This is a genomic window from unidentified bacterial endosymbiont, from assembly GCF_918797525.1.
Lineage (GTDB): Bacteria > Pseudomonadota > Gammaproteobacteria > Enterobacterales > Enterobacteriaceae > Enterobacter.
Genome location: NZ_OU963893.1, coordinates 4,709,056 through 4,762,943 on the forward strand (window position 1 = coordinate 4,709,056; position 53,888 = coordinate 4,762,943).

Sequence of the window (53,888 nt, forward strand, 5' to 3'; positions counted from 1 at the left end):
GTACGCCAGCGCAAATACCATATATTGCGCCTGACGCGTCGCGCGGGAAATGCCCGTCCGGCCACCCAACATGTGTTGGATCTGAAAGGCCAGCCGGTGCAGGCCGGGCTAGCGCCAGCGTTGATTACCCGTATGCGCGCGCATTTGCAGGCGGGCAACCAGGTCATTTTATTTCTTAATCGACGCGGATTCGCCCCGGCGCTGCTGTGCCACGACTGCGGCTGGATAGCGGAATGTCCACGCTGCGACCACTACTACACCTTTCATCAGGCTCAACGTCATTTACGCTGCCACCATTGCGACAGCCAGCGTCCTGTCCCGCGCCAGTGCCCCTCGTGCGGTTCAACGCATATTGTGCCGGTGGGTCTGGGGACCGAACAGCTCGAACACGCTCTCGGGCCCCTCTTCCCGGAGGTTCCTCTTTCCCGTATCGACCGGGATACCACCAGCCGAAAAGGGGCACTGGAACAACAGCTGGCGGAAGTCCATCGCGGTGGCGCACGCATCCTGATTGGCACCCAGATGCTGGCGAAAGGGCACCACTTCCCGGACGTCACGCTGGTTGCGCTGCTGGATGTTGACGGAGCGCTGTTCTCCGCAGATTTCCGTTCCGCTGAGCGCTTTGCCCAGCTTTATACCCAGGTCGCAGGGCGTGCCGGACGCGCGGGCAAGCAGGGCGAAGTGGTATTGCAGACGCACCATCCCGAACATCCCCTGCTGCAAACCTTGCTGCATCAAGGCTATGATGCGTTCGCCGAACAGGCGCTGGCTGAACGCCAGGCCATGCAGCTCCCGCCGTGGACCAGCCACGTCATCATCCGCGCGGAAGATCATAACAACCAGCAAGCGCCACTCTTCCTTCAGCAGTTAAGAAACCTTCTGCAGTCCAGCCCTCTGGTGGACAATCAGCTGTGGATATTGGGGCCGGTTCCCGCGCTGGCCCCCAAACGCGGCGGACGTTTTCGCTGGCAGATTTTGCTCCAGCACCCCTCCCGCATCCGCTTGCAGCATATCGTTAGCGGCACGCTGGCGCTGATCAACACCCTGCCGGAAGCCCGTAAAGTGAAATGGGTTCTTGATGTCGATCCGATTGAAGGTTGAAGGCGGATCGAAAAATTGAATATTGTTCACATTTTTTATGAAAATTCTGTAACCGCTTCCATTAACTATCTGTAAAAATGGTGTAGTCACAAGTTCGGTGTTCAGGCGAGGAGAAGACGTTGAAGTCCAGGAAAGAGGTTGCTACGGCGACCATGAAAGACGTTGCCGAGAAAGCACAAGTTTCAACGGCAACCGTGTCCCGCGCGCTGATGAACCCGGATAAAGTCTCCCAGGCGACTCGTAATCGTGTGGAACAAGCCGCGCTTGAAGTGGGTTATTACCCGCAGGCGATGGGGCGTAACGTGAAGCGTAATGAATCACGTACTATCCTGGTGATTGTGCCGGACATTTGCGATCCCTTCTTCAGCGAGATTATTCGCGGTATCGAAATCACGGCTGCCGAACAGGGTTACCTGGTGCTGATTGGCGACTGCGCCCACCAGAACCAGCAAGAAAAAACCTTTATCGATCTCATTATTACCAAACAGATCGACGGCATGCTGTTGCTCGGTTCTCGTCTGCCGTTTGATGCCAGCATTGAAGAGCAACGCAATTTACCACCGATGGTAATGGCCAACGAGTTCGCGCCAGAGCTGGAGCTGCCGACGGTGCATATCGATAACCTGACCGCCGCGTTCAACGCCGTAAACTATCTTCAGGAACTGGGGCATAAACGCATTGGCTGTATTGCCGGGCCGGAAGAGATGCCGCTGTGCCATTACCGGCTGCAAGGCTACGTGCAGGCGCTACGCCGCACTGGCGCCACCGTCGACCCGCACTACATTGCACGCGGTGATTTTACTTTTGAAGCCGGCGCGCAGGCGATGGAGAAACTTCTGGCGCTGTCTGAACCGCCTACTGCGGTGTTCTGTCACAGCGATGTCATGGCGCTGGGCGCACTCTCCTGTGCCAAACGCCGTGGTTTGCGCGTACCGAAAGACCTGTCTATTATTGGCTTCGATAATATTTCTCTCTCGGAATTTTGCGATCCACCGCTCTCGACCGTGGCGCAACCCCGCTACCAAATTGGCCGTGAAGCCATGCTTTTACTGCTGGATCAGCTGCACGGTCAAACAGTTAGTAGCGGTTCACGGTTACTGGACTGCGAATTGATTGTGCGCGGCTCGACTCAGGCGTTGACTTAACGTAGACGTCTTTAGGACACCCTTATCTGGTCAAAGCCCCGCCGCTTAAGTAACATGGCGGGCTGACGAACGAATAAATACAGCGAAACGATAGTGGCACAACGAGATTATGTACGTCGCGGCCAGCCGGCACCTTCGCGACGCAAAAAGAGCAGTTCAAAAAGCAAGCAACGTAACCTGTCCGCAGTCTCGCCAGCAATGGTCGCGATTGCTGCAGCTGTCGTGGTGGCCTTTATTGGCGGTCTGTACTTTATTACGCACCATAAAAAAGAAGAGTCTGAGGCGCTTCAGGGCAATAAAGTTGTCGGAAATGGTCTGCCGCCGAAGCCGGAAGAGCGTTGGCGCTATATTAAAGAGCTGGAAAGCCGCCAGCCTGGCGTGCGTGCGCCGACAGAACCTTCTGCCGGCGGCGAAGTGAAAAACGCCGATCAACTGACTAATGAACAGCGTCAACTACTGGCTCAGATGCAGGCCGATATGCGTCAGCAGCCTACACAGCTGAACGAAGTCCCGTGGAATGAACAAACGCCGGCGCAGCGCCAGCAAACGTTGCAGTTGCAGCGTGAGCGCCAGACGCAACTTCAGAATCGGCAGCAACAGCAGTGGGCGCAAACCCAGCCGGTTCAGCAGCCTAAAGCGCAGCAGCAGGCACGTGCGGTGCCGTCGCAGCCAGTGCAACAGCCTAAAGCACAGCCGCAAAAACAAACCACTCAGCCGTATCAGGATCTGTTGCAAACACCAGCACATACTACCGCGCAGCAGCCGAAAACACAGCCCGCCGCGCCGGTGACTAAAGAGACAGAAGTCCCGAAAAAGACAGCTGAGAAGAAAGATGAACGCCGCTGGATGGTTCAGTGCGGCTCATTTAAAGGCGCAGAGCAGGCAGAAACCGTGCGTGCACAGCTGGCATTTGAGGGATTTGATTCACGCATAACCACCAATAACGGCTGGAATCGCGTAGTGATTGGGCCAGTCAAAGGCAAAGAAAATGCCGATGGCACTATTTCCCGTTTGAAAGTGGCCGGGCACACAAACTGCATTCGACTCGCAACCGGGGGTTGAAACCCCCAAAATCCCCCCCATCTATCATTCTATTCAGCCCTGAGCATTGGCTCAGGGCTTCTGTTTGCCGAATTTGTAACCAGGGGGTCTGCTCGTGACAACAATAGTAAGTGTACGCCGTAACGGCCAGGTGATCATTGCCGGTGATGGCCAGGCCACGCTGGGTAATACCGTCATGAAAGGCAACGTGAAGAAAGTTCGTCGTTTATACAACGACAAAGTGATCGCCGGTTTTGCAGGCGGCACGGCCGATGCCTTCACGCTGTTTGAACTGTTTGAACGCAAACTGGAAATGCACCAGGGTCATCTGGTGAAAGCCGCCGTTGAGCTGGCGAAAGACTGGCGTACCGATCGTATGCTGCGTAAGCTTGAAGCCCTGCTGGCCGTGGCGGACGAAAACGCCTCGCTGATTATCACCGGAAACGGTGACGTCATTCAGCCCGAAAACGACCTGATCGCTATCGGCTCTGGCGGCCCTTATGCCCAGGCGGCTGCCCGCGCGCTGTTGGAAAACACCGACATGAATGCACGCGATATCGCGGTGAAAGCGTTGGATATTGCAGGTGATATCTGCATTTATACCAACCACAACCACACCATCGAAGAATTGTCCTCTAAAGCGTAAGGATCTCCCATGTCTGAAATGACCCCACGCGAAATTGTCAGCGAACTGAACAAACACATCATCGGTCAGGACAATGCCAAGCGTTCCGTGGCAATCGCTCTACGTAACCGCTGGCGCCGTATGCAGCTTGATGAAGACCTGCGCCACGAAGTCACGCCAAAAAACATTCTGATGATCGGCCCGACCGGTGTCGGTAAAACCGAAATCGCCCGTCGCCTGGCAAAGCTTGCTAATGCGCCGTTCATCAAAGTTGAAGCCACCAAGTTCACCGAAGTGGGCTATGTGGGTAAAGAAGTCGACTCCATCATTCGCGATCTTACCGATTCTGCAATTAAAATGGTGCGTGTCCAGGCTATCGAGAAAAACCGCTACCGCGCCGAAGAGATGGCCGAAGAGCGCATTCTCGACGCGCTGATCCCACCGGCGAAAAATAACTGGGGTCAGGCTGAACAGCAGGCAGAACCTTCCGCTGCGCGTCAGGCTTTCCGCAAAAAACTGCGTGAAGGTCAGTTGGACGATAAAGAGATTGAGATCGATCTCGCTGCAGCACCGATGGGCGTCGAAATTATGGCGCCTCCGGGCATGGAAGAGATGACCAGCCAGCTGCAATCCATGTTCCAGAACCTGGGCGGCCAGAAGCAAAAAGCGCGCAAGCTGAAAATCAAAGATGCCATGAAGCTGCTGATTGAAGAAGAAGCGGCGAAGCTGGTAAACCCGGAAGAGCTAAAGCAGGACGCTATCGACGCGGTTGAGCAGCACGGCATTGTGTTTATCGATGAAATCGACAAGATCTGTAAGCGCGGTGAATCCTCCGGCCCGGATGTTTCGCGTGAAGGCGTGCAGCGCGACCTGCTGCCGCTGGTTGAAGGCTGTACCGTTTCCACCAAACATGGGATGGTCAAAACAGACCATATCCTGTTTATCGCCTCTGGCGCATTCCAGGTAGCAAAACCGTCTGACCTGATCCCGGAACTGCAGGGTCGTCTGCCTATTCGCGTGGAACTGCAGGCGCTGACTACCGAAGACTTCGAGCGTATCCTGACCGAGCCAAATGCCTCTGTGACCGTACAGTATAAAGCGCTGATGGCGACCGAAGGCGTGAACATTGAGTTTACGCAAGACGGGATTAAACGTATTGCCCAGGCCGCGTGGCAGGTGAACGAATCCACCGAGAACATCGGTGCGCGTCGTCTGCACACCGTGCTGGAACGCCTGATGGAAGACATCTCCTATGATGCAAGCGACCTGAATGGCGAAAGCATTACCATTGACGCAGATTATGTGGGCAAACACCTGGATGCGTTAGTGGCAGATGAAGATCTGAGCCGTTTTATCTTATAATCGCGGTTATTGCATTCTCATCACTGTTAATGGGGCTGAAAAGCCCCATTTTTATTGGCTTAATAACTATGACTGATATCAGCCGTACTCAGGCGTGGCTCGAAAGTCTGCGCCCTAAAACTCTTCCTCTGGCATTCGCTGCGATTATCGTTGGTACCTCTCTCGCCTGGTGGCAGGGTCATTTTGATCCGCTGGTGGCTTTGCTTGCACTTATCACCGCGGGTCTGCTGCAGATCCTCTCTAACCTTGCCAACGATTACGGCGATGCGGTGAAAGGCAGCGACAAGCCAGACCGTATCGGGCCGCTGCGTGGGATGCAGAAAGGGGCGATTACCCAGGCGCAGATGAAGCGGGCGTTGATTATCACCGTGGCGCTGATTTGTCTGTCTGGACTGGCGCTGGTGTCCGTCGCCTCTAAGTCACCCAGCGATTTCGTTGGCTTTCTGGTATTAGGTTTGCTCGCCATCATCGCGGCCATTACCTACACCGTCGGCACGCGTCCCTACGGCTACATTGGTCTGGGCGATATTTCCGTTCTGGTGTTCTTTGGCTGGCTAAGCGTGATGGGCAGTTGGTATCTGCAGGCGCATACGCTCATCCCTGCACTGTTCCTTCCTGCGACCGCCTGTGGCCTGTTGGCAACGGCGGTGTTGAACATCAACAACCTGCGCGATATCGACAGCGATCGTGAAAACGGCAAAAATACGCTGGCTGTCCGCCTTGGGCCGGTTAATGCCCGTCGCTATCACGCTTGCCTGCTGCTTGGCGCGCTAATCTGTCTGGCCCTTTTTAATCTGCTCTCCCTGCACAGCCTTTGGGGTTGGCTGTTTGTTCTGGCCGCACCGCTGCTGATGAAGCAGGCCCATTTTGTTATGCGTGAACTCAGCCCTGCAGCCATGCCACCCATGCTGGAACGCACGGTCAAAGGTGCGCTGCTGACTAACCTGTTGTTCGTTATAGGGATTGTCTTAAGCCAGACGCTGAGTTAACTGACAAATATCAATTAACAATTGATGATTTTGCCAACAACGCATTTCGCACGATATACTGAACACATTCGCAGCAATAGAGCGTTAAACCTATGAAATACGATACCTCCGAGCTTTGTGACATCTACCAGGAAGATGTCAACGTCGTTGAACCGCTGTTCTCCAACTTTGGAGGACGGTCCTCGTTTGGCGGACAAATCATCACGGTGAAATGTTTCGAGGATAACGGATTGCTGTACGATCTGCTCGAACAGAACGGCCGTGGTCGCATTCTGCTGGTCGATGGCGGTGGTTCAGTTCGCCGTGCCCTTATCGATGCCGACCTTACCCGTCTTGCCGTGCAAAACGAGTGGGAAGGGATAGTGGTTTACGGCTCAGTGCGTCAGGTGGACGATCTTGAAGACCTGGATATCGGCATTCAGGCCATCGCGGCGATTCCGGTCGGCGCAGCGGGTGACGGGATTGGCGAAAGCGACGTGCGCGTGAATTTCGGCGGCGTGACCTTCTTCTCCGGCGACCATCTGTACGCCGATAATACCGGTATTATCCTTTCCGAGGATGCACTGGATATCGAGTAATACAACATAAGCATGAACCATAAAAAAACCGGGTGGGGCAGACGCCTTACCCGGCTTTTTGGATCTGTATTTCCTGAGGAAATTAAACCTCTTCCATCCGTCCCAGCAACGCCTGAAGACGATCCTGCCAACCGTTCTGCTGCTCACGCAGCTGGTGGTTTTCGCGCTCCAGTTCTTCTCGGCTGTGCTGAGCGTTCTGAACGTCCTGAGACAGGCTGTTGTTCTTCTCTTTCAGCTCTTCAATTTCCATTTGCAGCAGGGTGATGGTGTCAATCGCCTGCTGTACTTTCGATTCCAGTTTCTCAAACACTTCTAAAGACATGATTCTACCTCTCCTGAATTGCAAGGCGACGCTTTAATGTAAACGCGCACAACATATGCCGATTGTATGAAGCCCCGTCGCCCCTGTCCAGCGGCACACCGCGCAGATCGCGGTTTGCAACACTTTTCAGCCTCATCCTGGTGCGTTCGCGGCATATACCTCTAAATTGTTAACTCTTTAGTTAATGAAATGATTCAGCTCACAATTTTCCCGTGACGCAAAAATGCGCTTTGTGGCGCGAAAACGCTCATTTTATTGATGCAGACCACACATTTTGATTTCGATATTTCTCGTTTTTGCTCGTTAACGATAAATTAACACCGTGTCTACAGGACATCGTGGTTGTCACGGGCGGCCACGCTAACGATAATCATTCATTTTTTTCAGGATTCCGATTATGAGTCAGACATCAACCTTAAAAGGCCAGTGCATCGCCGAGTTCCTTGGTACCGGGTTGTTGATATTCTTCGGAGTGGGCTGTGTCGCTGCGCTGAAAGTGGCTGGTGCCAGTTTTGGTCAGTGGGAAATCAGTATCATCTGGGGTCTGGGCGTGGCGATGGCCATCTACCTGACTGCAGGGGTTTCTGGCGCACACCTTAACCCGGCGGTGACCATCGCGCTGTGGCTGTTCGCGTGCTTCGACAAACGCAAAGTCGTTCCTTTCATTATTTCTCAATTTGCCGGCGCGTTTTGTGCTGCGGCGTTAGTTTACGGGCTTTATTACAATCTTTTCGTCGACTTCGAACAGACGCACCATATGGTGCGCGGCAGTGTCGAAAGTCTGGATCTGGCAGGTATTTTCTCTACCTATCCCAATCCGCATATCAATTTGGTGCAGGCGTTCGCCGTTGAGATGGTGATTACCGCTATTCTGATGGGCGTTATTATGGCGCTCGGCGATGATGGCAACGGCATTCCCCGCGGCCCGCTGGCGCCATTGCTGATTGGCCTGCTGATCGCCGTTATTGGTGCGTCGATGGGTCCCTTGACTGGATTTGCGATGAACCCGGCGCGTGACCAGGGACCCAAAACCTTCGCCTTCTTTGCCGGATGGGGCGACGTTGCCTTCACCGGCGGCAAAGATATTCCTTACTTCCTGGTACCGCTTTTCGGGCCAATCATCGGGGCGGCACTGGGTGCATTCGGCTATCGCAAATTAATTGGTCGCCATTTACCGTGCGACACCTGTGTGGAAGAAGAGAAAGAGACGGCTTCGACCGCACAACAAAACGCTTCGCTGTAATCTGACTACGGGACAAAAAACATGACCGAAAAAAAATATATCGTTGCACTCGACCAGGGCACCACCAGCTCCCGCGCTGTCGTAATGGATCATGACGCGAATATCGTCAGCGTGTCACAGCGCGAATTTGAGCAAATTTATCCTCGTCCAGGCTGGGTAGAACACGACCCAATGGAGATCTGGGCGTCGCAAAGCTCTACGCTGGTCGAAGTGCTGGCGAAAGCTGATATCAGTTCCGACGAAATAGCTGCCATCGGGATCACCAACCAGCGTGAAACGACCGTGGTCTGGGAGCGCGAAACCGGCAAGCCGATTTATAACGCCATCGTCTGGCAGTGTCGTCGCACATCGGAAATCTGCGAGAAACTGAAGCGCGAGGGCATGGAAGATTACATTCGTAGCGCCACCGGGCTGGTCATTGACCCGTACTTCTCCGGCACCAAAGTAAAGTGGATCCTTGACCACGTGGAAGGTTCACGTGAGCGCGCAAAACGCGGCGAGCTGCTGTTCGGCACCGTCGACACCTGGCTTATCTGGAAGATGACGCAGGGACGCGTCCATGTTACCGACTACACCAACGCCTCGCGTACCATGCTGTTTAACATCAACACGCTGGAGTGGGATGACAAGATGCTGGACGCGCTGGATATCCCACGCGCCATGCTGCCACAGGTGCGTAAGTCCTCTGAAGTGTACGGCCAAACCAACATCGGCGGTAAAGGCGGTACGCGTATTCCCATCGCCGGTATCGCCGGTGACCAGCAGGCGGCGCTGTTCGGCCAGCTGTGCGTTAAGGAAGGGATGGCGAAGAACACCTACGGTACGGGCTGCTTCATGTTGATGAACACCGGTGAGAAAGCCGTGAAATCAGAAAACGGCCTGCTGACCACCATCGCCTGCGGCCCACGCGGTGAGGTGAACTATGCTCTGGAAGGAGCGGTATTTATGGCGGGTGCATCCATTCAGTGGCTGCGTGATGAAATGAAGCTTATCAGCGATGCCTTCGACTCCGAGTATTTCGCCACCAAAGTGAAGGATACTAACGGCGTGTACGTGGTACCTGCTTTCACCGGTCTGGGCGCACCGTACTGGGATCCGTATGCGCGAGGCGCGATTTTCGGCCTGACGCGCGGCGTGAATTCTAACCACATCATTCGCGCCACGCTGGAATCCATTGCCTACCAGACGCGCGACGTGCTGGAAGCGATGCAGGCAGACTCCGGTATTCGTCTGCATGCCCTGCGCGTAGACGGTGGCGCAGTTGCCAACAACTTCCTGATGCAATTCCAGTCTGACATTCTGGGCACCCGCGTAGAACGTCCTGAAGTGCGTGAAGTGACGGCGCTGGGTGCGGCTTATCTCGCCGGTCTGGCGGTAGGCTTCTGGCAGAACCTGGACGAACTGCAGGAAAAAGCGGTGATCGAACGCGAATTCCGCCCGGGCATCGAAACCACCGAACGCAACTACCGCTACAGCGGCTGGAAGAAAGCGGTGAAACGCGCCCTGGCGTGGGAAGAGCACGAAGAGTAATGTTCCCCTCACCCGGCCCACTCCCAAAGGGGCGAGGGTTAGGGTGAGGGCTTAAACCGCACTATCCCCACTCTATGGTAAACTTCGTGCAATTCCTTTTGATTGCACGAGTACCTCATGAAACGTGAACTTGCTATCGAGTTTTCCCGCGTTACCGAAGCTGCCGCACTGGCAGGCTATAAATGGCTTGGCCGTGGCGACAAAAATACCGCAGATGGCGCGGCGGTCCATGCCATGCGAATTGTGCTTAATCAGGTCAATATCGATGGCACCATTGTGATTGGTGAAGGCGAGATCGACGAAGCGCCAATGCTCTACATCGGTGAAAAAGTCGGAACGGGTAAAGGCGATGCCGTGGATATCGCCGTCGACCCGATCGAAGGCACCCGCATGACGGCGATGGGCCAGGCCAACGCGCTGGCGGTGATGGCCGTGGGGGATAAAGGCTGCTTCCTCAACGCACCCGATATGTATATGGAAAAGCTGATTGTCGGCCCGGGCGCAAAAGGCGCTATCGACCTCAGCCTGTCGCTGGAAGAGAACCTGCACAACATCGCTAAAGCACTGGGGAAACCGCTAAGCGAGTTGACCATTACCATTCTGGCGAAACCGCGCCACGACGCCACCCTTGCGCAGATGCAAAAGCTGGGCGTGCGCGTGTTTGCCATCCCTGATGGCGACGTTGCCGCCTCCATTCTGACCTGCATGCCGGACAGCGAAGTGGATGTCCTCTACGGTATCGGCGGCGCGCCGGAAGGCGTGGTGTCTGCTGCGGTGATCCGCGCGCTGGACGGGGATATGCAGGCGCGTCTGCTGCCGCGTCACGAGGTCAAAGGCGACAGCGATGAGAACCGTCGTATCGGTGAAGAAGAGCTGGCTCGCTGCGAGACGATGGGCATCGAAGCCCATAAAGTCCTCGCGCTTAACGACATGGCGCGCAGTGATAATGTGGTCTTCTCCGCAACCGGCATTACCAAAGGTGACCTGCTGGACGGCATTACCCGTAAGGGCAATATGGCGACCACTGAAACGCTGCTGATCCGCGGTAAATCGCGCACCATTCGCCGCATTAAGTCGATCCATTATCTCGATCGTAAAGACCCGGACGTACAGACGCACATTCTGTAAAACCGTTTGATCGATAGAGCTTTCCGGTCCAAATGGGCTGGAAATCCTGCGTTCAACGAACGAAGATAGGGCAATGACAGCAGACGGGAGAATGCCATGGCAGATTGGGTTACAGGTAAAGTCACAAAGGTACAGTTCTGGACCGACGCGCTATTTAGTCTCACCCTCCATGCTCCCGTCCATCCGTTTACGGCCGGGCAATTCGCAAAACTGGGGTTGGATGTCGACGGCGAACGCGTGCAGCGCGCTTACTCTTACGTCAATGCACCCGATAACCCGGATCTCGAGTTCTATCTGGTTACCGTCCCGGCGGGTAAACTGAGTCCACGCCTGGCGGCACTGAAGCCTGGTGATGATGTGCAAATTGTGGCAGAAGCGGCAGGTTTCTTTGTTCTGGATGAAATTCCGGACTGCGACACCCTGTGGATGCTGGCAACCGGCACGGCCATTGGCCCTTATCTTTCTATTCTGCAGTACGGCAAAGACCTGGAACGCTTCAAAAACATTGTTCTGGTTCACGCTGCACGTTATGCCGCAGATTTAAGCTATCTGCCGCACATGCAGGAGCTGGAACAGCAGTACGACGGAAAGTTGAAAATCCAGACCGTGGTTAGCCGCGAAACGGCGGCGGGTTCACTGACGGGCCGGGTTCCGGCATTGATTGAAAGCGGCGCACTGGAAGAAGCGGTTGGCTTGCCGATGAACACTGTAACCAGCCACGTCATGCTGTGCGGCAACCCGCAGATGGTCCGGGACACACAGCAGCTTCTGAAGGATACCCGGCAAATGACGAAACATCTTCGCCGCCGACCGGGCCATATGACCGCCGAACACTACTGGTGATCAGCGGTACTTCACCTCAAGGGTATCTTTACCGTACTTATTTTCGCTCTGGGTGCCAATAAACGCGCCCAGATCGACAATCATCATCACGAAGATAACCGCCGGCAATAGCCTGCCCATGACCCACGGAAGAAGGGACGGAAGCATTTCCCAGTTACCTGCCACCAGCATCCACGCCAGAATAATCAGAAATGCCCACGCGCCGGAACGACCGCGATCGTGCAAGCGCTTCACCACCACAGCGGCCGTTGGCCACAGCAAACAGACCAGCGCAAACGCGGCAGTTTGCGCGCTCAGCCACGCGTTATAGGCCACAAAGAACAGGAGCAGCATGGCAACGACCCACGTCGTTATCCAGACCCAGAAATCACGGCGTCCAATACGCCCTTTGAACGAAAACAGCCACTGCTGTATGGTCATGTAAGGTTCCTTATTATTCTGTCGCGTGCATTTTACCCTGGAGTTGTGACCTTTTGACAAGCCGACCAGATATCGATTTAATCATGAGCTACTACGGCCTGGGGCAATGTTGATGAAATTTTCGACACACTCTCTTTTCCTGTGTTGCGCAATACTGAGCGCCAGCTTTACCCTGCGCGCCGCCGAAACTGCGGCTCCGGTGATAGCACCCTATCTTTTAGCCGGCGCCCCCTCGTTCGATCAGTCCATCAGTCAGTTTCGCGAGACGTTCAACAAGACTAACCCCACGCTAGCGCTGGACGAGTTTCGCGCCATAGAGGGTGCCCGCGATACCCCAACGCTGACCCGCGCGGCCAGCAAGATTAACGAGAATTTGTACGCGTCCACTGCGCTGGAACGCGGCACGTTAAAAATTAAAAGCATGCAGATAACCTGGCTGCCGATACAGGGGCCCGAGCAAAAAGCGGCGAAGGCCAAAGCGCTTGAATACATGAGCGCAATTTTGCAGGCTTTTACCCCAGCGATGACCCACACGCAGAGCCAACAAAAGCTACAAAAACTGCTGACCGTTGGTAAAAACAAACGCTACTACGCTACTACCGAAGGGGCCATTCGTTATGTGGTAGCAGATAACGGCGAAAAGGGGCTGACCTTCGCTGTTGAACCGATTAAGCTGGCACTCTCGGACTCAACTGGAGGGGCGAATTAATGACAAAAAGCAAAGCCTTTCAAGGGAAAATCTCTATACTGATTCACAGACCATGCTGCCCGTCAGGGCGGCCATATTCCTTAATTCGCTAATTTAGCGTGGAGAATTGAAATGCGACATCCTTTAGTGATGGGTAACTGGAAACTGAACGGCAGCCGCCATATGGTAAACGAGCTGGTTGCGAACCTGCGTAAAGAGTTGGCTGGCGTGACTGGCTGCGCGGTTTCTATCGCTCCGCCTGATATGTATCTCGACCTGGCTAAACGCGCTGCTGATGGCAGCCATATCGTTCTGGGCGCTCAGAACGTTGACGTTAACCTGTCTGGCGCATTCACCGGTGAAACGTCCGCTGAGATGCTGAAAGATATCGGCGCGAAATACATCATCATTGGCCACTCTGAGCGTCGCACTTACCACAAAGAATCTGACGAGTTTATCGCGAAGAAATTCGCCGTGCTGAAAGAGCAGGGTCTGACGCCCGTTCTGTGCATCGGTGAAACCGAAGCAGAAAACGAAGCGGGCAAAACGGAAGAAGTTTGCGCGCGTCAGATAGACGCTGTGCTGAAAACGCAGGGCGCGGCAGCGTTCGAAGGCGCGGTTATCGCTTACGAGCCAGTATGGGCAATCGGCACCGGCAAATCTGCAACCCCTGCGCAGGCTCAGGCGGTTCACAAATTCATCCGTGACCACATTGCTAAAGCAGACGCTAAAGTAGCTGAGCAAGTGATCATCCAGTACGGCGGTTCCGTTAACGCAGCGAATGCAGCCGAGTTGTTCACCCAGCCAGACATTGATGGCGCGCTGGTTGGCGGTGCATCCCTGAAAGCTGACGCTTTCGCGGTGATCGTTAAAGCAGCTGAAGCCGCTAAACAGGCGTAATTGCCTTCTTTCCTCTCCCCTGTAGGGAGAGGGATCCCCAGAAAATCCATATCAGCCGCCTTTCCCCGCTCTGACTTCTGCTCGTCTTCAGGCCAAACCCTACCGTTCGCTTTTCCTCATCCCGAAAATTCAGTTCAAACTGCATCCTTCTACTGCTGAATATCAGCCAGCTATCTGCGTCAGTGACGATAACAACATGAGTCTGTAGAGAAATAGCAGCAGATAATGCATCAAAAAAAAGCGATTTCAACTGATCCATTATTCTGTTTTTTCGACGGGAAAATCTGTCTCATCCGGGCGGACCTCGCTTAACGGATGGCCTGTCGGGTCATACGTAAACCGGTACTCACCGCCGTTGCCGTTCTCCAGTCGCAGCAGGTTGCCTCTGGGGTCGTAGTGCCAGCGGCGGGTACGCCCGGCCGGGTCGGTTTCGGCCGTCAGGCAGGATAACATCGCATAATTCACCGTCACGACAGACAAAACAGAACTGCCGGTCGTCAAAATCCGTAAAGCGGGCAACGTTGTCATCATCGTCAAGCAGCCAGTGCGCCTGTGCGCCGTCGTCACGAACGGCACGCCGGGTCCCGCTGACAAAATGGTAATGAAAATCAAGCTGTTCGCCTGCGCTGTTGCGGTATGCCACCACGCGCGGCAGGCCATTGCTGTCTTCATGGCTGCGCAGTAAATCCGTGCCGTCGTCGTAGGCGTAGCTCACCAGGCAGACGTCATCCTCCAGCCAGGCGGGGGAATGTTCATGTAACGGCTGATAACACCAGCGTCCGCCGCTGATGTCATACTCTGACCAGTTGTCGTCCGGATGATGTTCCAGCCACGCCCCAGCACGCTGTCGCCGGGATTGCCGCTGCGCCAGTAGCGCTGCCAGAGTACCGGCAAAAAACAGTAACACTATTCATAGTGAGTCATCACAGAATATCGCATTGATGATCCTGCAATTCCTCCGCCGAGGCGCGGTTAAGCATGAGCCAATTACGCTCGGTCGCCAGTAACACAAACGAACCGTCTGACTGCTGCGCCATCGCCAGTGCAAAGCGCCCCATGTGGTCACGCGCTTCGGGCAACTCTTCCGCCAGCATCATAAACGGGCTGCGCTGCACCAGCTCGTTTTCGGTTACCCGGCGGGCAAGATATTCATGCCCTTCCAGTCCGCCTGGAAACGGCAGCCACTGGGTGCTGATTTGACCTTGAGCGGCATTAAGCTTCTCGCGTACGTCCGTACGCAGGCAGGAGATATGAATATGGAAATGGTTCTGTGTCCGGCCTGTTGGCGAGTTGATCGTCAGCGAAATGGCGCTGTCAGGCACCTCTGCACCTCGCCTCATACTCATAAAGCTACGCGATTGCCACGCCAGCCAGAAAAAATTCGGCGTGTGAGGCTCGGTCAGGAGCGGACTTTCCGCGCCGTTGATGCGGTAAGTTGGCATCAGCAGATACTGCAACGGCCCGTTGCGATCTTTAAACACCACGTAGCCCGCATCAGTTTTTACCTGAGCACAGGGCGCCGGGTTACGGTTCTGAATTTGATTAGGTACACACTGCTCAAGAACGATACGGCGTAACGCGTCTGGATTGCCCGCTTTCATCCAATACCAGCCGCCAGCGGCCAGGGCGATGACAATCAGAATGAGTAAGATGATTTTTTTCACAACGCGTTCTCTGTTTTCGATAGAGGCGAAAGCGTAACGCAAAATGATGACCAAATAAAAACCCGGTGGATTTCTCGCACCGGGTCGCCGTGTCGTTCTTTATAAAGCGCTTAGCGCTTACTGATCTGGTCGAAGGTACCACCGTTAGAGAAGTGCTCTTTCTGCGCTTTCGTCCAGCCGCCGAACTCATCATCAATGGTGAAGAGTTTCAGTTTCGGGAATTCGTCTTCATACTTCTTCGCGACAGCCGGGTCACGAGGACGATAGAAATTTTTCGCCGCAATTTCCTGGCCTTCTGGCGAGTAGAGATACTTCAGGTACGCTTGCGCAATCGCTTTGGTGTCTTTCTTCTCGACCACTTTATCGACCACAGAAACGGTCGGTTCCGCGAGAATAGATTCGCTCGGAGTCACTATCTCGAACTTATCTTTACCCAGCTCGTTCGTCGCCAGCAGCGCTTCGTTTTCCCACGCGATCAGCACATCGCCAATACCGCGCTCAACAAAGGTATTGGTTGCGCCACGCGCCCCGGAATCCAGAACTTCAACGTTCTTATACAATGATTTCACGAACACCTGAGCTTTGGCCTGATCACCGTCATTGTGGTGCAGGGCGTAGCCCCAGGCCGCGAGATAGTTCCAGCGAGCGCCGCCAGAGCTTTTAGGATTCGGGGTGATGACGGACACGCCTGGCTTTATCAGGTCGTTCCAGTCATGAATTTGTTTCGGGTTGCCTTTACGCACCAGGAAAACGATGGTTGAGGTGTATGGCGCGGAGTTATCCGGCAGGCGCTTAATCCAGTTTTTATCAATACGGCCACGCTCGGCAATGGCGTCCACGTCATACGCCAGCGCCAGGGTGACGACGTCGGCTTCGATGCCGTTGATCACCGAGGTCGCCTGCTTCCCGGAACCGCCGTGAGACTGACGAACAACCACATTGTCACCCGTTTCCTGCTTCCAGTGCGCCGCAAAAGCTTTGTTGTACTGATCGTAAAGTTCACGCGTCGGGTCGTATGACACGTTCAGTAACTGGATATCCTTAGCCAGAACGCTGGTTGATGCCAGCAATAATGTTAAACCCACGCCCCACTTATTCATCGCCCAGCTCTCTTATGTAGTGTTTTGATGAATGCAGCGTGCCAGAAAGGATTACAATGATTAAAGAATAAAAAAAGATTGGCTATAACGTAGGGGAATAACAGCCCTCTTCAAAAAGAAGAGGGCCTGGGGATCAATACAGTTTTTTAGCGCAGTCTAACCAGTCACCTTTGAACGGACGCTTCATATTTTCGATAGCGTCGATAATGTCATGGTGGACCAGTTTTTCGTTCTGAATACCGACGCAACGACCGCCAAAGCCCTGCAGCAGCAGATCGATAGCGTAGGCACCCATCCGGGAAGCCAGTATGCGGTCGTATGGGCCCGGGGAGCCGCCACGCTGGATGTGACCCAACACGGTCGCACGGGTTTCACGTTTGGTTTCGGTTTCGATGTACTTCGCCAGCTCGTCAATGTCACAGATATGCTCGGTGATCGCGACAATGGCGTGTTTCTTCCCTTTCGCAATGCCGGCTTTGATTTCGTTCACCAGATCTTCGCGGCTGAACTCGACTTCCGGCACCACCACAAACTCACAACCACCGGCGATTGCCGCGGCCAGCGTCAGGTCGCCGCAGTAACGGCCCATCACTTCGACGATGGAGATACGCTGGTGAGAAGAAGAGGTGTCGCGCAGACGGTCAATCGCTTCAACAACGGTACCCAGCGCAGTGAAATAACCGATGGTATAGTCAGTGCCTTTGATGTCGTTATCAATAGTGCCTGGCAGACCAATACAGGGGAAGCCCATTTCAGTCAGACGTTTTGCACCCATGTAAGAGCCGTCGCCACCAATAACTACCAGAGCGTCCAGGCCACGTTTTTTCATGTTTTCGATAGCCACTTCACGCACGTGTTCATCACGGAATTCCGGGAAGCGCGCCGAGCCAAGGAAGGTACCGCCACGGTTGATCATGTCAGAGACGCTGTAACGGTCTAGCTGCACCATGCGATCTTCATACAGGCCGAGATAACCGTCATAGACGCCAAACACTTCCAGGCCTTCCGTCAGCGCTGCACGGACAACCCCACGAATTGCCGCATTCATGCCCGGCGCATCACCGCCGCTTGTCAACACACCGATTTTCTTAATCATGACTACCTCTGAACTTAGGAATGCAAAATTGAAATCTGTTGCCGGAAGAAACTTTTCGACCAACGAATACTGCAAATAGTATATCAATCACTTCCAGCTGAATTGATTCAGGTCAGGCCATATGGTGGTAATTTATCCACAAAATGCTGGTCTGGCTCACTTTTTTACAACGTATTACGAAAGCTCAACATATCCCGGTACAACCGAGCAGGGATCCTGGTGGATGATGACATCGGACCCAGGAAAACGCTGCAAAATCGCCTGCTCCACCTGGTCAGCTATAACGTGAGCCTGAACCAGTGGCAAATTGTCTTCCATCTCAATGTGAACCTGAATGAAGCGAGTCGGCCCTGACTGCCGCGTACGAAGATCGTGAGCGCCACTGACGCCGGGCCAGTTGGACACAATAGCAAAAATTTCATTACGTTCTGCATCGGGGAGCGCACGGTCGAGAAGCGATTGCACAGCCTCGTATCCCATTCGCAAGGCGCTGTACAAAATATAGACCCCAATGCCTAACGCAAATAACGCATCAGCCCGATGCCAGCCATACCAGGCCAAACCGAGCGCAATAAGAATAGCGCCATTCATCATAACATCAGACTGATAATGAAGCATATCCGCCCGTACAGCCTGGCTTTGCGTTTTGCGTACCACCCATCGCTGGAACGTTACCAGAACAAGTGTGCTTATAAGCGCAATGAGTGTAACGACCACGCCGACGCCTGGATCTTTCATCGGTGTCGGAGACGCCAAATGCTGGATGCCGGTCAAAAACAGGAACAGCGCAGAGCCGGAAATGAACATACTTTGCGCCAGCGCGGCCAGTGATTCCGCTTTGCCATGCCCAAACGTATGCTCGTCATCCGCCGGTTGCAGTGAATAGCGTACCACCAGCAGGTTGGTCAGCGAGGCCGCAATATCCACCAGCGAGTCTACCAGCGCCGCCAGAATACTGACCGAACCGGTATACCACCACGCAAAGATTTTGATGATCAACAAACACGACGCCATGACTGTCGCAGCAATTGCTGCCCGGCTCACCAGCCGTCCATAGGATTGATTCATAAGCACTCCTGACATGCCATGGCGCTAGTATAACGTATCATCGCCCCCTGTGATGATACACATAATCAATACAAAACATTGAAATATTCACCATGCAGATATTAATAGGGTGACATAAGAATATCTCCGGTGAATAACAAAGTAACAACAAATAAACCATAAGAATATAAGAAAATCCCAATGCACTAAAAAATAGATTCGAGCTTAAAAATGCACACTAAAGAGATTGAAGAGCATGGCGTATTTTTATACTTTTTTATGTGAAGAATATTTATTTATTATTTACAATTTAAAGGAAACATTCATGAAAGTAACATCAACGCTGGTATTATCACTGGCACTGCTCACTCCGGCCATTTCCGCTGTCGCTGCGCACCCCATTGCGCCGATGAACTGCCCGGCGCCAGAGAGTATTACCTGGGAAGGTAACCATTTCACCGCCCCGGTAACGCAGGAAGGCTGGCAGGGTAGCTGGAACTCGTCAATTCACGCCCAATCAACGGTCAAGAAATTTACCAATGCCCTTTATTTTGCCAAAAAAGGCTTAAGTGAAGGCGTATTGGTCAATTGTACGTATGCCCTGTCTAATGGAAAAGAAATCGATCTGACTTATAGCCTGCAGGGTGAAGAAAAGAAACTGTCTAATCTGATCGTCTCTATCGATGATGCTGCTGTCTGGATCCCTGAATCCAACTCCAGACTTGAGCGTTTTTATGACTGCGATAAATCTGCACAAGAGTGTAAATTCAACGCAATCAACGTAGTCTATCAATAATTATGCGTAAAAAGCGGGAAAGGTGAGTTCTAATTAAATGGTCATCTTTTGAAGCAATAAAAATCAGGATACCCCCCACACATTATGTGGGGGAAGACAGGAACGATTCAGAAAAGTTTAAAAGGTCGCGGCAAGACGCACGCGGTAACGGTGCTTTTAAAAACCTGTTTGTCTACGCGGCGGGCGGGAAAAGAGACGGCCGGCAAATTATGCCATTCAGCCAGGTGGCGGCGAAGGTGTTTTCCATCAGCGAACTGGCCCCGATACAAGAAAGCCTGAAAGAGTTAAAGGACTGGCTGGGGATCGACGTGGTGCGCTTCAACCCTTACACACTGTTGCAGGCAGCGATCTGACGCCAGCCCGGACACACCCACCACCACCGTGTAACGGCCAGCACGGCCGCAACCGACTACACCGCACGTAAGCCCCTCAGCAGCCCGCTGGCAGGGGCTTTTCCTCAACACGACGAACCGAAAACGACGCAACAGCGAGGCGCAGCGGCGCGAAAATCGGCGCAGATAATACCTACCCTATCCCTCAGCGCGCGCTCATTCCCCCGCCTCGCCCGCACGCAGAAACCCCGCTTTTTTGTGCAACCGGAAGGCCCGCCCCGTCTGGTCTGGCCTGCCCTGATAATACGAATGCCGAAATATTTGTGCATTAATGTGCAATTTTTTGCAGTGTTTTTGACGCAAAAAAAAATCCCGCCGAAGCGGGTTTCATTGGTTATCGAATTATGCAGATTTCATTCGATAAGCAGATAAAGAAACAACATTTTCGGTAGCGATTTCTGGGGCAAAAACTAACGAATTATCGTTCGCTAACTCCGCTAACATAGCTGGAGTAATACACAAACGCTTGGCTAATGACTCAACATCAACTGACAGATCCGTTAAGAGAAACTTCATTGCCTTATGAAATAGCTCTGGCTTTTCATTAGGAATCAAATAATCTTCTTTTTCATCAATGGCTTCCCCCTTACGCTTTAAACCGAAGAATGCCGTTTTATATTGGGCATCGGTTAAAAGAGAAAGCTGATGTGCTCTATAAATTGTTGCTGCCTTACTAACTTTCCACGTCAGTTTAAACTGACTTAGCCCCTGCCAGTCGATACGACCGCCAATTGGGCGTGGAAAATATTTTGCCATCGCCGATCGGGGTAGAAGCAATGCTGATGCAAAACGGTTAGCTTGAGATTCAGTTACCCGATCCCCCGTTGAAATACCTTCGTGCAAAATCAAATGTGCAACTTCGTGAGCAATATCAAAACGCTGACGGCAAGGCGATTTTTTAGCCGTATTTCTTACAATGAATGGCCGACTTAAAGGAACAGAAAGCGCATCCACATCATCAGAGACAGAATCGAAAGAAGTAACAAATGCTCCCAGCTTTTCAGCAAGACGAGTCATGTTGTCGATCGGCCCAAAACCTAATCCCCAGTCAGCCCGGCATTTCTCTGCGGCTCTTTCTATGTCCTCTTGAGTATTTACTCTCAGTTCAGGAAATCTTACTGGCGGTAAATTCAAGTACTCATCAAAAACTTCAATGAGACGGCGATACAATTCAGCTTTAGCGAGCGTCGCCCACTTAGTAGCCATACGTGTTGAACTACGCTTGCGGAAATGAACGATCTCTTCATTCACTGGAGATTGCTCTTGTACTGCGAAAAATTCAGGCGTGACCAGCAATACGGCAGCTAATTTATTCGCAAGCTCAGGAGTAGGCACAGCCGAGCCGGATTCCAGCCGCTGAATGTACTGGCGTGTCTTATCGACCCGCTCAGCTACTTGCTCCAATGATAACTCGTGATACAGACGAGCCAATCGCAAATTAGTACCGTTAAACACTTTTCACCTACTATTATCCGTTATCGCTTTTCTTTTCCTTTTCAGGAACAGAAGCGCTGATATCATCCAGTTCAATCTTAACAGGTGCTGGCGGGGTATCGTCTGTAGAATGCAGCACAGTTACCCGTTCTTCGCCATACGTCCATAAAGAGAGCATTTCTTCCAGCGCATTATAACCCGCAAAATGCACTCGCCCACCTTCACCTTCGAACTCTGGTTTCTCTACAACGAAGCGCCAAATCGTAGGGATTGTATCTTCTGATGCGAATAGCTGATCAACACTATTCTTTCGGAAGAAGTTAGCCTTTTTCGGATTAGTCGGATCATCGCTAAAAGAACGAATTGGGATACCGCCAATAGTGATTGTGTAATCGTTATTCGGATTAGAAAGCCCCAACCAGTCGAATTTTTTTAACATGCACAGTTTGATGATTCGATTCTTTTGACGTCCAAAAGTGCATGTTGCGCGGGTATAATTATCATCAAGCGAAGAAGACAAAAGCTCATAAGTGTCTTCCTGCACTTTAAGGAGTGCCTCCGCAATGATAGATAAGCGTTCTTCGGTTAACTGCGGATGAAACGTCCAAGGTAATGGGTAATTTTGCATCGGGTCACTTTCCTTTCAGTGCAAAAATCAAACTTTGTCAACCGGGATAATGGTGCAGAATTTTGATTCTGTCAACTAACCCCTGTTAATTTTTACAGCCACTTTCCTACGATTGAGAAGCTCGTCAGATTTTTTCTTAACTGCCGTTTTTTCAGATGCCAATTTATCTACCCCAGATGCTGCGCGGTTGCTGGAAACTAGCCTCCCATTTTGCACGGTCATAAAAAGATCGCCGCACGCCACTGACGCAGCGCCAGCAGTTCACTAATCTGCTGCTCTTTGACTGATAGCTCTGATCCCTCTTCTCGTTCCGGTGGCCGCGTTTTCCGCTTAGCCCGTACATCGTCACTTACCGCTGCACCAGTTCTCGCTTTTCCTGCCGTGAAAGCGCATCAAAATTCACCGTCTCGCCCACTTCGTGATCGGCATGTTCAAGTCCTTCTGCACCTGCCGCAGGATCCCGCGTACAGTTATTGACAGCACTCCGAGGGGCGGCGTTGTCGCCTGAAAAACCAACGTCAACGGACACACCGTCAGCACTCTGGCGCTTCGGCACGATTTTGTCTTGAGTGGTGCGGGTGAAGATCAAAGAGTCATTGCCCGTAATCGGGCAATAGATACCGGTGATTCGCCGGACGTCATCGCCGTAGGCGTTGCCGTTTTCGGTGGTTTCATAGTTCAGGGTGTAAAACAAGTTCACGATTGCCCAGGCGGCGAAGTTCGCGATATACGGTGACCGGCGCGCCGCCGATCTGCTGAAACTGGCGAATTGATCAGCGCGACGTCCACGCACTAACGCGCCTGGACATTTCCTTCAGGTCTTCCCCGGTTTCGTCGTCCTTCTCACCATCCAGCGCGAAGCCGTCGATATTCTTCGAACCGCGCGTAACGCATAGTTCTTCTACTTGGTGGTTTACTGGCGAATGTCGCGACTGACGGCGCTTAATGGCTCTTAAGAGTGTCTACATTGGTAAGCGTATAGCGCGAACCGTATTGACGTGACGAGGATGGGTTATTCGGCAGGCAGTGTGATCCGCCACGGCAGCAGTTCACCAACCCGGTTTACCGGCCAGTCAGCAATGACGTCAAGGATATGGTGAAGGTAACGTTCTGGAGCTACTCCATTCAGTTTGCACGTCCCGATCAGACTGTACAGCAGCGCTCCCCGCTCACCACCGTGGTCTGAGCCGAAGAACAGCCAGTTTTTACGCCCCAGACTGACCGTCCGCAGCGCATTTTCAGCGATATTGTTATCGGCTTCAGCCCAGCCGTCGTCTGCGTAGTATGTCAACGCCTGCCACTGGTTCAGTACATAGGTGAACGCTTTTGCCAGCTCTGAGTGTCGCGACAGGGTTTTCACTTTTTCACGCAGCCAGTTTTCCAGTGATTTAAGAAGCGCTTTCGTTTTTAACTGGCGTTCAGCAAGCCGCTGTTCTGCTGGCATTCCCCTGATATCCGCTTCGATGGCATACAACTCGCCTATCCGTTTCAGCGCTTCATCTGTGAGCGCTGAGGGAGTGCGAACGTGAACATCATGGATTTTACGCCGGGCATGGGCCCAGCACGCGGCTTCCTTTATATGACCGTCGCGGTAGAGCTCGTTGAACCCGGCGTAGGCATCAGCCTGCAGTACGCCACTGAAGCCTGCAAGATGGGTCTGAGGGTGGATACCTTTTCTGTCCGGGCTGTAAGCGAACCACACTGCGGGGGCCAGCGCTGAGCCGGCGTTGCGGTCGTCGCGAACGTACGTCCATAAGCGCCCGGTCTTCGTCTTCTTATTACCCGGCAACAGCACCGGGACAGGCGTATCGTCAGCATGGAGTTTGCCGTCGGTCAGGACATAGTCCTGAAGGGCTTCATCCAGCGGTGCCAGCAGACGACAACACGCATCCACCCAGCCCGACAGTACAGAACGACTCAACACCACACCCTGGCGGGCATAGATCTCCGACTGGCGATACAGCGGTGTGTGCTCTGCATACTTTGAGGTCAGCACGCGGGCCAGCAGCCCCGGTCCGGCGATACCCCGTTCGATGGGGCGCGAAGGCGCCGGGGCCTGAACGATGCGATCGCACCGACGGCAGGCATGCTTTTCACGTACTGTCCGGATAACCCGGAAGGCGCTGCGCATCAGCTCCAGCTGTTCGGCGGCATCCTCACCCAGGTAGCTCAGCGAACCACCGCACTCCGGGCAACAGGACTCTGTGGGTAACAACCGCTTTTCATCACGGGGGAGTGACTCAGGGAACGGTTTGCGGGTGCGGGTCTGACGCAGCGGGCGCTGCACCGCCGGATCATCAACCCGACCGGTCAGCGTATCGCTTTCCTGCTGCAGCCGGTTCAGGTCAGCTTCCATCTGCGCGATACGGCGGGATACCTTTTCGGAACGACTGCCGAAGTTCATCCGGCGCAGCTTATCCAGTTGCGCCTGCAGATGGTCTATTTCGCGTTCCCGGTCGGCCAGCTTTTCCAGCAGGGCGCGGTTCAGCGCTTCCTGTTCGGCCAGGCGCTGTTTCAGCAGAAGGATGTCGTCAGAAGAGGTGTCGTTCATAAGCCCGTATTTTACCAGGCTTATTCTGCGACAACCAGGATAAAGAGCGCTACAACATGGTCAGGGACGTCAGTAACCGCTTTGGCTGTCGCCAGTCGATACCTTCCATCAGCATCGCCAGCTGCGCCGGCGTCAGGAACACTTTGCCATCGCGGGCTGAGGGCCAGGCGAAGCGACCACGTTCCAGTCGCTTTGTCAGCAGGCACAGCCCGTCACCGGTGGACCAGAGCAGTTTGACCTGACTGCCGCTGCGTCCCCGGAAGATGAAGACGTGGCCGGACATCGGGTCATCTTTCAGCGCGGTCTGCACCTTTGCGGCCAGGCCGTTGAAGCCGTTACGCATGTCGGTGATACCGGCAACCAGCCAGATTTTAGTACCTGAAGGTAGCGGGATCATCGCTTCAGTTCCTGTATCAGCAGAGCCAGGAACGTTTCGCTGACAGTGCCGTTGAGGCGAAGCGTCCCGTGCCGGAACGTTACCTCACAGCTGATACTGAGCCCCGGGTCTTCTGCGAGCGATTCTGGCTGTACGGCAGTGGCATCGAGAGTCACAGGAAGTAGCAGAGGACTCTCTGAGGAAGGTAACAGTAGCTTTCCGTCGCGCCACTGCTGGCGCCATTTAAATAACAAATTGGCGTTGATGCCGTTTTCAAGCGCCAGTTTTGAAATGGATATTCCGGGTTTGCAGGAGGCAGCAACGAGCTGCTGCTTAAACTCAGGAGAATAATTAGGGCAGCCCTTACGCCTGCCGGGGGTCACATTTTTCTGCATATCTGACACTTTGGTTCCCACTACTTATTTGGTGGACACCACTTTGTCGAATACATCAGATTATGACCAGACGGTTCGCGCTGTACGCTTACCTACATTGTGTCCACGCTCGGCATAAAATGAGTGTGGAATGTCCACAAAGTGTCCACATTTAAGGGTGTTACCGGGTTTAGCTGGGTTTTATTCGATTTATTAAGGGACTGAATAGCCTATGATTCATCTGTAAGCTATTGAAAAAAAACCCCCACATCATGTGGGGGAAGACAGGGATGGTGAAGAAATTCAGCCAGTAACACAATGGAATAAAAGGATTTATTCTAATCTTCGTCTACATTTTGACTACACTTCGACATAAAAAAGCCGGGCTTCTGCCCGGCATCTTACCGAAACATCCCTCACTCATCAGGGCCGCAGTTGTCTTTGTATGACGCTGGCACTGGATCACTAAACCGGGTGTAGATCTTCTTCTCCGTTACAGAGTAGGTGACCCCCTTAGAAAACGTGCCCTTTGATTTCATGCTTATTTTCATTAGGAACGGTGAGAATCCCTCGTAAGCCCCAAAACCATTTTTTGCATTAATCTGGCCGCAAACATAGCCAGTGATAGTCCCATCAGGTGAATCCTCACCCTGAACAAATCGAAGATATCTAAACTTTACGCTATCTGGATCCCTAACATCTGCTGCAACTTCTGACTTACCTAGTTCAACAGCTTTTTCAGCGCCGGGCTTACATCCAACGAGAGAAACCAAAGCCAGTATTAACAACACCTTTTTCATATCCCTATCCCATCATCGCTATTAATATGCTGACCGATGTTATCAAAGATATTTTCTCTGGAAAAAGCGTTTTGCTTGAAGTTGCCCCCGCACTGAATGGATTTACGGGGGCACTTTGATGGTGGTCAGAGGGCCAGATTAAGCTGGTCTCTGCCGTAATGTGATGCCGGGAAAGCATCGCGCGGGATGAAATCAGGCGGTAACGGTGCAGTGCCCGCACGTTTTGTTACTTCCCTTTCTACGCTGTTAAGCGTGGTGAATGACCGGCTACATTCCAGATTCTGACACTGGTGATATTGCCGGATAGTCATATCGGTTATTTTACGGCTGGTACGGGTGCGGGCCATAGCGCCGCAAAATGGACATCTGAACATAATGATGGCTCCCCTGTGGGAGTTGAACTCCATTTCATTTTATTCAGTTTCCGCTATCCAGTCAGGTATTTTTGCTTCCAGCTCCAGCCGGGTGGTAAAACCGCTGTCGTCTATTACGTGCTCAGCGCGGGCAATAATCCAGTCCTGATTATCTATTTCATCCTTAAAACCGCTAACCGTAACGTGCATTTCGGGATAAAGCTCAGCGCGGCCACGCGCCAGGGTGATTGAAAACTCTGCCGCGCCACGCTGAAGCTGTTGCCACTTTGCCGCTGCCGCACGTTTCGCCGCCTCTTCATTCTGGTAGGTTTTGCGCAGAACATAAACGTTACCGTCTGCGCCCCTCCATGTAATCGCCCTCACGGCTGCTGCTCTTCTCTTTTTTGGGCTTTGCAGGCTTGCGGCGCTTTACGCTGACCTTTTTCTTTTTGCCGAAATTGAGATCCAGCCAGTAAGCCCGGACGCCGGTATAGGCATCCCGATCGGCAATACGAAAGCGATGCCGATCGCCACTTGTGCGATCAATACTGGCAGAGGGGAGCGCCTTCCCGTCAGCGGTCACACCACCACCCGGCAGGATAAACAGCAGACTGCCGTTCTTGACGGTGGCAATTGCGCCCAGCATGTCCGCCATGCGAGTAAGGAATGACATATCGCTTTCCTGCGTCTGGTCGGCGTGATCAATCTCAATATCTATGAGCATTTCACTGATCTGCGCCTTCAGTCCGTAGCGGTGCGCTATTGCCGACACAACTCGCTCAACGGTCACGTCATGCCATGAGACTTCGCGCTTTACGTTGAATTCTTCACGAAAATCAGCGCTGCGGGCAGTAACGCCAATGGTATCTGCCGGGCCTTCGTGAGAAACCTCGTCAACCGTGTACAGCCCCTTGTAAATCAGCGGCTCACCCAGCCAGCCAAATGATACGGCAAGCTCAGCCCCGCGCGGCGGCAGTGCAACCATACCGTCAGTGTCATCAATGGAAATGGATAGCTGATCGGCATCAAAGCCCCTGTTGTCCGTCAGTGACAACGACATGATCCGATCATCAAGCTGCGTCAACACCTTGCCGCCCATCGTAATACTGAATCCCGGACTTTTTACCGCCTCGGTCAGTGAATCGTTATAACTGCTGACGGCGTCGTTAAGTGATTTGCTCAGGTCTGTAAGTGCCATGCTTCCCCCTTCTTCCGGCGAAGGATCGCACGCGCGCGGAAGAGTCAAAATCGGTTTTTGTTGTCGCCGTCCGGTCAGACCCGCAATAGCGTGAGTGGCGGTCAGACATGAGGGATTATCACAGCGAACTCAATAACGTAATGGTGGAAACTATGGCGGAATCTCGCTTTCATGGTGCCCGCATCCGGGAGAATACCGACCTTGTGGCGGCTATCAATGACATTGAATCGAATGTCATTGGGGTCGTCGCCGTGGCGGATGATGCCGATGCGGAAGCCTTTCCCCTGAATACCCCCGTGTTAGTGACGCGGGTTAACAACGTGCTGGGTAAGGCGGGTAAAACCGGCTCCCTGTACAAAACGCTTAAGGCCATCGCTGACCAGACCAGTCCGAAGGTTATCGTTGTGCGCGTGGCAGCGGCCACGGAAGAGGAAGGCGGTAAAACGCAGTCGCAGCTCATCATGGGCGGTACGGCTGAAGACGGCAGCTATACCGGTATGTACGCGTTTCTGACGGCTGAACAGAAAGTCGGCTATCGTCCGCGTATTCTGGCTGTGCCGGGATACGACACGGAAGAAGTGACCTCCGCGCTGTGCGTTATTGCACAGAACCTGCGCGCGTTCGTCTACGCCAGTTGTTACGGCTGCAAAACGATGGCTGAAGCCATCACCTATCGCGCAACCTTCGCCTACCGCGAACTTATGCTTATCTGGCCTGATTTCATCGCCTATAACCCGCTGACCGGAGAAAACGAAACCTTCCCGGCCCCGGCGTATGCCTGCGGCCTGCGTGCGCTGATTGACAACAATCAAGGCTGGCATAAATCGCTTTCCAACGTATCAGTCAACAACGTGCTGGGTATTTCTCAGGATGTTTTCTGGTCGCTTCAGGCAGAAGACAGCGACGCGAACGAACTGAACAACAAGGAGATCACGACGCTCATCAAGCGTAACGGATTCCGGTTCTGGGGAAACCGCGTCACGGATACCAAAGATTACATCTTTGAGGTTTATACCCGTACCGCCCAGATTCTGGCTGACAGCATTGCGGAAGCGCAGTTTGAGGCCATTGACGAACCGCTTACCCCGGCCAACGTCAAGGACGTGGTCAGCGGTATCAGCGGGAAACTCAGCTCGCTGGTGACGCAGGGGCGGCTAATCGGCGCTGAATGCTGGTTTGATATCCTGGATAACCCGACAACCGGGCTTCGACAGGGTCAGGTGCGCATTCGCTATAAATATACGCCGGTTCCGCCGATGGAGGATCTGACGATGTACCAGACCTTCACTGATGAATACTTTGAATCGGCGTTCTCTTCGCTGGGAGGTGCATAAATGGCGGTCCCTCACAAACTGCGCCTGTTCACCTGCTTTGTGAACGGCAGCAATTGCATCGGCAAAGTATCTTCCGTAACGCTGCCAAAGCTGACACGCAAGACGGAAGATTTTCAGGGCGGCGGGATGATTGGATCCGCAGCTGTGGATCTCGGTCTGGACAGTGGCGCGCTGGATACCACGATGGTGGTTGGCGGTCTGGTTCAGTCGCTTCTGCTGAACTACTGCGGCGATATCGACGAGACCCGCTTCCGCTTCGCCGGTGAGTATTACACCGATGGTGAAAGCCTGCTGGTTGAGGTCGAACTGCGTGGCCGCATCACCGAAATGGACGGCGGTGAAAGCAAGCAGGGAGAAGACACCTCCGTCAGCTACACGATGAAGAACACCTATTACAAGCTCACCATCGACGATAAGCCGTTGTTTGAGTTTGATCTGCTGAACTTCATCTACAAGAAAGACGGCAAGAATATCTACCCTGACCGCATTACGTCTGCGCTGGGAATGGGTAACTGATTAACCTGATAAGTGGCGGCACACCCGTGCCGCCCGGAGTATTCAACAATGAGCAAAAAAAACGATAACACCATTACGCTGGCAAAACCCGTTGTTCGCGGCGATGAGAAAATTACTCAGGTAACGATCACTGATGAGATCAAACAGGCTGGTTCCCTGCGCGGACTGAAGCTGGTTAACGTGATGAATATGGATGTTGATTCAGTGGCGGTACTGCTGACCCGTGTAACGTCACCGCGCCTCAAACAAACCGAAATCAACGAAATGGATACCCGTGATTTTGTCAGCCTGTCAGAAGCGCTCGTCCCTTTTTTGACGCCTGCGGGGTCTGGAGCGTCGAGCGAGGCGGAGACGGAGAATCAGTAACACTCCTGCGGTTCGACCTGATCGACGATCTGGTTGCTGATATCGCGGTTGTTTTCAACTGGCCGCCCTCTGAAGTCTTCACGATGGAACTGGGCGAAGTCATAGCCTGGCGTGAGCGGGCGGCTGTCCGAAGTGGAGCCAGTGACAGTGAAAAGCCTTAATATCCGCGTCGCGTTCAGCGCGATCGATAAACTTACCCGCCCGGTCAATGCCGCCCGCCAGAGTGCGGGCGGTTTGTCTGAATCCCTCAAAAAAAACGCAGTCCAGCATTAAAGATCTGGACAGTCAGTCCCGTACATTCAACCGTCTGCGCGACAGCGTGCAAAAAACCTCCCGCAAAATTGACGACGCCAGCCAGACGCTTGAAGGGCTGAATCAGGCGCAGCGGGAAGGCTCACAGCTTACAGACAAGCAGAAAGCCCATATGGCAGCGCTGGCCGCAAAGCTGGAGCGCCTTAACTCTGCCCGCACGCAGGAAATGGTTAAGCTGCGCGCCGCCTCACAGGCGCTGCGCAGCCACGGTGTTTCGCTGGTCGGCAGCGATCGCACCATTCAGAGCGCCATACGCCGAACCGAACAGTACAACCAGACGCTTGAGCGGGAACGGCGACAGCTTGCCGCTGTCACGCAGGCACGTGCGCGCTACGACCAGATGCAGCAAACGGCGGGCAAACTTCGCGGCGGTGGCACGATGGCCGTTGCGGGGGCCACTGCTGCCGGTTACGTAGCGGGACGTTTCTTATCCCCTGCCGTTGGGTTTGATCGGGAAATGTCCCGCGTGCAGGCGCTGACCCGCATAGATAAAAGCTCCGTTGACTTTTCGGCACTGCGTGACCAGGCCAAAAAGCTGGGCGCTGAAACGCAGTTCACCACAACTGACGCCGCCAGCGGGCAGGCATTTCTTGCAATGGCCGGTTTCACTCCGCAGGCCATTCAGGCCGCACTGCCTGGCGTGCTCAATATGGCGCTGGCCGGTGGTATGGATTTAGGTGAAAGCGCCGATATCAGCTCAAATATCCTGTCTCAGTTCCGCCTCGACCCTAAAGAAATGGATCGCGTCAGTGACGTATTAACTGGCGCATTTACCCGTACCAACACCGATCTGCAAAATATCGGTGAGGCGATGAAGTACGCCGGGACAGGCCTTTCCAGTCTTGGCGTAAGTGTTGAGCAGACAACAGCCATGATCGGCGTGATGGCAAACGTTGGTTTGCGCGGGAGTATCGCCGGTACAGGATTACAGGCCGCGTTTTCACGCCTTGCCGCCCCAACCGGCAGGGCCAAAACCGCGCTCAAAGAACTGGGCGTAGACGTTGCTGACGCCACGGGGAAAATGCGCCCTGCTGAAGAGGTTCTCACTGAACTCTATAAAAAGATCAGCAAGTACGGTGATACAGACAAACTCTCTTTCTTTAAAGATATTGCCGGTGAAGAGGCGTCAAAATCATTGCAGGCACTGGTTATGTCGGCCGGGAGCGGGGAACTCCAGAAGCTACTGGAAGCACTGAAAAACGCCAAAGGTGAGGCACAGAAGGCCGCAAAAATAATGGCGGATAACCTTGATGGCGATCTCAAGAATCTGGACAGCGCCCTGGGAAGGTTTCCGCATTCAGATTAACGATCTTGTCGATAATCAGCTTCGCGCCCTGACTCAGGGACTGAGTGATGTTGTGGGAAATATGACGCAGTGGGCTAAGGAGAATCCGAAGCTTGCCCGATCCCTGCTGGTTGTCGGCGGTAGCGTTCTGGCGATGACCGCCGCCATTGGCGGCACATCACTGGCGATCGGACTACTGATGGGGCCGCTGGCTAAACTCCAGCTAGGTTTTACCCTGCTGACAGGGGGGTAGAGGCATAGCCGGAACGGTTGCCGCTCTACGAACACTCGGCACGGCTTCCGGCCCGGCAATGGCAAGCGTGCGCGGATGGGGGCCAGTTCTCGGCTCGTTAGCAGGGAAAATGCGGGGAGTTTCAACCATCATCCCCGCTATGCGTGGCACACTTATGGGAGTATTTCTTGCACCTGGTGCCGCGCTGGGAATGCTGGCTAAAAACATCGGAATGCTTGCTCTTCGCCTCACGGGTTTTACGACCATATGGAGCATTATCACAACTGCTGTCTCTGTGCTTGGTACTGCGCTGTCACTGCTGTTGAGTCCGATTGGCCTGATAGTAGCCGCGTTTGTTGCTGCCGGGGTTCTTATCTGGCGCTATTGGGATCCTCTTAAAGCATTTTTTGCGGGTGTATTTACCGGCATCATGGAAAGACTGGCCCCGTTACGTGAGACCTTCGCGCAATTCAGCCCTATCTTTGATGCGATAAGCAGCGCTGTTAGCCAGGTCTTTAACTGGTTCAAATCTCTACTTTCCCCGATGGAGTCCAGCAAAGAAACGCTGGATAAATGCGCCAGTGCTGGTGAGGTGTTCGGCAATGTCCTGGGCGGTGCGCTCCAGCTTGTCCTGGCTCCCGCAAAAATGCTGCTGGATACATTAGCTTGGATCCTTGAAAAGCTCGGCGTTCTGCCAGATGAGGCCGAAAAAGCCAGGAAGAAGATCGAAGATGCACAGCGCATGGCTGTTCTTCAGGACAAAGTTGCCCTTCTTCAGGGAGATATCGCGAAGGTTGCACCGAAAAAAGTTGAGGTGAATAACGTTCCGCCTGGCGCACCGCAACCCACATCACCGCTGACCGGCGATAACGGCACTATGCGCCGGTTGCAGAATATCGACAGCAACACCAAAGCGACAGCCGACAACACGAAGAAGATCGGCCCGGCGATATTGTATTTAAAAACCTGCCGCGTGCGCTGGCCGTTCGTGGGGAATGGAAGGAATCACAGCTGGCCAGCACGGTCAGGAACAACGGGTTAAGCGCACGCCCCGCAGTGGCGGCAGCATCGCTTCCCGTTAAACAGGCTGAACTGCTGCCAGTCAGCCGCAGCGCCAGCAATATACCGGTTGCCACTGGCGGCTTTACGGGAGAAATCCACGTACACCTACACGGCGTTGACCGACAGGACGCGCGCGAAATTGGCCGCATTGCTGCCGACGCGGTGAATGCCGAAATGGCCCGCCTTGCGCGGCTCAATCGCGGCAGCTTCAAAGACAGAGATTAAGGGAAGCAGCATTATGATGATGATATACGGAATGTTCGTTTTTGAACTGAAGACGCTGCCTTACCAGCAGCTACGGCACTCACTGAACTGGCGGCATGTGAAGAATGACCGTATCAACCGATCGGCAAAATGGCAGTACATCGGCGCGGGGGAGACACAGATCAACCTGGACGGAGTGCTTTACCCTGAAATTACAGGCGGTGACGTGTCTCTTACCGTTCTGGCAACGCAGGCATACACCGGCGTCCGTGGCCTTTAATCAGCGGCGCAGGGCAGATTTACGGCATGTATGTACTGACCGGACTACAGGCCACGCACACAGAGTTTGACCGCTACGGGAAGGCGAAAAAGATAGAGTTTTCGATCAGCTTCCAGCGCTGCGATGAAGACCTGCGCGAACGCCTGCAAGGTCGTCTGTTGGCGATTTACTCTCAGGGCTGAAGGATAAAGCCACGTCCGCCTACAACTCTGCCAGTAGTACGCTGTCTGGCCTGTTCTGACGGAATCCACATAAAACTAAAGCGGGCATTTGCCCGCTTCATCTTCCGGAACACATCGCCATAATTGACAGTGCTGCAGCACCGTTAAAAATGACTGTACTCGATACATATGACCAGCACGGTTAAAACGACCATGCGTGCCGGAATGCAAACTTATTCCGGCTTATCCGGCCAGGTGATATCCGGTGCTTTCGACGTATCAATCTCCTGAACAACCTGTACGTACTGCATCCATTCAGTAAGTTTCGCCTTATCCTCTGGAGTAATAATTCCCAGCATTAGCTGGGTCTGCCACATCTGCGTTACATTGTTGGCCTCTGCGATTCGGGACGCTTTTTCTGCATCAGCTTCTGCAATCAATTCTTCCTGAGTTGGTGCAGGAATATCAATTAACTGCGGCAATCCCTGATCATCGCTGGCCATACCTTCCCCGCTGGCGTCTGCTGCGTCTTAAACGGATGATTATCATCTTCAATAGCAACGCATCCGTTTAAATCATGGATACCCGGCAACGCCTCATTGTTATCGACTGGATTCCAGTACCACATATTAATATCCCTCCGCGACGTAATACCCTGCAAAAGATGAGCCATAACTTGTTATTGGTGACGAACTGAGTGTTACCTCCATTGTCGCCATATTGAATCCGGTAAAGCCAATTTGCGCCGGGTTTGCAAATTCAAAGTTATTAGAGGTATTCCCGTTCTCCGTGACATACAGTCCATCCAGCCGTGACGTAAAACTTATCGGAAAATTAACCCTCACTCCCTGCGCAGGTACTGGAATAGCCAGCGGGCTGCTGGTTATCCAAGAATTTCCGACGCGTTTATAACCATCGCTGTAAGTTTCATACCACCCGTTCGCATTCGTGCCCTTGCTAACCAGATAGCGCGGCGTTGCGGCCAGACCGTCAATCCCTAAATTTTTCAGCGCAGCCGTCTTAGCCGCTGTGCCTGCGCTGGCGATTTCTTCAAAATTCTTAGAGACCTGCAAATACTGAGTATGCGGATTATCAGCAGCAACGTGTTCCGCGAGAGCCTGATCGACATACGCCTTCACTTCAATAACAGCATCATCAACATATTTACGGGTTGCCAGCACAACGGACGGATCGATTTTCAGCGTCACAGCTTCAGTGCTGCTGACAATCAGGATCACGCGAATAACCTGCACGCGCCCGCTACCTTCCTGCAACTGCGGTTTATAGGTCTCTGCGCAGTTGGCAACCGCAATCATATCGCCATCTTTATCAAACAGGCCGATTTCACGGATCCACCACCCGCCCACGCCTTCCGGTATGACCTGTTCAGCAATAATCTGGTTGGTGTTTACCGGGTCAATAGTCAGCATGTTCAGTTGCGCGCGGCGCAGCTCATGCGTCAGCGCCGTTTGTGCCGGGTTCGGCGTCGGCAGCACGCCGTTGCCATCGCCCACAGCCATCTGGGTGATCTCAACCTGCGCACCCAATGCCGTGGCGTTTGCCAGTTTTGCCGCCCCGATATTGGTTAACAGGGCAAAATATTTAGTCGCCACTTGCGATCTCCACGGTATCAATTAAATGGACTGCCGCGCCGGTGTAATCGCCACCGCCCACGGATATGGTTTCAGGAAAATAAGGGTAAACGGTCAGCGTATCGCCGATATAACATCCCGCCCCGGCTTCGATATAGCCCTGCGACTGAAGCGAAAGAGACAGGCCAGTAAGGTGGCGGCTTCTCGGCTTGGCATCATCAATAAGGCGCTCAAGCTCAAGATAAGTTTCCTCCGTAATCCCTGTTCCTGAATGCCGATTTCAAGCCTGAAGGTTCCCGGCTCTTCGCCGCCCTGCCACCACTCGATCACGCGCAGCAGAAAGCCGAAAGGTTCAACGACGCGGCGCAAAGCGGAAATGGTGCCCTTCTGACGGTGAACCAGCCAGGAGGCTTTAATCACCTGTCGCTTGGTCTGTTCTGACCAGTTTTTATCCCAGCGGTCAACAGACAACGCCCAGGCGAGATAAGGCAGAAGATCAGCCGGGCATTCGTCCGGGTTCCACAGCTTGCGCAGGTCAACAGGAATATCGGTAAGCCTTTCAGTCACCTTCTCCGTACTGCGCATAAAACCGCTGGCCGAAGGCGGCAGCATGTTGTTATTCATCGGTGCCCCGGTCTCAATTGTGAAGGATTCACACCGCGCCGCCTGCGTATCAGCGATCACAATATCGCTGGCAGGCTCCAGCAACTCCACCCTCTGTACACCCTGAACATGCAGCGCCGCCATAATGGCTGAGCGGGCAACGTCACGGCCAATCTTACCCTGCTGATTCAGCCAGGACTGAAGTGCGTCCTGCGCGGCGGTATGGATAGGTTCAGACTCAGGGCCGGGGTAGAAATACAGCAGCGCATTGATCTGATAATTCACGATCTCTGCGGCCTGAACGGTCAGACGATCGGCAACGGGGCGCTTATCGTCAGCAGACAGCGCCTTATCCACCGTCGCCAGCAGTTCTGCGCTGGCAGTGCCGTCGCCTTCGGTGGACAGCACAGAGACCACCACCACGGCAGGCGACGGGCTGATCGCTTTGGCGTCCGCCACTTTGCCGCTGGCACTTTTGGCAAAATATTCATATGCGCCGGTTGGCCCCGCCACGCTTAGCCCTTCAAACGCAGCCTGCGCCCGCAAACGCAGTGCGGTATCACTTTCCGTTACCGCGTCAGTGGTTGCCGTCTCCGGGGTGATGATCAAACGCTCGGTGTTCAGGTTGCCCGCGAGGTTATCAAGATCGGACGATACGGCATGGCTCAACATACATGCAGCCGCACCGTCATTAATCCGCTGCCTGAGCATCATTTCACGGTAGGCAACCACCTGGGCGATCACGTTCAGCGGTTCGGATTCCAGCTCCAGCGCGGCGGCAACAGACGCCTGCTGTTCCTGGGGAATGCCGCCAGCAAGACGGCTTTGACCTCGCTGAGAATGACTTCAAAGTCCAGCACTTCGATAATTTGCGGCTGCGGTAGCTGCGATAAATCAACTGTTGCCATTGCTGCCACTCCTTAGCGTCAGCGCACTGCCTGCCGTCTGCATGGTTTCGGTGATAATGCCGACCAGTTCAGCGGTAACAGCGCCATCCTTTGAATAACTGATATTGATGCCGTTCAGGGCAATACGCGGCTCCCACATCGTCAGGGCGATCACCGCCGCACTCATACATTGCAGGCGCGTCACTTCGTTCTGTGGTTCATCCAGCAGATCAGGGATCATGCTGCCGTAGTCCCTCCGCATAACCCGGCTTGCCAGCGGCGTGGTCAGTATGTCGCGTACTGAATTCCACAGCTGATCGGTGTCTGTTAGCTGGCCCGTGCCGTCCGGGTTCATCCCGGTATAGCGAACTGTCATTTCGGCCCCCCGGTGTTGCTGCTGCCACCCTGCACACCACCATGCACGTGCGAATGAACCGTCACCCCGTTAGACGAAAGCGATCCGCCAGAATGGGTAACATTGCCCTTCATCGTGCCGCCCTCCGACAGTTCGAACGTCCGCGCTTTCAGATGGTCGGTGCATTCTACGATCGGCGTTTCAAGCGTGACGCTGGCAGAGGCTTTGATATGTGCGGTCTTCATGCCCTGCGCTTCCAGCGCGCTGGCCTCTGCGTCATAGCGGAAAGAGGCACCGTCCGGCGCTGTCAGCACAATCTCTTTCAGGCTGCTGCCCGGCGCAGGGTGGTCACTGCTGTAGAGACTGCCGATAATGACCGCCGTTTCAGGGTTGCCACCGATACAGCCCAGCCAGACCTGCTCACCCACGGAAGGCGGCACCCAGATACTGAATGCCCCGGCGCGTGTGGTGTTCCAGCGCAGCCAGTCGGTCTGAAGCTCGCCGCTTTGCACGCGCACGCGCCAGCTCTCTTCATCAACGGCAATAACGACACCGACGCGGAGGATATTTTCCAGCAGGCGGATCAGTTCAGCGCTCATCGTGCGGCACTCCCCAGGCTGTTAACCACCTGTTCTGTAATCATCTGTTCATCGCCAGCGGTAAAGCCCAGCAGCTCACGCACAGGATATTTAGCAAAGGCACCCGGCCCGACCTGATCGCGCTGGCCGTACTGGTGCACACGCGCAATGCGTGCGGCCACGCCGTCATAGCCCACGGTTGTACCGCCTGCATCAGCGCGCATTTTGAGAAAGCGATAACTGCGCAACCGCTGAAACATCGGCACCTTCTTCGCAGTGCTGCGGCGCACTGAGCGCGTATTGATCTCGATGTAACGCTCAATATCGCTGCGGTAAAACGTGCGAATATCGTTGCGCTCTTCGTCAAAGCCGGTAATGGTTCGCCCGTATTTTCCCCGGCCACCGTGCCAGTTTTTGAGGCGGCGGATCTCCCCCTGCCAGACAAACACAATGCCCTGTTGAGAACGCAGCACCCGGCGACGGCGGGCAGGATATGGCGAACCTTCCGGGTTTTGCTGGGCTTTAATGCGCTGTTGCTGGCTCTTTCGCAGTGCCTGACCAACAGCGCGGGCGGTGCGAACACGTCCGGCCTGCGAGGTGCCCGCCAGTATGTCGCTGAATACCTGATCCAGCTCACGGAAGAGATCGTTACTCATGCGCGTCTGCCTCCCACGTCACATCCTTAAAGATGACGCTCCAGTCGCCGTCCGCTGACGGGATACGCGGTTTCGGTTCCGGCAAATGCTCCGCGCGAGGAATACCGTTTGCATCCAGAGTGACCTTCACGCGCTCGCGCAGCGGCATTTCAAAAAGAATGTCGGCGGTGTCGTCGTCGTTGATAAGGGTCGTAAATTTAATGTTCCGGTTCTTCTCCGGGTTCAGCAGCAGATCGGGCTGGTTGTGCCAGAGCCATGCCATTAACGGCAACGTGAAATCATCAATATCACCGGCAAAATTCATCACAAACAGCACCAGGTATAGCGGTACATAAACGACGGCGTTTCGCCGGTAGTCTCGATATTCCCTTCTTCCACAAAAACGGTGAAGGCTTCAGGATTGGCCCTGCACCATTTGTTAGCGCGGGTCAGGGTCTCGCGCAGTGAGTCAGCTTTCAGCATGGTGATACCTTCTTAACGCCCGAAACGTTCAATCGCGCCCGCAATGATCAGCAGATAAATAAGCGTCCAGTAAGGGTGAGCGCTCAGGTAGTCGAATAAGGTCATGGTGTGGCCCTCGCATGGTCAGTCAGTCTTTTCAGGCGGCGCAGATCGAGATCGGCTATCGCCGCCTTATCGGCGTTGCAGGTATCCAGCGCATCGCGCAGGCGATCACTCCAGATAGCTATTGCGCCCCACGTTACCGGGGCGGTCAGTTCCGGCGCTGGCGTTGCTGCCATCAGGCTTTCCGGTACCGGCTCGTGCACGATTTTCATTTGCGGCTGCGGCGGTACGGTGTTGCAGGCTGTTACTGACAGAAGCAGGAACAACAGTACTGGCACACGTATCGTCTTTGATGGCATCGCGCATATATTCACGTCGCTGTTCTCCCAGGGCGTTTCTTTGCTGTTCGGTTGCCCGCAACTGTGCAAGGACTTCGCGGGCGTCAGCAGTCAGCGCCCGCAGCTCATCCAGTACCTCACCATTACTCTTCACCTCGCGGGAAAGTGCTTCATTGCGCACGGAGTCTTTACCGCGCTGATGTGTCTGCCAGAGCAGGCCACCAGAGGCCAGCGCTAGTAGCGCACATAAAATGGCTGTAATCTTCACTTAACAGCCTCCACGTCACGCAGGCACCACGCCTTAAAATCCGTTCTCCGGTTAACCAGCCCCTGGCTGCGTTTACCGCCGCTGTTCACAAAGTCTGTCAGCCGGTTACACATCGCCTGCCATTCATGCGCCTGTGCCTTCTTCCAGATGGTCGTGCGCTGCTTTCGCTTCTGGCCGTCCGTGAACCACATCAGGCCAGTACACCCTACATTAAGACCGGCATCCGTCATGGCCTCAAAGGCAGACTGCGGCATATGCGCGCCTTCAAAATTCTGGTTAATGCAGTTTTCAGCGTGCCGCATATCGTTAATCCAGCGACCGGCGATCTCGCTGTCGCTGTACTCACGCTTTTCAACACGTCCCGTCGAACCAATTCCAACCGTCAGCACGCCAGCCGTGCAGTAGTAGGGCGTATTCCGGCAGTCTTCCCAGCCAGCAATCTTCTGCTGGCCTTCAGGCGTTGTGCGCAACGCGCCCGGACTCAGCGTGATACCCAGCGCAACAATGGCTGCAATGGAGCATTTTTTAATAAGCTGTTTCATCTTCCGGCTCATTCTGTTGCAGGAGGTCAAGCGCCCGGCGCTCTGAGCCACTCATCTGCCTGTGTTCTGCCTGCTCAAGGATCTGGTTAATCAGTTCGTTGCGACGCTTCTGCCCCCGTTCGATGCGGGCGCGATAGAGCCATCCACGGGCACCAAAAACCATCCCGACGAGAAGACCAGCCAGCGCAATCTTTTCGCTCAGTGTCATAACGCCGATACTCGTGACCATCGCTGACATCGTGAATGTCAGCCAGTCATTCAGCGCTGAAAAAAACTTAATCCCATAGCTGCACCATCTCCTGTGTCGCTTTACGCGCGATTTCCGGCAGTTCAATCTCCTGACCGGCATCAAGAAAAACCTGCTGGCTCAGTCCGGGATTGGCAGATAACACTTTTCGGTCACGCCCTGCGTGGTGCCGTAGTGACGCCAGCAAAGCAAATCCACCGTATCCCCCTGCAATGCCTTCACTTTCATCAGCAAAGCTCCGCATAGAGGCGCGGGGTGTCGCGAATGTCGGCGATACTCCAGCGGGCATCCCGCCAGAGATCATCCCGTTGCAGGTCAAGTGCAGCGGCGTCTTTGTCGCCTTTCGCCGTGGTATCAACGTCGCGATAGCCTTCAAGTACCAGCGCCCTGGCAATCGAATACACTGCGCGGCGGAAGCGGTAGACCTTCACGTTTTCACCGTTGATAACCAGCTTTTCCGTCTCACCTGACGGCAGGACGGAAGGCACATCTTCCAGAGAGTGAAAGCCTGCGCTGACCTGACTGGCGCGCCAGTCCAGCAACTGTGCGGTGACATGGGCTACCGCTTCCGTGGTGACGTGCATCAGCCTGGACGTGGTGATACCACCTGTGATGCGCGCGGCCAGACGGAGATCGGCGAGTTTAATCACCGGCCAGAAGTCCCCGGCACTGACGGTGGTATCGCCATCATCAACATCGGGGGTATCACTGTCGGCAGGCAACACGCGCTTATTTGCCACAAGGCTGCTCATGCACTTATCTCCCATAAATCAGGCGGTGGGCGGGTGGTTAAAAGACCGTAAACGGGCAGATATCCACCCGCGCCGCCTGTCGGACGGGGCCGAAGCCGTTAATTCTTTTTCTGGCTGGCAGGCTTGCGCTTTGTCGTTTTGCCTGTTGCCGTCTTAGTCGTGGTTTTACGCGCCGTCGCTTTACCTGCTGCGCTGGCGGTGGTGGTCTTTTCAGGAACAGGCCCTGCAGTACCGTCAGTTTTGTCGGTGCTGGCCGCGTCGCCTTCACCCGTGCCGCCATCCGCAGACAGCTTCTTAACCTCACGGGCAAGCGTGGCAATCTCTTTTTTCACACCGGCATTAGGGTTGCGCGTCAGCGCCTCACGGAACAGCGCCAGCGCTTCCGCTTTGGTCGTGATATCAGTCGCGCCACGGCGGGCAAGCGCACGGGCCTTGCACAACTTGGCGCGTACCACATCCGGCATATCACTGTCGGCGACAATCTCCGCCACTTCATCAAGCACTGCGGTACTGGCCGATAAATCAGCATCAGTATCAGCAGCCGCGAGCGTCAACAGTGGCTTGCTCATTTCTTCGGTCAGGAATGTTGCTGCCGTGCGGTTGAAGTTATCCGGCAGCGTCAGCCCGTGGCGCACCACATAGCGCCCCAGCCTCAACGCAAGCGCATAGTCACGACAGTCAATCGCCCAGACCATCAGCCTGGTAATGACTTCATCCTGCCGCCCGCTGTCGCCGTCGAGCGTGCCTTCAATCCATCCTTCGTATTCAGGCAGCATGGATTTTTTCATTTCGGCTTTGGTTTCTTCGGACTGCACGCCGCTGAGGCGGGACAAGTCCATACGCAGGCGATGCAGAATTTGCTCATGCGCGGTGCGCTGGATATCGGATTCTTCATCCGCCTGGCCCCGGCGCTCTGCCATGACCTTCTGAAAATGTCGTTGTGCCGGTGTTAACATCGTCACTTCTCCCCGTCATGGCGGGGCAATGCCCCGCCGCTTCTGTCACTCGCCTGCCGGTTCGGCCTGGGCGAACTGAATGCCGTCAATGAACGCAACATTGCCGTAGTCTTCAATGACGAAGTCATCGTTTGACGACTGATACGTTGCGACACGGTTGTATTCCGGCTCTTCTTTGATCGTCCGGCGCAGACCGCCACGCTGGTAGTACACCGACAGGTTTTTGAACGGCGTGATCAGCACGCCATTTACCGGGAAGTAAGGCGCGATAAAGGTCGGCATATTGCCTACGCGCTCCTGCGCGACAATCAGCTGACCGGCCAGCATTTCGGTATTCGGGTTGGTCTGGCTTAAGGCGTTGATGGCCGAGAAATTACTGCTCGTCAGCAGGTCACCCGCCAGAATCACTACGTTATCCGGGTTACGCTTGTGCCATTCATCCATCAGGCTGTTTTTGGCGTCGTACACCGCAGCGCCAATGTTGCCGTAGGTGCCTTTTGCGACAACCTTGTTATCTTCATCGCGCGAGGTGATCGTCACATTGGAAATAACGCGGTGCGGCGCTTCCTGGCGGATCTTTTCCAGCCAGCCAATACCACAATCCTGCAACAGCGGGTTTGCGGCACGGTCAGACGGGTCGCTGTACTTCACGCCGTTAAAGCCAATCATGATGCGGTCAAGCGACATCTGGCGGGCCATTGCCTTACTGATCAGCGGCTGGAACTCCGGCATGTGCGCCCACGCATCAAGCTGTTCATAGCTGATGCCGTAGTCATAGTTGACCTTGCGGCACATGTAGTCGAACGGCTCCATTGAATGATTAGAGCCAGGGTTGCGACGACTGGTGACGCTGTTGTTTACGCCAGCCATCGGGCCTTTACTGCCGATCAGGACTTTCTGTCCGATCTGCTGGTTGACGCCAAACACGTTAATTTTGCTCAGGAAAGAATCATCCTGCTGCGCGGCCTGCTCAAGGCGCTGCTGACGCGTCGGGTCTACAGCGAATTTTGCAGCAACAGCGGCGGTGGAAACGCCGTTTAGCTGTGCCTGCCGGGCGATGTACTGATCAAATAGCTGGCGGGTATTGTTATCCATGTTCTCTGCTCTCTTTGTGAATATCAGTAATCAGCCAGTTGCGCGTTAGCGCCACCGCTCGCGGGTTCCCGCTGGCTGAAATTGGCGTCTGTGCTTCCCAGCTTGCTGGTCAGCGCGGCAAGATCGGAGGTCAGCTTCTGAATGGCGATCTTGTCCTGTTGGCGCTCCTGCTCGGCTGCACTGAACTGCTCACCAAGATCAACCTGAGACTGGGCCACGGCCTCAACGGCCTGATGTACCTGACTAAAGCGCTGATCGTCGGTTTTCTGGCCTTTTCCGAGGATGCCCATTACGCGGGAGAACCACTCCTTCCCGGAGTCGTTGCGGCTCTGGTTTTCCTGTACCAGTTCGGCCTCAAATGACGGGGTGAACATGGTGACTACCGCATCTTGCGAACTGAAACGCATGATCTCCGCGCGTTTTTCGGCGGTGAACTTCAGTTTGTCAGTACCCAAACTTGCCGGAGTGTCGGTCATTGCCAGCCCCATGAGGTAGGGGCCTTTCGTCAGCGGAAGTTGGGGTGCATTTCGATACTGGAGTAGACCTTTTTGCCATCAGCAATCAGGTCCTTCATGCGCTTGGTAGGCTCAATCTCTGCGAAAAGGTGAGCCTCACCAGCCAGTGGGCCTTCGTTGATATCTTCGACGGACAAGGCCGCAACATCCCCCATCGCGCTGAATACACTGTCAGGGAATGGTGAGAGATAGTGCTCAATATTGACGCGGGCACCATAGACTGACGGGTCGTACGCTGCCGCCATTTCGTGAAGATGGGCGCGGGTGACATTGCGACCGTCGATCGTTGTGCCGGACGTCATCACCTTGAATTTTTTACGGGCTGGTTTATCTACGCTAGCCATGTCGATAATCTGTTGAGTGGTTTCTGTACGGCCATGATGGCAGAGCGTAACTTGCTGTCTCAACGAGGTTTTGTTGTCAGAGGAGGGCCAGACCATAAAGGGGGCGATAGCGGGATCGCGCGCGGGGTAATCTTCACTCCATAAACGGTGGAGGGCAGATGATACAGGACGCTTTTGTACGTCAGAGGGCAAAACAACTTTACTGGCAGGGCTACCCGCCAGCGGAGATCGCGCGCCTGATGGGGATTAATCAGAACACAATTTACGCCTGGAAGAAACGCGATGAATGGGATGAAACGCCGCCCGTCCAGCGCGTCAGCCAGTCGATGGATGCGCGCCTCATCCAGCTTACGGACAAGAAAGACAAGACCGGGGGAGACTTCAAGGAGATTGACCTGCTGACCCGGCAACTGAAAAAGCTGTCTGATGGACAATCGGCAGGGGCTGGCGCGGGCAAAAAGCCACGCAAGCGCAAGCTGAAAAACCACTTCACCGAAGAACAGATCGTCGCGCTGCGGGAGAAAATACTTGATTCCCTTTCGTGGCATCAACGCGGCTGTATGAGCAACGTCACCACCGAAACCGCATGATACTGAAGTCCCGCCAGATTGGCGCAACCTGGTACTTTGCACGCGAGGCGTTGCTTGATGCGCTGCGCGATGATGTGAAATACCCGTACCAGCGCAACCAGATATTTTTGTCTGCATCCCGCCGACAGGCGCACCAGTTCAGGGGATTCATTCAGAAGATGGCGGAAGAGGTGGACGTTGAGCTTAAGGGCGGTGACAAAATCGTACTGAGTAACGGCGCAGAGCTGCATTTCCTCGGCACGTCCGCAGCGACGGCACAGTCATATACGGGCAACCTGAAGTTCGATGAATTCTTCTGGGTCAGCAACTTCACTAACCTGCGAAAGGTTGCAGGTGCAATGGCAACGCTGAAAGGGCTGACGCGTACCTACTTTTCTACGCCATCAGGTGAAACCCATGAGGCTTACCCGTTCTGGACGGGCGATCGCTGGAATGAGAAACGCCCGAAGGCACAACGCAAAGCGTTTGATGTGGGCTGGAAAACGCTGAACAGCGGGCTGTTATGCCCGGATAAAACCTGGCGTCAGATTGTCACCCTGAAGGATGTGATAGACCACGGCTGGGAGTACACCGACCTTGAAGAAATTAATGATGAAAACAGCGAGGATGAATTCCGCAACCTGTACATGTGCGAGTTCGTTAGTGAAGGCGAGTCAGCCTTCAACCTTAACGCACTGATTGGCTGCGGGGCAGATGGCTACGACGAATGGCCGGACTGGAAGCCTTTCGCGTCCAGGCCGATGGGCAATCGTCCGGTCTGGATCGGTTATGACGCCAACGGCAGTAGCGGCAACGGTGACAGCGGCGCGATTTGCGTTGTGGTGCCGCCACTGGTGCCGGGCGGTAAATTCCGCACGGTGGAAACGGAACAGGTGCGCGGCCTTGAATTTGAAGAGCAGGCGAAAGTTATCGAAAACTTCACCTTCAAATACAACGTGCAGCATGTCGGCATCGACGTGACGGGCGGTAACGGTGAGGCCGTTTACCAGATAGTGAAGAAGTTCTTCCCGATGGCAATGCCCTACACCATGTCAATGACGTCAAAGCGCGCCCTGGTGTTGAAAATGCTACAGCTGATCCGCGCCGGTCGCTGGGAATATGATCGCAGTGAGCGCGCCCTGATCAACGCCTTTAACTCTGTTCGCAAGGTAAAGACGCCTGGCGGATTCATCACCTATGACACTGACCGCTCGCGCGGCGTCAGCCACGGGGATTTAGCCTGGGCGAATATGCTCGCCATTATTAACGAACCGCTGGGCCAGGAGAGTGGCAGCGGCGGGTTTGCTATGGAGTTCTGATGAAGAAGCGCACCTACAAAAACAATCACACTGCCAGCAGTGGCGGTGCCGGGCAGCCTGATATTTCTGACGCGCTCAGAAGCGATCCGGCGCTCAGCGCCTTCACGTTTGACGGGCCATATTCAGTAACAGACGGCTATGATCTGCTGGACAGCATGTGCTGCGTCGATAATGGCCGGTACTACGAGACGCCAATAGACTGGAAGGGGTTAACCCGTGCGTTCGCACAGTCCCCGCTGCATCAGTCCGCGCTTTACTTCAAACGCAATGTGCTGACCGGGTGCTATATCCCTCATCCGTTACTCTCGCGGCAGGCCTTCTCTGCTTTTGCACTTGACTGGTTTGTCTTCGGCAATGCCTATCTTGAGCGTCGGTCTAATCGCCTGGGAGAGCCGCTAAAACTTAAGCATGTTCCGGCGCTGAACACGCGACGGGGAAGCGATCTTGATACCTACTGGTTTATCCGGCAGTGGAAAGATGAATATGAGTTCAAGGCGGGCGAGGTCTGCCACATCATGAACCCGGACATTCATCAGGAAATCTACGGTATGCCGGAATACATGGGGGCGCTTCTGTCCGCCAGCCTGTCACATTCCGCCGATAAGTTCCGCAAACTCTATTACGACAACGGCTCCCATGCCGGATGTATTCTCTATGTCGGTTCGGAGAAGGTGGATCAGGAAAGCATAAAGGTGGTGCAAAAGACGCTGTCACAGGCCAGAGGGAAAGGCTCCTTCAAAAACGTACTGATCCACGCGCCGGGCGGCGGCAAAGACGGCGTGCAACTGTTGCCGTTCAGCCAGATATCGGCAAAGGATGAGTTTCTTAACATCAAATCAGCCACGCGCAACGATTTGCGCGACGCTCACCGCATACCGCCGCAGCTGATGGGCGCAATGCCAGAAGGCAACGGCTCGCTTGGTGATGTTGAAAAGGCCGCGCGCGTCTTCGCCATCAACGAAATGTTGCCCGTGATGGAAGCCATGAAGGGCGTCAATGACTGGCTCGGTCAGGAAGTGATCCGCTTTAATCCCTACGCTCTGCTCAAAGACGAGTGACCCGCTCCACCCGCCGCACATCCTGTGGCGGTTCTCCTTCAGTAATTTTCAATCTTCGCATGACCGGCCACCACCTGAGCACCACTCAGCACAACCTTTAACGCTCCTCACTCAGAGCGCATGAGCGCCATTCTGGCAGGCGCAATCTGCAATTTACCCCGCACACGTCCAGACGTGAGAAAACGCGCGGAGAAGGCGAAAAAGGCCGGAGAATGGCAATTAAAGGCATCACCTCCCGACCCTCCGTCGCGTGGGCTGTTCCCCCGTCACCTGCGCGCGACATTTGCTTCGTTTTTTGTGCATTTGCCGATCCGGGGGCAGACCGCGCCGCCACAGGGCGGAAAGGGCATAAATAGCCTCAAAAAAATTGTGCAAATTTGTGCACTATTGTGCAGTCTGAAAACCCCCATCAGATTGACTTCTGATTACCTTTGGGGTAATTTTGAATCAATAGTTCACTATTTCGTGAACCCCGAATTGAATCTGAAGGAGGTATACAATGACCAAGCGCTTTGATGAATTTGACGGCTTCTAAGCCGCATTGACCTCTACGAGGCGGGGAATCTACCCCGCCTTTTTTATGGATGAAATCTAATGACTATCGACGCAAACACTATCACCATAATCAGTAACGCGATTGTCTTGCTCGGCGTTATCGTCGCCATCGTGACGATCATCTATAACGTGCGCACTGCGAAGAAAACTCAGACTGCGAACTTTTTGTTTGAGAGTCGCCAAGATACGCATTACATAGAATCGCTTCACGTCCTGAAGCAGGTGCATCGCTCAGGAAAATCTTTCCGCTCTTATGTTTTCCCTTGCGAAGGTGGTGCAATCACGGAAGATGAAATGAATGAACGCCGCAAGTTTCAGTACATCCTGAACTTTTACGAAAGAGTTGCCGTAAGTATCCGCGAAGGTATTTAAATGAGCAGATGATCAAGCGGACGTCATACACCACCGTGATAGAAACCTACGATATTGCCGAACCCCTGATTAAAGCCATCAGGGAACACATCAAATCAGAGACGACCTATCAAGAGTTCGAATGGCTGGTAAAGCGGTGGAAAGCTAAACCGCTTAAGAAAAATAAATAACCATCGCCATTGAAGAAGCCGCCTGCCAGGCGGCTTTTTTACTGCCCTGCATCGACTTCGTTAAGCGCAACCATGATCGCCAGTCTTTCAGCAGCCGGAAGCGCTGCATATTTCGCGCGCCATCGCTCAACTTTGCGCTTAATACGGTGCCGATCGTTGTAGTCTTTCCCGGCAAACACGTGGGAATACGCGCGCCCTTCCGGGTAGTTCATCCAGATTTTTTCTGTTCGCACACCGCCGCGCGTCATGGCCTGAAACTCCTTACTGCGCCAGCCCGCTAACGTTTCGTCATAGAGCCGCGACGGATAGCCAGACAGGATCACGTTGACGTTTTCCGGCAGGCTTATGAGGCAGGCTAACAGGCGCTCATGATCGGCAACTGTATATTCATGACGATAGCGGGCGCGACTGGTGCGCGTTTCTGGCAGATAGGGAGGATCGGAATAAACCAGCACGCGGCCATGTCGAGTAAAGTCTTCTCTTTCCAGAAAACCTACAGCATCACCGTGATAAAGATGTAACCGTGGCGGAGTTTCCCCCATATCAGACCAGCGCTCCCGCGTTAATTTAAAAGCATTTTCATCGACATCAATTCCAATCGTCCTGGCTGCAAGTGGTTTGTGAAACATTACTGCGCCACTGCCCAGGTGCGTTTCAATGTAGGTATCATGCGGGGGCATTTCAGCAATAATCTTCTGATAAACCCCGCTCGCCGCCTTACTTCCCAGATAGCTCATACTCTTTCGTCCTCAGCTGGCACCGTCATTTTTAACCACCTGCAGCACTGTTAAAAATGACGATTCTCGATGTACGGCCAACACTGCCGGAAATGGCTGTATTTGCCGGAATCCGGTACCACACCATCAAAGCTGACCGTTCCGGCCATCGCGGTATTTCGGTACCACACTGTCAAAGCCGACCATGCCGATCGGCATCCTACTTCCGCCCCGAAAACGCAGCCTTCATCCTGCTCACGAGGTCGCTTGTCTTTTTCTTCGCCGCCATCACCTGCGACGGCATTTTTTCCGATGCGGCACGGCTGCGGGATACCAACCGCCCGTCCTGCACGGTCATAACAAGATCGCCGCACGCCACTGACGCACCAGCCATCAGCGATCTGACCATTCCGGCGCTGGCATCAATCCCACGCAGCGCCAGCAGTTCACTGATCTGCTGCTCTTTCACAGATAGCCCGGCCCCTTCTTCCCGTTCTGGTGGCCGCTTTTTACGCTTACTCCGCACATCGTCACTAAGCCGCTGCGCCAGTTCTCGCTTTTCCTGCCGTGAAAGCGCATCAAAATTCACCGTCACGCCCTCAGCTGGCACAGTCATTTCCGACTGTCCTGCAGCTTCGCTGGCGGCATGTTCAACACCGTCAGCACCTGCCGCGGGATCCCGCGTACAGTTATTGACAGAACTCCGAGGGGCGGCGATGCCGCCTGAAAAACCAACGTCAACGGCCACACCGTCAGCGCTCTGGCGCTTCGGCACGATTTTGTATTGCGTGGTGCGGGTGAAGATCAAAGAGTCATTGCCCGTAATCGGGCAATAGATACCGGTGATTCGCTGGACGTCATCGCCGTAGGCGTTGCCGTTTTCAGTGGTTTCATAGTTCAGACGGATACGCAGATTATCGCGCTCAACCAACGGGCCACCCTGGGCTAATACGTAGTTATCCCACTCGCCTGCATCAGCGGCCTGCCGTGCGGTTTCCAGTTCAGGGTGTAAAACAAGTTCACGATTGCCTAGGCGGCGAAGTTCGCGATATACCGTGACCGGCGCACCGCCGATCTGCTGAAACTGGCGAATTGCCCAGCGCGACGCCCACGCGCTAACGCGCCTGGACATTTCCTTCAGGTCTTCCCCTTTCGTCGTCCTTTTCTCCATCCAGCGCGAAGCCGTCGATATTCTTCGAAATGTATTTCGCGATGTATCCCGTTGCAGACCCTTTAGCCGGATCAATCGGTTCAACGTGAAAACGCGCCCGGTTCATGGCCTCTGAGCCTTTTAACTCTGCTGAATCTTCACGCCGGGCGTGATAGCAAAAAATATCGCGGGCCTGATCGATATCGCATGGATGCATAAACAACAGTAAGTGCCAGTGCGGCGTTGCATCATGGTGCGGCTCAACGACACGAAAACCAAAGACGCGTATTCCGGCACGCTTCCACGCGGCGCGAGTTCTTGCCCAAACTTTGCAAAGATATTGCTGCGTCTCGCGTGGCGACGCGCCACAGTATTTATTATTGCGGCGCCCGTTATGCTGCATGGAGTGGTAACGGGAAGGCGCTGTCAGCGTATAGAAGTCACCGGCCAACCCTTCCAGCTTCGCCAGTTCTTCAAATCCGCGCATCCTCGTCATGAGTTCGCGGCGACGGTTGGCCGGATTGGCAACGCTGCCGGCAACTTTATCGATCAGTGAAATACGCTCGCCCGTGTCCTGGTCTTCCAGTTCCATAGCCTTAAGGTATTCACGATTAGCCTTTTTCTGGGCCAGCCATTCCGTAAGGCAAGGGGCGCTACTGTATGGGGAGGATTTTTTCTGGACGTATCCCGCTGCGATCATCAAATGCTCACGCCATCGGGCATGGATACGGCGCAGGCGGTTTAACCACCACTGCGGTGACTCAAGACGAAGAACCGCGCGTAACGCGTCCTCCGCTTCAAGCTCTTCATTGCAATACGCTGTCCAACCGGGGATCGGCGTTTTCAGATGCACCGCCAGCGACGCAATACGTCCATAGCCAGAAAGCGCCGCGAACTCAGGATCGCCGGTGCGCGCCAACTGGTGATCGGACTCGCGTATAAACTCGCTCGTAAAGATATCGGCAAGCGTATAAGCCAGTCTTTTTAACTCTTTTTTCCCTGCCCAGAGCATACGGAAAAGCTGATCGCGAATTGGCAGCAGAATGCCGGGCATCACAGTATCAGGCTGGTAAACACTGTTCACGCCATCAATACGCGTTAATACGTGGCGCTCAAAGGTGTTAAGCAGCCAGTGATCTGCTGCTTTGCGGTCTTTCGCATCCAGCGCATCAAGCTTCGCGGCAAAGTGGCGGCGGACATACTGCGGAAGAGAAGCCAGACGGCGACGCAGCAGCTTGCTGCGTTCCGGCTTTTCGTCCTCCGCTACCAGTTCACTGAACGCAATATGCTTACGCGTGCCGTCCGGCGTGAGATAGTCGAAACCATCCAGCCCCGGCGCTACATCAACGCCAACCGGCTGGTATGGTTTGTTCCCGCCATAAGCGTAAGGGATAGCATTGTCGGTGCTACCCGGATACGGTGGAGGTGGAGAAGGGGCGCGACGGCCACGGGTTGCCGTGGTCATTGCGCACAATCCAGATATGCAGCTATGAACGCTTCCGCGACCGGCGCAACGATGGCATTACCGTAGGCGCGCAGCTGGCCCACCCGTCCGGCAACCCCATCAACCAAAGGGCTAATTCCGGGTTTAACTGGCCTCCACTTTCCATCCCGGCAGAAAAGCCAGTCAGCAGATCCCCAGAAACCGTTAACCGCATTGGTTCCGCTATTGCCGCCAAATCCTGCAATCGCTTCTGAATCTTGGTTCCGTTTTCCCGGTAATTCATCAAGGCATCCTGCTGACGCGGGTTTCTGTCGTTGCAGGTGTTCGGCGTGGGCCATCCCGCAAGCTGCGCCGTTACATCCAGCCGATCCGTTGATAACTTCCCGTTGCGAACTCTCCCGCCCTGATAACCGCCCTTCCCGTCCGTCGCTGCTGGTGTCGGCCAACCTGCCAGCTTCACTAATTGCGCCAGACTGCTGCCGGACATACCCGGAGTAATCCCGGTTCCACCCCGCGTTCCGTCGCTCGCACTTGGCGTAGTCCACCCCGATAAGACTGCCGCTGTCTGCAAGTTCAATCCTCCCTCCCTGCCCGCATTCGATGGATGCTTCCATGAATTCGCTGTCGGCGTCGGCCACCCAGAAGAGGCGCTGGCGGATGTGCGGGGCACCGAAGCCCGCAGCGCAGAGATCGAAACCTGCGAAGGCATAATCCGCGTTTTCCAGATCAGCCTGTACAGCGTCGAGCCATGCGAGGCCGTCTTTGCTTGCAACCTGTTCCCCAAAGACAACGTGAGGCGCGCACTCCTTAATAAGGTGAACCCATGAGGGCCAATGATGGCGGGGATCGTCAAATCCCTGTCGCTTTCCGCAGGCGCTGAAAGGCTGGCAGGGGCATGAACCTGTCCAGACCGGGCGATCATCGGGCCATCCTGCGCGGCGCAGGGCGTAAGACCACACGCCGATCCCGGCAAAGAAGTGGCATTGCGTGAATCCTTTAAGGTCATTTGCGGTTACTTCCTCAATTGAGCGAGTGTCAACGACGCCCGGGGCGATGTGCCCAGCGTCGATCAGGTTGCGCAGCCATTGCGCGGCGAAGGGATCGATTTCGTTGTAGTAGGCGGTCACTGCTGCCCCTCCGCTTTGCGGTATTTCGTGATAAGCGGATCTACAATCCCGTCGAGAGCGGCCTTTATCGCCTGCGCCTCTTCCTGCCCGTTCATCACTCCCACGTGCGTGGCTAACGCCAGCGCTATCAACTTGATTTCGTTCAGCGCGTGCAGAGCACCTTGATTAAATTCATGTGAGTTAGAAGGCATCGGCGTGATCTCCAAAGTCGGCGGAATAGCCAGCGCATGGGCCGCAGTCCGGGCAATAGCCACCACCATGACGCCCGCAGCAGTCGCAGACAGGCAACACGCCGATCACTTCTTTGGCCTTCTGCCGGTTGTCTTTGTCGGTGCTGACGGAACGTTGCACGCTGATTTCGTGCATCTTGAAGGGCTGATAAATCGCGCGGGTGGCTTCGGTGTCGCTGTTGGAAATGACGACCTTCACGCCATGCTTACGGTTAACTTCCAGCAGTGCCTGGACTAACTGGCGGTGGTTGTCTTCCGTGAATGGTTCGGTGTGGTATTGGGTAAAATCGGCTGTTTTGCTTTCAGGCAGGTAAGGCGGATCGCAATAAACGAGAACATCGCCACCCGTGACGACCTGTAGAGAACGCTGGAACGGCGCGCAAAGAAATATTGCCTTTGTATCGTTGGCCTTTTCGGCAAACAGACGGATTTCATTTTCAGGAAAGTAGACGCGCTTATACTTGCCAAACGGCACGTTAAAGCCGGTCTTACGACTGTAGCGGCATAAGCCGTTATAACCGTGGCGATTCAGATACAGGAATTGAGCAGCGCGCATGATGCACGCCATTTCGACGCCATAACGCAACCCACCGCTTTTTACCGTACCTACCTGCTTATTGAACGCGGCTCGGACTTCGTTGTACCCCTGCGGGCTATTCTTGCTGTTGAATAGTTCGCGGGCCGCATCGATCACTAAGTCCGGGTAACGGGTGACTTCCCGATACAGGTTAATAAGATCCGGGTTGATATCAGCCAGCACATAGCGGCGGTACTCCGTCGCCAGAAATACCGATGCGCCGCCTACGAACGGTTCGATCAGGCAGTCGGCTTTAGGAAGGTGCGGCAGCAGGTCAGGAAGGACACGGGTTTTACCCCCTGCCCATTTGATGAACGGGCGAATAATAGGGCCGCTCATGATGCGTGCCCCACTTTCTCAGCTTTCAAAACCATGCGGCTACCGTCCGACAGGTTCCAGCCGATTTCCCCGCCCTCAGACATAACCAACTGCCAAACTAATTGTGCAGCTTCGTTAGTCACATCACGACCAGGATCACTACCAACGCGAAGGCGGCGCCCTTCCCCATCATCGCGCATCTTTGCCAACTGAATTTTTTTAGTCAGCGGTGAAAAACCTAATTGAAGTTTTGCTACGTTACTCATGCTTAAGACCCCTATTAGAAATAACCGTAAGGAGAAGAAGGAATGGAAGGGCGCTGCAATTCTTCAATGCAGTGCTGGCGCAGGTTGCTGATAAAATTAGTGGTTACTGATCCAGTGGCAGAAAGGGTTAACTCACCATCACGGCGGGTTTTAATGGTTAAGCCTTCATTTTCGATAGCAGGTAAAAGAACATACAAAATGAAGCTATATTGATCACGTCTGGTCATAATCTCTTCCTCAAAAAAAAGAATGAGTTGAACCGCCGCCACTTAACAAAAAGGCGGAGAAAACAGAGTTGATTTTTTAAAA

General features: G+C 54.2%; 49 protein-coding genes and 16 pseudogenes (1 of these 65 running past the window's edge). 25 read left to right on the top strand and 40 right to left on the bottom strand.

The annotated features are described in order from the left end of the window. From priA to rraA, 7 genes are all read left to right on the top strand, one after another. Positions 1 to 1,101, top strand: the 3' portion of a protein-coding gene (gene priA, locus NL510_RS22440; RefSeq protein WP_253380506.1) for a primosomal protein N'. The gene continues 1,095 nt to the left of window position 1, outside the view; only the last 1,101 of its 2,196 coding nucleotides appear in the window; its start codon lies off the left edge, out of view; the stop codon is at positions 1,099 to 1,101. A 119-nt stretch (positions 1,102 to 1,220) separates the two neighbouring features. Further along, complete coding sequence (gene cytR / locus NL510_RS22445; protein WP_253380508.1) at positions 1,221 to 2,246, top strand: DNA-binding transcriptional regulator CytR; 1,026 nt, start codon at positions 1,221 to 1,223, stop codon at positions 2,244 to 2,246. A gap of 93 nt (positions 2,247 to 2,339) precedes the next feature. Then, positions 2,340 to 3,308 carry a cell division protein FtsN gene (gene ftsN, locus NL510_RS22450; RefSeq protein ID WP_253380510.1) on the top strand — a complete coding sequence of 323 codons (969 nt, stop codon included), beginning with the start codon at positions 2,340 to 2,342 and terminating at the stop codon, positions 3,306 to 3,308. A gap of 94 nt (positions 3,309 to 3,402) precedes the next feature. Next, a complete protein-coding gene (gene hslV / locus NL510_RS22455; protein WP_253380512.1) occupies positions 3,403 to 3,933 on the top strand; it encodes an ATP-dependent protease subunit HslV in 531 nt (176 codons plus the stop codon). A 9-nt stretch (positions 3,934 to 3,942) separates the two neighbouring features. Next, the gene (gene hslU / locus NL510_RS22460) at positions 3,943 to 5,274 is read left to right on the top strand and encodes an ATP-dependent protease ATPase subunit HslU (protein WP_253380514.1); all 1,332 of its coding nucleotides are present in this window, start codon (positions 3,943 to 3,945) and stop codon (positions 5,272 to 5,274) included. A 68-nt stretch (positions 5,275 to 5,342) separates the two neighbouring features. Continuing rightward, the gene (menA, locus tag NL510_RS22465; protein WP_253380516.1) at positions 5,343 to 6,263 is read left to right on the top strand and encodes a 1,4-dihydroxy-2-naphthoate polyprenyltransferase; all 921 of its coding nucleotides are present in this window, start codon (positions 5,343 to 5,345) and stop codon (positions 6,261 to 6,263) included. A 92-nt stretch (positions 6,264 to 6,355) separates the two neighbouring features. Then, a complete protein-coding gene (gene rraA / locus NL510_RS22470; protein WP_253380518.1) occupies positions 6,356 to 6,841 on the top strand; it encodes a ribonuclease E activity regulator RraA in 486 nt (161 codons plus the stop codon). An 82-nt stretch (positions 6,842 to 6,923) separates the two neighbouring features. On the opposite strand, the gene zapB is transcribed toward rraA, so the two are convergent. Beyond that, positions 6,924 to 7,163, bottom strand: a complete 240-nt coding sequence (zapB, locus tag NL510_RS22475; protein ID WP_253380520.1) for a septal ring assembly protein ZapB — start codon at positions 7,161 to 7,163, stop codon at positions 6,924 to 6,926. 397 nt (positions 7,164 to 7,560) lie between these two features. Between zapB and NL510_RS22480 the strand changes: the two genes are divergently transcribed. From NL510_RS22480 to fpr, 4 genes are all read left to right on the top strand, one after another. Next, complete coding sequence (locus tag NL510_RS22480; protein ID WP_253380522.1) at positions 7,561 to 8,406, top strand: MIP/aquaporin family protein; 846 nt, start codon at positions 7,561 to 7,563, stop codon at positions 8,404 to 8,406. Between the two features lie 21 nt (positions 8,407 to 8,427). Beyond that, the gene (gene glpK / locus NL510_RS22485; protein WP_253380524.1) at positions 8,428 to 9,936 is read left to right on the top strand and encodes a glycerol kinase GlpK; all 1,509 of its coding nucleotides are present in this window, start codon (positions 8,428 to 8,430) and stop codon (positions 9,934 to 9,936) included. A gap of 117 nt (positions 9,937 to 10,053) precedes the next feature. Beyond that, a complete protein-coding gene (gene glpX / locus NL510_RS22490) occupies positions 10,054 to 11,064 on the top strand; it encodes a class II fructose-bisphosphatase (RefSeq protein WP_253380526.1) in 1,011 nt (336 codons plus the stop codon). Positions 11,065 to 11,160: 96 nt separating this feature from the next. After that, entirely contained in the window at positions 11,161 to 11,907 is a 747-nt protein-coding gene (gene fpr, locus NL510_RS22495) for a ferredoxin--NADP(+) reductase (protein WP_253380528.1), read from the top strand. Here fpr and NL510_RS22500 read toward each other — a convergent pair whose 3' ends face one another. Further along, complete coding sequence (locus NL510_RS22500) at positions 11,908 to 12,327, bottom strand: DUF805 domain-containing protein (protein ID WP_253380530.1); 420 nt, start codon at positions 12,325 to 12,327, stop codon at positions 11,908 to 11,910. Positions 12,328 to 12,439: 112 nt separating this feature from the next. Between NL510_RS22500 and NL510_RS22505 the strand changes: the two genes are divergently transcribed. Beyond that, positions 12,440 to 13,036: a DUF1454 family protein gene (locus NL510_RS22505; protein ID WP_253380532.1), complete on the top strand. Its 597-nt coding sequence runs from the start codon at positions 12,440 to 12,442 to the stop codon at positions 13,034 to 13,036. A 111-nt stretch (positions 13,037 to 13,147) separates the two neighbouring features. Continuing rightward, positions 13,148 to 13,915 (top strand): triose-phosphate isomerase, encoded by a 768-nt coding sequence (gene tpiA, locus NL510_RS22510; protein ID WP_119938128.1) that lies wholly within the window; start codon positions 13,148 to 13,150, stop codon positions 13,913 to 13,915. 270 nt (positions 13,916 to 14,185) lie between these two features. Here tpiA and NL510_RS22530 read toward each other — a convergent pair. The 5 genes and pseudogenes from NL510_RS22530 to fieF form a co-directional block, all read right to left on the bottom strand. Continuing rightward, positions 14,186 to 14,809 (bottom strand): annotated as a pseudogene (locus NL510_RS22530) (hypothetical protein); the annotation flags it as partial. 29 nt (positions 14,810 to 14,838) lie between these two features. Next, positions 14,839 to 15,579 carry a CDP-diacylglycerol diphosphatase gene (locus NL510_RS22535; RefSeq protein ID WP_253380534.1) on the bottom strand — a complete coding sequence of 247 codons (741 nt, stop codon included), beginning with the start codon at positions 15,577 to 15,579 and terminating at the stop codon, positions 14,839 to 14,841. Between the two features lie 110 nt (positions 15,580 to 15,689). After that, positions 15,690 to 16,679, bottom strand: coding sequence for a sulfate ABC transporter substrate-binding protein (locus tag NL510_RS22540; protein WP_253380536.1), 990 nt, complete (start codon positions 16,677 to 16,679; stop codon positions 15,690 to 15,692). A 133-nt stretch (positions 16,680 to 16,812) separates the two neighbouring features. After that, positions 16,813 to 17,775 (bottom strand): 6-phosphofructokinase, encoded by a 963-nt coding sequence (gene pfkA, locus NL510_RS22545; RefSeq protein ID WP_253380538.1) that lies wholly within the window; start codon positions 17,773 to 17,775, stop codon positions 16,813 to 16,815. A gap of 174 nt (positions 17,776 to 17,949) precedes the next feature. After that, positions 17,950 to 18,843, bottom strand: a complete 894-nt coding sequence (fieF, locus tag NL510_RS22550; RefSeq protein ID WP_253380540.1) for a CDF family cation-efflux transporter FieF — start codon at positions 18,841 to 18,843, stop codon at positions 17,950 to 17,952. Positions 18,844 to 19,147: 304 nt separating this feature from the next. On the opposite strand from fieF, the gene NL510_RS22555 reads away from it, so the two are divergent. Together NL510_RS22555 and NL510_RS22560 are read left to right on the top strand one after the other, a co-directional pair. Next, positions 19,148 to 19,618: a DUF3757 domain-containing protein gene (locus tag NL510_RS22555; RefSeq protein WP_253380542.1), complete on the top strand. Its 471-nt coding sequence runs from the start codon at positions 19,148 to 19,150 to the stop codon at positions 19,616 to 19,618. A 95-nt stretch (positions 19,619 to 19,713) separates the two neighbouring features. Further along, a pseudogene (locus tag NL510_RS22560) lies at positions 19,714 to 19,971 on the top strand (phage portal protein); the annotation flags it as partial. A gap of 381 nt (positions 19,972 to 20,352) precedes the next feature. Here the strand turns inward: NL510_RS22560 and NL510_RS22565 are convergent. The 9 genes and pseudogenes from NL510_RS22565 to NL510_RS22605 form a co-directional block, all read right to left on the bottom strand. Then, positions 20,353 to 21,465 (bottom strand): helix-turn-helix domain-containing protein, encoded by a 1,113-nt coding sequence (locus tag NL510_RS22565; RefSeq protein ID WP_253380544.1) that lies wholly within the window; start codon positions 21,463 to 21,465, stop codon positions 20,353 to 20,355. Between the two features lie 13 nt (positions 21,466 to 21,478). Then, positions 21,479 to 22,072, bottom strand: a complete 594-nt coding sequence (locus NL510_RS22570; protein ID WP_253380546.1) for a hypothetical protein — start codon at positions 22,070 to 22,072, stop codon at positions 21,479 to 21,481. A gap of 75 nt (positions 22,073 to 22,147) precedes the next feature. Beyond that, a pseudogene (locus tag NL510_RS22575) lies at positions 22,148 to 22,950 on the bottom strand (replication endonuclease); the annotation flags it as partial. A gap of 134 nt (positions 22,951 to 23,084) precedes the next feature. Further along, complete coding sequence (tnpC, locus tag NL510_RS22580; protein ID WP_253377880.1) at positions 23,085 to 24,623, bottom strand: IS66 family transposase; 1,539 nt, start codon at positions 24,621 to 24,623, stop codon at positions 23,085 to 23,087. Between the two features lie 49 nt (positions 24,624 to 24,672). Next, on the bottom strand, positions 24,673 to 25,020 hold the full coding sequence (gene tnpB / locus NL510_RS22585) for an IS66 family insertion sequence element accessory protein TnpB (protein ID WP_052908738.1): 348 nt from the start codon (positions 25,018 to 25,020) through the stop codon (positions 24,673 to 24,675). Continuing rightward, a complete protein-coding gene (tnpA, locus tag NL510_RS22590; RefSeq protein ID WP_253380548.1) occupies positions 25,017 to 25,394 on the bottom strand; it encodes an IS66-like element accessory protein TnpA in 378 nt (125 codons plus the stop codon). The genes tnpB and tnpA overlap by 4 nt, the downstream gene beginning before the upstream one ends. Positions 25,395 to 25,789: 395 nt before the next feature. Further along, positions 25,790 to 26,173: a hypothetical protein gene (locus NL510_RS22595; protein WP_253380550.1), complete on the bottom strand. Its 384-nt coding sequence runs from the start codon at positions 26,171 to 26,173 to the stop codon at positions 25,790 to 25,792. A 125-nt stretch (positions 26,174 to 26,298) separates the two neighbouring features. Then, positions 26,299 to 26,547, bottom strand: coding sequence for an ogr/Delta-like zinc finger family protein (locus NL510_RS22600; protein ID WP_064767481.1), 249 nt, complete (start codon positions 26,545 to 26,547; stop codon positions 26,299 to 26,301). Between the two features lie 39 nt (positions 26,548 to 26,586). Beyond that, a pseudogene (locus tag NL510_RS22605) lies at positions 26,587 to 27,724 on the bottom strand (phage late control D family protein). A gap of 152 nt (positions 27,725 to 27,876) precedes the next feature. Here NL510_RS22605 and NL510_RS22610 point away from each other — a divergent pair. The 7 genes and pseudogenes from NL510_RS22610 (at position 27,877) to NL510_RS22640 (ending at position 33,556) form a co-directional block, all read left to right on the top strand. Continuing rightward, positions 27,877 to 29,058, top strand: a complete 1,182-nt coding sequence (locus tag NL510_RS22610) for a phage tail sheath subtilisin-like domain-containing protein (RefSeq protein ID WP_253385072.1) — start codon at positions 27,877 to 27,879, stop codon at positions 29,056 to 29,058. Continuing rightward, positions 29,059 to 29,574, top strand: coding sequence for a phage major tail tube protein (locus NL510_RS22615; RefSeq protein WP_006117904.1), 516 nt, complete (start codon positions 29,059 to 29,061; stop codon positions 29,572 to 29,574). 48 nt (positions 29,575 to 29,622) lie between these two features. Then, positions 29,623 to 29,940: a phage tail assembly protein gene (locus NL510_RS22620; protein ID WP_253380552.1), complete on the top strand. Its 318-nt coding sequence runs from the start codon at positions 29,623 to 29,625 to the stop codon at positions 29,938 to 29,940. Positions 29,941 to 29,945: 5 nt separating this feature from the next. Then, on the top strand, positions 29,946 to 30,101 hold the full coding sequence (locus NL510_RS22625) for a GpE family phage tail protein (protein WP_032424037.1): 156 nt from the start codon (positions 29,946 to 29,948) through the stop codon (positions 30,099 to 30,101). Then, positions 30,088 to 31,929, top strand: a pseudogene (locus NL510_RS23135) (phage tail tape measure protein); the annotation flags it as partial. The gene NL510_RS22625 and the pseudogene NL510_RS23135, both read left to right, overlap by 14 nt. Positions 31,930 to 32,034: 105 nt before the next feature. Beyond that, a pseudogene (locus NL510_RS23140) lies at positions 32,035 to 33,056 on the top strand (phage tail tape measure protein); the annotation flags it as partial. Between the two features lie 13 nt (positions 33,057 to 33,069). Continuing rightward, positions 33,070 to 33,556, top strand: a pseudogene (locus NL510_RS22640) (phage tail protein). Positions 33,557 to 33,709: 153 nt separating this feature from the next. Here the strand turns inward: NL510_RS22640 and NL510_RS22645 are convergent. From NL510_RS22645 to NL510_RS22725, 17 genes and pseudogenes are all read right to left on the bottom strand, one after another. Then, positions 33,710 to 33,985, bottom strand: a pseudogene (locus tag NL510_RS22645) (tail fiber assembly protein); the annotation flags it as partial. Between the two features lie 120 nt (positions 33,986 to 34,105). Further along, entirely contained in the window at positions 34,106 to 35,089 is a 984-nt protein-coding gene (locus NL510_RS22650; RefSeq protein WP_253380556.1) for a phage tail protein, read from the bottom strand. Then, positions 35,079 to 35,692: pseudogene (locus tag NL510_RS22655) on the bottom strand (phage tail protein I). The gene NL510_RS22650 and the pseudogene NL510_RS22655 overlap by 11 nt, the downstream one beginning before the upstream one ends. A 6-nt stretch (positions 35,693 to 35,698) precedes the next feature. Then, positions 35,699 to 36,579, bottom strand: a pseudogene (locus tag NL510_RS22660) (baseplate assembly protein); the annotation flags it as partial. Continuing rightward, positions 36,566 to 36,934, bottom strand: a complete 369-nt coding sequence (locus tag NL510_RS22665; protein WP_021312601.1) for a GPW/gp25 family protein — start codon at positions 36,932 to 36,934, stop codon at positions 36,566 to 36,568. The gene NL510_RS22665 and the pseudogene NL510_RS22660, both read right to left, overlap by 14 nt. Then, positions 36,931 to 37,512: a phage baseplate assembly protein V gene (locus NL510_RS22670; RefSeq protein WP_253380559.1), complete on the bottom strand. Its 582-nt coding sequence runs from the start codon at positions 37,510 to 37,512 to the stop codon at positions 36,931 to 36,933. The genes NL510_RS22665 and NL510_RS22670 overlap by 4 nt, the downstream gene beginning before the upstream one ends. Beyond that, positions 37,509 to 38,147, bottom strand: coding sequence for a phage virion morphogenesis protein (locus NL510_RS22675; RefSeq protein WP_236906395.1), 639 nt, complete (start codon positions 38,145 to 38,147; stop codon positions 37,509 to 37,511). The genes NL510_RS22670 and NL510_RS22675 overlap by 4 nt, the downstream gene beginning before the upstream one ends. Next, positions 38,140 to 38,609: pseudogene (locus NL510_RS22680) on the bottom strand (phage tail protein). Before NL510_RS22680 ends, NL510_RS22675 begins: the two are co-directional and overlap by 8 nt. Positions 38,610 to 38,710: 101 nt before the next feature. Continuing rightward, a complete protein-coding gene (gene lysC, locus NL510_RS22685; protein ID WP_436298748.1) occupies positions 38,711 to 38,923 on the bottom strand; it encodes an Rz1-like lysis system protein LysC in 213 nt (70 codons plus the stop codon). Further along, positions 38,820 to 39,257, bottom strand: coding sequence for a DUF2570 family protein (locus NL510_RS22690; RefSeq protein ID WP_160622716.1), 438 nt, complete (start codon positions 39,255 to 39,257; stop codon positions 38,820 to 38,822). Before NL510_RS22690 ends, lysC begins: the two co-directional genes overlap by 104 nt. Continuing rightward, on the bottom strand, positions 39,254 to 39,799 hold the full coding sequence (locus NL510_RS22695) for a lysozyme (RefSeq protein WP_097471237.1): 546 nt from the start codon (positions 39,797 to 39,799) through the stop codon (positions 39,254 to 39,256). Before NL510_RS22695 ends, NL510_RS22690 begins: the two co-directional genes overlap by 4 nt. Next, complete coding sequence (locus NL510_RS22700; RefSeq protein ID WP_366518889.1) at positions 39,783 to 40,007, bottom strand: phage tail protein; 225 nt, start codon at positions 40,005 to 40,007, stop codon at positions 39,783 to 39,785. The genes NL510_RS22695 and NL510_RS22700 overlap by 17 nt, the downstream gene beginning before the upstream one ends. Positions 40,008 to 40,074: 67 nt before the next feature. Next, positions 40,075 to 40,274: pseudogene (locus tag NL510_RS22705) on the bottom strand (tail protein X). Then, complete coding sequence (locus NL510_RS22710; protein ID WP_253380565.1) at positions 40,274 to 40,798, bottom strand: head completion/stabilization protein; 525 nt, start codon at positions 40,796 to 40,798, stop codon at positions 40,274 to 40,276. Before NL510_RS22710 ends, NL510_RS22705 begins: the two are co-directional and overlap by 1 nt. Positions 40,799 to 40,896: 98 nt before the next feature. Further along, a complete protein-coding gene (gene gpM, locus NL510_RS22715; protein WP_253380567.1) occupies positions 40,897 to 41,754 on the bottom strand; it encodes a phage terminase small subunit in 858 nt (285 codons plus the stop codon). A 45-nt stretch (positions 41,755 to 41,799) separates the two neighbouring features. After that, positions 41,800 to 42,849 (bottom strand): phage major capsid protein, P2 family, encoded by a 1,050-nt coding sequence (locus NL510_RS22720; protein ID WP_253380569.1) that lies wholly within the window; start codon positions 42,847 to 42,849, stop codon positions 41,800 to 41,802. Between the two features lie 23 nt (positions 42,850 to 42,872). Continuing rightward, positions 42,873 to 43,708 (bottom strand): annotated as a pseudogene (locus NL510_RS22725) (GPO family capsid scaffolding protein). A 158-nt stretch (positions 43,709 to 43,866) separates the two neighbouring features. Between NL510_RS22725 and NL510_RS22730 the strand changes: the two are divergent. The 3 genes and pseudogenes from NL510_RS22730 (at position 43,867) to NL510_RS22740 (ending at position 47,751) form a co-directional block, all read left to right on the top strand. Then, positions 43,867 to 45,596, top strand: a pseudogene (locus NL510_RS22730) (terminase large subunit domain-containing protein). Then, positions 45,596 to 46,654 (top strand): phage portal protein, encoded by a 1,059-nt coding sequence (locus NL510_RS22735; protein ID WP_071010073.1) that lies wholly within the window; start codon positions 45,596 to 45,598, stop codon positions 46,652 to 46,654. Before NL510_RS22730 ends, NL510_RS22735 begins: the two are co-directional and overlap by 1 nt. A gap of 594 nt (positions 46,655 to 47,248) precedes the next feature. Further along, a pseudogene (locus tag NL510_RS22740) lies at positions 47,249 to 47,751 on the top strand (DUF4760 domain-containing protein). Positions 47,752 to 47,789: 38 nt separating this feature from the next. Here the strand turns inward: NL510_RS22740 and NL510_RS22745 are convergent. The 7 genes and pseudogenes from NL510_RS22745 to NL510_RS22775 all read right to left on the bottom strand — a co-directional run bounded on the left by NL510_RS22745 (position 47,790) and on the right by NL510_RS22775 (position 53,806). Beyond that, entirely contained in the window at positions 47,790 to 48,488 is a 699-nt protein-coding gene (locus tag NL510_RS22745) for a DNA adenine methylase (RefSeq protein ID WP_253380571.1), read from the bottom strand. A gap of 199 nt (positions 48,489 to 48,687) precedes the next feature. Then, positions 48,688 to 51,082 (bottom strand): annotated as a pseudogene (locus NL510_RS22750) (replication endonuclease). Then, positions 51,079 to 52,188: a DNA cytosine methyltransferase gene (locus tag NL510_RS22755; RefSeq protein WP_253380573.1), complete on the bottom strand. Its 1,110-nt coding sequence runs from the start codon at positions 52,186 to 52,188 to the stop codon at positions 51,079 to 51,081. Before NL510_RS22755 ends, NL510_RS22750 begins: the two are co-directional and overlap by 4 nt. Continuing rightward, a complete protein-coding gene (locus NL510_RS22760) occupies positions 52,185 to 52,379 on the bottom strand; it encodes a hypothetical protein (protein WP_253380576.1) in 195 nt (64 codons plus the stop codon). Before NL510_RS22760 ends, NL510_RS22755 begins: the two co-directional genes overlap by 4 nt. Then, the gene (locus tag NL510_RS22765; protein ID WP_253385074.1) at positions 52,369 to 53,322 is read right to left on the bottom strand and encodes a DNA adenine methylase; all 954 of its coding nucleotides are present in this window, start codon (positions 53,320 to 53,322) and stop codon (positions 52,369 to 52,371) included. The genes NL510_RS22760 and NL510_RS22765 overlap by 11 nt, the downstream gene beginning before the upstream one ends. A gap of 8 nt (positions 53,323 to 53,330) precedes the next feature. After that, complete coding sequence (locus NL510_RS22770) at positions 53,331 to 53,579, bottom strand: DUF7446 family protein (RefSeq protein WP_060707431.1); 249 nt, start codon at positions 53,577 to 53,579, stop codon at positions 53,331 to 53,333. 14 nt (positions 53,580 to 53,593) lie between these two features. Then, complete coding sequence (locus NL510_RS22775) at positions 53,594 to 53,806, bottom strand: PH domain-containing protein (RefSeq protein WP_253380578.1); 213 nt, start codon at positions 53,804 to 53,806, stop codon at positions 53,594 to 53,596. Positions 53,807 to 53,888: the final 82 nt, after the last annotated feature.

Excerpts from the sequence above, each read along its gene's own strand:
- hslU (WP_253380514.1), top strand. The coding sequence starts at position 3,943 with ATGTCTGAAATGACCCCACGCGAAATTGTCAGCGAACTGAACAAACAC.
- menA (WP_253380516.1), top strand. The coding sequence starts at position 5,343 with ATGACTGATATCAGCCGTACTCAGGCGTGGCTCGAAAGTCTGCGCCCT.
- rraA (WP_253380518.1), top strand. The coding sequence starts at position 6,356 with ATGAAATACGATACCTCCGAGCTTTGTGACATCTACCAGGAAGATGTC.
- zapB (WP_253380520.1), bottom strand. The coding sequence starts at position 7,163 with ATGTCTTTAGAAGTGTTTGAGAAACTGGAATCGAAAGTACAGCAGGCG.
- NL510_RS22480 (WP_253380522.1), top strand. The coding sequence starts at position 7,561 with ATGAGTCAGACATCAACCTTAAAAGGCCAGTGCATCGCCGAGTTCCTT.
- glpK (WP_253380524.1), top strand. The coding sequence starts at position 8,428 with ATGACCGAAAAAAAATATATCGTTGCACTCGACCAGGGCACCACCAGC.
- glpX (WP_253380526.1), top strand. The coding sequence starts at position 10,054 with ATGAAACGTGAACTTGCTATCGAGTTTTCCCGCGTTACCGAAGCTGCC.
- fpr (WP_253380528.1), top strand. The coding sequence starts at position 11,161 with ATGGCAGATTGGGTTACAGGTAAAGTCACAAAGGTACAGTTCTGGACC.
- NL510_RS22500 (WP_253380530.1), bottom strand. The coding sequence starts at position 12,327 with ATGACCATACAGCAGTGGCTGTTTTCGTTCAAAGGGCGTATTGGACGC.
- NL510_RS22505 (WP_253380532.1), top strand. The coding sequence starts at position 12,440 with ATGAAATTTTCGACACACTCTCTTTTCCTGTGTTGCGCAATACTGAGC.
- tpiA (WP_119938128.1), top strand. The coding sequence starts at position 13,148 with ATGCGACATCCTTTAGTGATGGGTAACTGGAAACTGAACGGCAGCCGC.
- NL510_RS22540 (WP_253380536.1), bottom strand. The coding sequence starts at position 16,679 with ATGAATAAGTGGGGCGTGGGTTTAACATTATTGCTGGCATCAACCAGC.
- pfkA (WP_253380538.1), bottom strand. The coding sequence starts at position 17,775 with ATGATTAAGAAAATCGGTGTGTTGACAAGCGGCGGTGATGCGCCGGGC.
- fieF (WP_253380540.1), bottom strand. The coding sequence starts at position 18,843 with ATGAATCAATCCTATGGACGGCTGGTGAGCCGGGCAGCAATTGCTGCG.
- NL510_RS22555 (WP_253380542.1), top strand. The coding sequence starts at position 19,148 with ATGAAAGTAACATCAACGCTGGTATTATCACTGGCACTGCTCACTCCG.
- NL510_RS22570 (WP_253380546.1), bottom strand. The coding sequence starts at position 22,072 with ATGCAAAATTACCCATTACCTTGGACGTTTCATCCGCAGTTAACCGAA.
- tnpC (WP_253377880.1), bottom strand. The coding sequence starts at position 24,623 with ATGAACGACACCTCTTCTGACGACATCCTTCTGCTGAAACAGCGCCTG.
- tnpB (WP_052908738.1), bottom strand. The coding sequence starts at position 25,020 with ATGATCCCGCTACCTTCAGGTACTAAAATCTGGCTGGTTGCCGGTATC.
- tnpA (WP_253380548.1), bottom strand. The coding sequence starts at position 25,394 with ATGCAGAAAAATGTGACCCCCGGCAGGCGTAAGGGCTGCCCTAATTAT.
- NL510_RS22595 (WP_253380550.1), bottom strand. The coding sequence starts at position 26,173 with ATGAAAAAGGTGTTGTTAATACTGGCTTTGGTTTCTCTCGTTGGATGT.
- NL510_RS22600 (WP_064767481.1), bottom strand. The coding sequence starts at position 26,547 with ATGTTCAGATGTCCATTTTGCGGCGCTATGGCCCGCACCCGTACCAGC.
- NL510_RS22610 (WP_253385072.1), top strand. The coding sequence starts at position 27,877 with ATGGCGGAATCTCGCTTTCATGGTGCCCGCATCCGGGAGAATACCGAC.
- NL510_RS22615 (WP_006117904.1), top strand. The coding sequence starts at position 29,059 with ATGGCGGTCCCTCACAAACTGCGCCTGTTCACCTGCTTTGTGAACGGC.
- NL510_RS22620 (WP_253380552.1), top strand. The coding sequence starts at position 29,623 with ATGAGCAAAAAAAACGATAACACCATTACGCTGGCAAAACCCGTTGTT.
- NL510_RS22665 (WP_021312601.1), bottom strand. The coding sequence starts at position 36,934 with ATGACAGTTCGCTATACCGGGATGAACCCGGACGGCACGGGCCAGCTA.
- NL510_RS22670 (WP_253380559.1), bottom strand. The coding sequence starts at position 37,512 with ATGAGCGCTGAACTGATCCGCCTGCTGGAAAATATCCTCCGCGTCGGT.
- NL510_RS22675 (WP_236906395.1), bottom strand. The coding sequence starts at position 38,147 with ATGAGTAACGATCTCTTCCGTGAGCTGGATCAGGTATTCAGCGACATA.
- lysC (WP_436298748.1), bottom strand. The coding sequence starts at position 38,923 with ATGAAAATCGTGCACGAGCCGGTACCGGAAAGCCTGATGGCAGCAACG.
- NL510_RS22695 (WP_097471237.1), bottom strand. The coding sequence starts at position 39,799 with ATGAAACAGCTTATTAAAAAATGCTCCATTGCAGCCATTGTTGCGCTG.
- NL510_RS22700 (WP_366518889.1), bottom strand. The coding sequence starts at position 40,007 with ATGACACTGAGCGAAAAGATTGCGCTGGCTGGTCTTCTCGTCGGGATG.
- NL510_RS22710 (WP_253380565.1), bottom strand. The coding sequence starts at position 40,798 with ATGAGCAGCCTTGTGGCAAATAAGCGCGTGTTGCCTGCCGACAGTGAT.
- gpM (WP_253380567.1), bottom strand. The coding sequence starts at position 41,754 with ATGTTAACACCGGCACAACGACATTTTCAGAAGGTCATGGCAGAGCGC.
- NL510_RS22720 (WP_253380569.1), bottom strand. The coding sequence starts at position 42,849 with ATGGATAACAATACCCGCCAGCTATTTGATCAGTACATCGCCCGGCAG.
- NL510_RS22735 (WP_071010073.1), top strand. The coding sequence starts at position 45,596 with ATGAAGAAGCGCACCTACAAAAACAATCACACTGCCAGCAGTGGCGGT.
- NL510_RS22745 (WP_253380571.1), bottom strand. The coding sequence starts at position 48,488 with ATGAGCTATCTGGGAAGTAAGGCGGCGAGCGGGGTTTATCAGAAGATT.
- NL510_RS22760 (WP_253380576.1), bottom strand. The coding sequence starts at position 52,379 with ATGCCTTCTAACTCACATGAATTTAATCAAGGTGCTCTGCACGCGCTG.
- NL510_RS22770 (WP_060707431.1), bottom strand. The coding sequence starts at position 53,579 with ATGAGTAACGTAGCAAAACTTCAATTAGGTTTTTCACCGCTGACTAAA.
- NL510_RS22775 (WP_253380578.1), bottom strand. The coding sequence starts at position 53,806 with ATGACCAGACGTGATCAATATAGCTTCATTTTGTATGTTCTTTTACCT.